The 43,693-nt window shown below is 69.5% G+C and carries 44 protein-coding genes; 11 read left to right on the forward strand and 33 right to left on the reverse strand.

Features of this window, described 5'->3' with window-relative positions; genetic code table 11:
- Positions 1-1,607: DNA topoisomerase IV subunit A (locus VGS97_RS05030; RefSeq protein WP_326852009.1), on the reverse strand; the 1,607-nt coding region annotated here is incomplete at its 3' end.
- Between the two features lie 448 nt (positions 1,608-2,055).
- Between VGS97_RS05030 and VGS97_RS05035 the strand changes: the two genes are divergently transcribed.
- Positions 2,056-2,937: a hypothetical protein gene (locus VGS97_RS05035; RefSeq protein WP_326852010.1), complete on the forward strand. Its 882-nt coding sequence runs from the start codon at positions 2,056-2,058 to the stop codon at positions 2,935-2,937.
- A gap of 133 nt (positions 2,938-3,070) precedes the next feature.
- Positions 3,071-3,769 (forward strand): hypothetical protein, encoded by a 699-nt coding sequence (locus VGS97_RS05040; protein ID WP_326852011.1) that lies wholly within the window; start codon positions 3,071-3,073, stop codon positions 3,767-3,769.
- Positions 3,770-3,874: 105 nt separating this feature from the next.
- Here the strand turns inward: VGS97_RS05040 and VGS97_RS05045 are convergent, their stop codons facing one another.
- The 7 genes from VGS97_RS05045 to VGS97_RS05075 form a co-directional block, all read right to left on the reverse strand.
- Positions 3,875-5,260 carry a tyrosine-type recombinase/integrase gene (locus VGS97_RS05045; RefSeq protein WP_326852012.1) on the reverse strand — a complete coding sequence of 462 codons (1,386 nt, stop codon included), beginning with the start codon at positions 5,258-5,260 and terminating at the stop codon, positions 3,875-3,877.
- A complete protein-coding gene (locus VGS97_RS05050; protein ID WP_326852013.1) occupies positions 5,260-5,460 on the reverse strand; it encodes a transcriptional regulator in 201 nt (66 codons plus the stop codon). The genes VGS97_RS05045 and VGS97_RS05050 overlap by 1 nt, the downstream gene beginning before the upstream one ends.
- 118 nt (positions 5,461-5,578) lie before the next feature.
- Entirely contained in the window at positions 5,579-6,631 is a 1,053-nt protein-coding gene (locus VGS97_RS05055; protein ID WP_326852014.1) for a bifunctional DNA primase/polymerase, read from the reverse strand.
- 476 nt (positions 6,632-7,107) lie between these two features.
- Positions 7,108-8,862, reverse strand: a complete 1,755-nt coding sequence (locus VGS97_RS05060) for a hypothetical protein (protein ID WP_326852016.1) — start codon at positions 8,860-8,862, stop codon at positions 7,108-7,110.
- A 119-nt stretch (positions 8,863-8,981) separates the two neighbouring features.
- The gene (locus tag VGS97_RS05065; protein ID WP_326852017.1) at positions 8,982-9,461 is read right to left on the reverse strand and encodes a single-stranded DNA-binding protein; all 480 of its coding nucleotides are present in this window, start codon (positions 9,459-9,461) and stop codon (positions 8,982-8,984) included.
- Positions 9,462-9,523: 62 nt separating this feature from the next.
- A complete protein-coding gene (locus tag VGS97_RS05070) occupies positions 9,524-10,138 on the reverse strand; it encodes a GGDEF domain-containing protein (protein ID WP_326852018.1) in 615 nt (204 codons plus the stop codon).
- 36 nt (positions 10,139-10,174) lie between these two features.
- On the reverse strand, positions 10,175-10,753 hold the full coding sequence (locus VGS97_RS05075; protein WP_326852019.1) for a DUF7221 family queuine tRNA-ribosyltransferase-like protein: 579 nt from the start codon (positions 10,751-10,753) through the stop codon (positions 10,175-10,177).
- A 36-nt stretch (positions 10,754-10,789) separates the two neighbouring features.
- Between VGS97_RS05075 and VGS97_RS05080 the strand changes: the two genes are divergently transcribed.
- The gene (locus VGS97_RS05080; RefSeq protein WP_326852020.1) at positions 10,790-13,060 is read left to right on the forward strand and encodes an NACHT domain-containing protein; all 2,271 of its coding nucleotides are present in this window, start codon (positions 10,790-10,792) and stop codon (positions 13,058-13,060) included.
- A 1-nt stretch (position 13,061) separates the two neighbouring features.
- Here VGS97_RS05080 and VGS97_RS05085 read toward each other — a convergent pair whose 3' ends face one another.
- Both VGS97_RS05085 and VGS97_RS05090 read right to left on the reverse strand, forming a co-directional pair.
- The gene (locus tag VGS97_RS05085; RefSeq protein WP_326852021.1) at positions 13,062-13,643 is read right to left on the reverse strand and encodes a DUF6262 family protein; all 582 of its coding nucleotides are present in this window, start codon (positions 13,641-13,643) and stop codon (positions 13,062-13,064) included.
- On the reverse strand, positions 13,640-15,013 hold the full coding sequence (locus VGS97_RS05090) for a tyrosine-type recombinase/integrase (RefSeq protein ID WP_326852022.1): 1,374 nt from the start codon (positions 15,011-15,013) through the stop codon (positions 13,640-13,642). The genes VGS97_RS05085 and VGS97_RS05090 overlap by 4 nt, the downstream gene beginning before the upstream one ends.
- A 419-nt stretch (positions 15,014-15,432) precedes the next feature.
- Here VGS97_RS05090 and VGS97_RS05095 point away from each other — a divergent pair, with 419 nt between their 5' ends.
- A complete protein-coding gene (locus VGS97_RS05095) occupies positions 15,433-15,753 on the forward strand; it encodes a trypco2 family protein (RefSeq protein ID WP_326852023.1) in 321 nt (106 codons plus the stop codon).
- Positions 15,743-18,655, forward strand: a complete 2,913-nt coding sequence (locus VGS97_RS05100) for a trypsin-like peptidase domain-containing protein (protein ID WP_326852024.1) — start codon at positions 15,743-15,745, stop codon at positions 18,653-18,655. Before VGS97_RS05095 ends, VGS97_RS05100 begins: the two co-directional genes overlap by 11 nt.
- Before the next feature lie 341 nt (positions 18,656-18,996).
- Here the strand turns inward: VGS97_RS05100 and VGS97_RS05105 are convergent, their stop codons facing one another.
- From VGS97_RS05105 to VGS97_RS05120, 4 genes are all read right to left on the reverse strand, one after another.
- A complete protein-coding gene (locus VGS97_RS05105) occupies positions 18,997-19,818 on the reverse strand; it encodes a hypothetical protein (protein WP_326852025.1) in 822 nt (273 codons plus the stop codon).
- 78 nt (positions 19,819-19,896) lie between these two features.
- Positions 19,897-21,366, reverse strand: coding sequence for a DNA cytosine methyltransferase (locus tag VGS97_RS05110; RefSeq protein ID WP_326852026.1), 1,470 nt, complete (start codon positions 21,364-21,366; stop codon positions 19,897-19,899).
- An 87-nt stretch (positions 21,367-21,453) separates the two neighbouring features.
- Positions 21,454-21,834 carry a hypothetical protein gene (locus tag VGS97_RS05115; RefSeq protein WP_326852027.1) on the reverse strand — a complete coding sequence of 127 codons (381 nt, stop codon included), beginning with the start codon at positions 21,832-21,834 and terminating at the stop codon, positions 21,454-21,456.
- Entirely contained in the window at positions 21,831-22,145 is a 315-nt protein-coding gene (locus tag VGS97_RS05120) for a hypothetical protein (RefSeq protein WP_326852028.1), read from the reverse strand. The genes VGS97_RS05115 and VGS97_RS05120 overlap by 4 nt, the downstream gene beginning before the upstream one ends.
- Positions 22,146-22,427: 282 nt before the next feature.
- Between VGS97_RS05120 and VGS97_RS05125 the strand changes: the two genes are divergently transcribed.
- From VGS97_RS05125 to VGS97_RS05140, 4 genes are all read left to right on the forward strand, one after another.
- On the forward strand, positions 22,428-23,525 hold the full coding sequence (locus VGS97_RS05125) for a tyrosine-type recombinase/integrase (protein WP_349261986.1): 1,098 nt from the start codon (positions 22,428-22,430) through the stop codon (positions 23,523-23,525).
- Complete coding sequence (locus VGS97_RS05130) at positions 23,522-26,011, forward strand: site-specific integrase (RefSeq protein WP_326852030.1); 2,490 nt, start codon at positions 23,522-23,524, stop codon at positions 26,009-26,011. Before VGS97_RS05125 ends, VGS97_RS05130 begins: the two co-directional genes overlap by 4 nt.
- Positions 26,008-26,544, forward strand: coding sequence for a DUF6262 family protein (locus VGS97_RS05135; protein ID WP_326852031.1), 537 nt, complete (start codon positions 26,008-26,010; stop codon positions 26,542-26,544). The genes VGS97_RS05130 and VGS97_RS05135 overlap by 4 nt, the downstream gene beginning before the upstream one ends.
- 240 nt (positions 26,545-26,784) lie before the next feature.
- Positions 26,785-27,738 (forward strand): effector-associated constant component EACC1, encoded by a 954-nt coding sequence (locus VGS97_RS05140; protein WP_326852032.1) that lies wholly within the window; start codon positions 26,785-26,787, stop codon positions 27,736-27,738.
- Between the two features lie 233 nt (positions 27,739-27,971).
- Here VGS97_RS05140 and VGS97_RS05145 read toward each other — a convergent pair whose 3' ends face one another.
- The 19 genes from VGS97_RS05145 to VGS97_RS05235 form a co-directional block, all read right to left on the reverse strand.
- A complete protein-coding gene (locus VGS97_RS05145; RefSeq protein WP_326852033.1) occupies positions 27,972-28,502 on the reverse strand; it encodes a hypothetical protein in 531 nt (176 codons plus the stop codon).
- Between the two features lie 239 nt (positions 28,503-28,741).
- Complete coding sequence (locus VGS97_RS05150; RefSeq protein ID WP_414641646.1) at positions 28,742-30,718, reverse strand: ATP-binding protein; 1,977 nt, start codon at positions 30,716-30,718, stop codon at positions 28,742-28,744.
- A 331-nt stretch (positions 30,719-31,049) separates the two neighbouring features.
- The gene (locus tag VGS97_RS05155) at positions 31,050-32,393 is read right to left on the reverse strand and encodes a DUF2637 domain-containing protein (RefSeq protein ID WP_326852035.1); all 1,344 of its coding nucleotides are present in this window, start codon (positions 32,391-32,393) and stop codon (positions 31,050-31,052) included.
- Positions 32,390-32,944 (reverse strand): DUF1643 domain-containing protein, encoded by a 555-nt coding sequence (locus tag VGS97_RS05160; protein WP_326852036.1) that lies wholly within the window; start codon positions 32,942-32,944, stop codon positions 32,390-32,392. The genes VGS97_RS05155 and VGS97_RS05160 overlap by 4 nt, the downstream gene beginning before the upstream one ends.
- Complete coding sequence (locus VGS97_RS05165; RefSeq protein WP_326852037.1) at positions 32,941-33,822, reverse strand: phage Gp37/Gp68 family protein; 882 nt, start codon at positions 33,820-33,822, stop codon at positions 32,941-32,943. Before VGS97_RS05165 ends, VGS97_RS05160 begins: the two co-directional genes overlap by 4 nt.
- Positions 33,819-34,751: a hypothetical protein gene (locus VGS97_RS05170; RefSeq protein ID WP_326852038.1), complete on the reverse strand. Its 933-nt coding sequence runs from the start codon at positions 34,749-34,751 to the stop codon at positions 33,819-33,821. The genes VGS97_RS05165 and VGS97_RS05170 overlap by 4 nt, the downstream gene beginning before the upstream one ends.
- 31 nt (positions 34,752-34,782) lie before the next feature.
- Positions 34,783-35,112, reverse strand: a complete 330-nt coding sequence (locus tag VGS97_RS05175) for a hypothetical protein (RefSeq protein WP_326852040.1) — start codon at positions 35,110-35,112, stop codon at positions 34,783-34,785.
- Between the two features lie 75 nt (positions 35,113-35,187).
- Positions 35,188-35,529, reverse strand: a complete 342-nt coding sequence (locus tag VGS97_RS05180; RefSeq protein WP_326852041.1) for a hypothetical protein — start codon at positions 35,527-35,529, stop codon at positions 35,188-35,190.
- A 111-nt stretch (positions 35,530-35,640) separates the two neighbouring features.
- The gene (locus tag VGS97_RS05185) at positions 35,641-35,943 is read right to left on the reverse strand and encodes a hypothetical protein (protein WP_326852042.1); all 303 of its coding nucleotides are present in this window, start codon (positions 35,941-35,943) and stop codon (positions 35,641-35,643) included.
- A 4-nt stretch (positions 35,944-35,947) separates the two neighbouring features.
- A complete protein-coding gene (locus VGS97_RS05190) occupies positions 35,948-36,211 on the reverse strand; it encodes a hypothetical protein (RefSeq protein WP_326852043.1) in 264 nt (87 codons plus the stop codon).
- Positions 36,212-36,316: 105 nt separating this feature from the next.
- Complete coding sequence (locus VGS97_RS05195; protein ID WP_326852044.1) at positions 36,317-36,658, reverse strand: hypothetical protein; 342 nt, start codon at positions 36,656-36,658, stop codon at positions 36,317-36,319.
- A 47-nt stretch (positions 36,659-36,705) separates the two neighbouring features.
- Positions 36,706-37,056: a hypothetical protein gene (locus VGS97_RS05200; protein ID WP_326852045.1), complete on the reverse strand. Its 351-nt coding sequence runs from the start codon at positions 37,054-37,056 to the stop codon at positions 36,706-36,708.
- 33 nt (positions 37,057-37,089) lie between these two features.
- Positions 37,090-37,761 carry a hypothetical protein gene (locus tag VGS97_RS05205; RefSeq protein ID WP_326852046.1) on the reverse strand — a complete coding sequence of 224 codons (672 nt, stop codon included), beginning with the start codon at positions 37,759-37,761 and terminating at the stop codon, positions 37,090-37,092.
- Between the two features lie 70 nt (positions 37,762-37,831).
- A complete protein-coding gene (locus tag VGS97_RS05210) occupies positions 37,832-38,608 on the reverse strand; it encodes a DUF4097 family beta strand repeat-containing protein (protein ID WP_326852047.1) in 777 nt (258 codons plus the stop codon).
- A 50-nt stretch (positions 38,609-38,658) separates the two neighbouring features.
- Positions 38,659-39,750: an NUDIX domain-containing protein gene (locus VGS97_RS05215; protein WP_326852048.1), complete on the reverse strand. Its 1,092-nt coding sequence runs from the start codon at positions 39,748-39,750 to the stop codon at positions 38,659-38,661.
- A complete protein-coding gene (locus VGS97_RS05220) occupies positions 39,747-39,977 on the reverse strand; it encodes a hypothetical protein (protein WP_326852049.1) in 231 nt (76 codons plus the stop codon). The genes VGS97_RS05215 and VGS97_RS05220 overlap by 4 nt, the downstream gene beginning before the upstream one ends.
- Before the next feature lie 22 nt (positions 39,978-39,999).
- The gene (locus tag VGS97_RS05225; protein ID WP_326852050.1) at positions 40,000-40,629 is read right to left on the reverse strand and encodes a DUF6919 domain-containing protein; all 630 of its coding nucleotides are present in this window, start codon (positions 40,627-40,629) and stop codon (positions 40,000-40,002) included.
- Positions 40,630-40,722: 93 nt separating this feature from the next.
- Positions 40,723-40,932 carry a hypothetical protein gene (locus VGS97_RS05230; RefSeq protein ID WP_326852051.1) on the reverse strand — a complete coding sequence of 70 codons (210 nt, stop codon included), beginning with the start codon at positions 40,930-40,932 and terminating at the stop codon, positions 40,723-40,725.
- Positions 40,933-40,956: 24 nt separating this feature from the next.
- Entirely contained in the window at positions 40,957-41,562 is a 606-nt protein-coding gene (locus tag VGS97_RS05235; protein ID WP_326852052.1) for a hypothetical protein, read from the reverse strand.
- 592 nt (positions 41,563-42,154) lie between these two features.
- Between VGS97_RS05235 and VGS97_RS05240 the strand changes: the two genes are divergently transcribed.
- Both VGS97_RS05240 and VGS97_RS05245 read left to right on the forward strand, forming a co-directional pair.
- Positions 42,155-42,481 carry a hypothetical protein gene (locus VGS97_RS05240; RefSeq protein ID WP_326852053.1) on the forward strand — a complete coding sequence of 109 codons (327 nt, stop codon included), beginning with the start codon at positions 42,155-42,157 and terminating at the stop codon, positions 42,479-42,481.
- Positions 42,478-43,693 (forward strand): ISAzo13 family transposase (locus tag VGS97_RS05245; protein WP_326852054.1); only part of this gene is annotated, 1,216 nt, incomplete at its 3' end. The genes VGS97_RS05240 and VGS97_RS05245, both read left to right, overlap by 4 nt.

Consider the following 43,693-nt stretch of genomic DNA (forward strand, 5'->3'; position numbering starts at 1 on the left):
GAGCCGCCGGCGACCCGCGCCAGCAGCCCGGTCGAGGAGAGCAGCACCCGGCACGGCGCGTCCTCGACCTCCAGCGGCACCGCGGCGGTGAGCGGCGCGTCGGCGGCCTCCAGCAGCGTGGTGCGCCGCGGCGTGGCGAAATCCTTTGCCACCTTCGCCAACTCGTCCGAGACGGTCCTGCGCAGCAGCGCGTCCGACTCCAGGATCTCGGTCAGCTCGGCGATCTCCCGGGCCAGCTTCTCCTTCTCGGTCTCCAGCTCCAGCCGGTCGAAGCGGGTGAGCCGGCGCAGCGGGGTGTCCAGAATGTAGTTCGCCTGAACCTCCGTCAGCTCGAACTGCGCCATCAGCCGCTCGCGCGCGTTCGCGGCGTTCTCCGAGGTGCGGATCGTCTGGATCACCGCGTCGATGTTGAGCAGCGCGATCAGCAGGCCGTCCACCAGGTGCATCCGGTCGGCCCGCTTCGTGCGCCGGAACTCGCTGCGCCGCCGCACCACCTCGAAGCGGTGGTCGAGGTAGACCTCAAGCATCTCCTTCAGGCCCAGCGTCAGCGGCTGCCCGTCCACCAGCGCCACGTTGTTGATGCCGAAGGACTCTTCCAGCGGAGTCAGCTTGTAGAGCTGTTCGAGGATCGCCTCCGGGTTGAAGCCGTTCTTCACCTCGATGACCAGCCGCAGCCCGTTGGCGCGGTCGGTCAGGTCCTTCAGGTCGGAGATGCCGAGCAGCTTCTTGCTCTGCACCAGCTCCTTGACCTTCGCGATCACCCGCTCCGGGCCGACGTTGAACGGCAGCTCGGTCACCACCAGGCTCTTGCGCCGGTTCGGCAGCGTCTCGACGTGCGCGGTGGCCCTTATCCGGAACACCCCGCGCCCGTTCTCGTAGGCGTCGCGCACGCCGTCGAGCCCGACGATCCGGCCGCCGGTCGGCAGGTCCGGACCCGGCACGATCCGGATCAGTTCCTCAAGCGTGGCGTCAGGCTTCCTGATCAGGTGCCGCGCGGCGGCCACCACCTCGCCGAGGTTGTGCGGCGGCATGTTCGTGGCCATGCCGACCGCGATTCCCGCCGCCCCGTTGACCAACAGGTTCGGGAACGCGGCGGGAAGGACGTCCGGCTCGGTCTCCTGCCCGTCGTAGTTCGGGCCGAAGTCGACGGTGTCCTCGTCGATGTCCTGGGTCATCAGCATCGACGCGGCCGTGAGCCGGGCTTCGGTGTAACGCATCGCGGCCGGCGGATCGTCGTTGCCCAGCGAACCGAAGTTGCCGTGCCCGTCCACCAGCGGCAGCCGCATCGAGAACGGCTGCGCCATCCGCACGAGCGTGTCGTAGATCGGCCCGTCGCCGTGCGGGTGCAGACGCCCCATCACCTCGCCGACCACGCGCGCCGACTTCACGAAGCCGCGCTCGGGCCGCAGCCCCATCTCGCCCATCTGGTAGAGCACCCGCCGGTGCACCGGCTTGAGCCCGTCGCGGGCGTCGGGCAGCGCGCGCGAGTAGATGACCGAGTAGGAGTACTCCAGATAGGAGTTGGACATCTCCTCGGTCACGTCGATCTCGACGATCCGCTCCTCGAACGGCTCGTCAGTCTCTTGGGGTGCGCTGCGGCGGGCCATGCTGCGCTGCTCCTGTGCTGGTAGGGATGCTGCTAGCGACCTATTGTGCCCCGTCGTGCCGACAGCCTCGAACAGCGGCCAAGCGGGGCGCGTATCCGGCCGTGTCCGGGTTTCTCCGGGTGGCTCCGGTGAATACGCGGAGAAGTTCTGCGAGCCGTCTGGACGGGAGCTGGCGGGGCGGCGGGTAGCGGGGGCGCCTTCACTTCGGGGCATGGCCAAGATACGTGCAAGAGGTGTCACTCGACGGCCTGACCCGGTGACACGCAGACGCTGTCAGCAGACCACGCTGGGTCCCGAACAGCCGACCCAACAGCGGGGCCTAGGGCCGGCGGGCGCCGGCTTCTGTCCCCAGCCAGGTGGTCTTCCGGTATTCGATCGCATGGTGTCGGCGGGCACACGTACCGTGGCTGCATCCGGCTACCCCTCTGACCCCTTTAGGAGAGATCTGATGTTCCGGCTGCCCGGCGATGCCTACGTCTACGCGATGGAGGACAAACTCACCGTCGCGCTAACCCCTGATTTCGACGGCGCGAGAATCACCGTCAACGTGTCCGTGTGGACCACCTACACCAGTGGCGACACGGAACAGCGGATGATCGATTTCACCGCAAGGCTCACCGCGACCAAGGACCGGAACGCCCAACTTTGGGACCTGCCGACGCTCACGACGCTCCAGTCGGCCGGGCTTTACGCCACCAACACATCCCCAACCACAGTGAAGCTCGTTGGGCACATCAGCTCGGCTGCGCTGCGCGAACTCGAGGAGCTTCGCGATGGCGGTGATTTCCACCTCGGGCTGACTCATCTCAAGGGCATGCTGCTCGACAAGCAGCCGGCGCTTCGCCTGCACCAGGCAGAGGCCAGCGCGATGACAATCCGGGTGCGCGGCGGCGGCGAGTGGGCCGAGCAGGTGCAGGAGGTCACCAACGCGTCGTACATCGACCTCATGATCCCGATCATCGACGACCCGGAACTGGCGACGGCTGCCGCGCGGCTGAACCAGGCTCGGGACCTGATCCGGGCTGGACACTTCAACGTCGCCGTCCAACTGCGGCAGGTCCTCGACCCGGTGCGCGAGTACTACGACACGCTGAACGCGTACAAGGAGGCGACGGCGGCCGGGGTGAAGCCGAAGGACCGGACCGAGGTGCAGCGGTTCGCGATGGTCGTGCAGTCCACATACGCGTGGCTTTCGTCATACATCCACGACGACGAGGAGGTCATCAAGGGCCTTGACATGGACCGCGCGGAGGCCGTCCAGGCGCTCGGGAACGTCGCCGGACTCCTGTACCGGATGGGCCGCGACAAGCGGACCGCCGGAACTGTGTAGCGGCTAACGCGTAGCTGGCTGTCCCGGGTCGATCCAAAGCTCGGCGGGCATCTCTATGCGTCTACGCAAAGGTGGATGCTATTCTCTCCTATGCGTCTACACATAGGCGTATCTTGGTCGAGAGGAGGCGGTCGTGGACGACGTCGACGACAGCTCGGAGGCTCGCTACGGCGAGCAGATGATGCACAACCTCGCCGAAGAGGTGAAACGTGCCTTGGCGGTGCCGGACCCGCTCACCAAGGCGCAGATTCTGGCCGAACTGGTCCAGCCGTACGCGGCGTGGGCCACGCGATGGGCGGTGCGTGACGCGCGGGCCGGGGGCCTGTCCTGGCCCTCGATCGCGCTGGCACTCGGCATGGACCAGTCTGTCCTCTACCGGCAGTACGAGGCTGGCGGCCCGATCGTGACCGCGCGCGCCCACCACGCCAAGCAGGGCAGCCGCAACATCGGACGGATCGACGGGCAGATCCGCCTGCGCCAGGCCGCGGCGAAGCTCCCCCCGCAGTTCGTATTCGCCGGGCCGAGCCCCTCCAACACTGACGAGCTTGGGGCTCTGCCCACCTTCGCTCTCGCCGAGCCGGTACGCGCGATGGCCCACGCGATGGCAGCCCACCAGTTAGGCACCGGCGAGGCCGAGCCGCTGCTGAGCTCCGTTGAAGCGGTGCTCGCCGAAGCCGACCGCCTGGCTGCGGCGCACGGATACCCGGATGCGGCGGCGTCCTCTCCATGGGAGAAGGCGATCTGGGAGTTCCTCGGCGAACTGCGTGAGGCTTACGACCGGGACAACGCCCTGATCCGGCTGGTCGCCGCCGCACAACAGGACGCCGCATAAAGAAAGCCTCCCGCCCGCCGCCGCTGTGATGGTCGGCCTTCTGTGCCGCGGGTGGTTGGCCGCCGCGGCACAGCAGGAGTGGCCTAGTCGGGTTGCACTTGGGCGCTACTCGTTTGGTAGCGCGTCCTCGATGCGTCGTTTCATGTCGTCTTCATCGCCGGTGATGCAGTTGACATAGATGGCCAGGAGAATCGGCACGCTGTTTCCAGCCCAGGCCGCGACTCGCGCGGGGGCTACGCCGCTGTTGAGCCAGGTCGTCAGGCAGGTATGACGCAGGTCATAGACGCGCTTGCCGAGGGGCGATGCGTACTCGGCGGGCGTCAGGACCTTCTGGCGTGCTTTGGCCCACGCGCGGCGGTAGACCTCGCCGGACATCTCGCCTCCGTGAGCCCCGGGGAACAGCCGTTCGTCCGGTTTGAGCGCGGGCCGGGGGGCCGTGTTCGAACCGGGGTTTTTGATGTAGTCCCGAAGGATCGCGACCAGAATTGGGTGCGCAGGAACCGGGCGGATGTCGCCCTCGTCGCGGGCTTTGAGATGGCGTGATTCGTACGGGGTGCCGTTTCCGGTCCATTGGGAGCCGACCTCGGGGCGCGCCGTGTGGAGCAGGATCTCGCCCCAGCCTTCCTCCGGGAGGGCCAGGTCCCGCACTCTCAGCGCGGTGGCTTCTTCGGGCCGAAGGCCGGCGTAGTAGAGCGTGGCGAGCAGCGCGTGAAGGCGTCTGCCGCCCCACCGGTTGGCTTTGACGTGCGCTAGCAGCGCTTTGGCCTGAGCAGGATTGATCAGGCATCGCTTGTCGATCGCGCGTGCGGACTTGCCAGTTGCTGATTGCAGGCCCTCGAACGGGTTGGCTTCGAACGCTCCGCTTTCCACGCCGTACAGTCCGACGTTGTAGAGGATTGATCGTCTGCGGCGCACGGTGGACGGCGCGGCTGGCTTGCCGTCGAGTCTGGATGTGATCGCGTCTAACACGAGTCGGGTGACCTGAGGATCTGTCAGGGCATCGACGGTGCGGCAGTTCAGCTTGACCCAACGGGGTATCGCGTTCACCTCGCGTGGCGCGGTCGGTCTCCGATCGGAGTTGAAAGCCCACGCTCGCAGGGCCGTGCGTACGTCCACGGGGTTGAATCCGGACGGTCCTTTGCGCAGCAAGGCGATGGTGGCGGTCATGAGCGCTTCGGCCCGGTTCTTGCGGCTGTGCGCGGAGCTGCGTTTCCACTTCACATCGGCATAGGCGGCGGCCAGGTCGTACCAGAGCATTGTGGAAGTCTTCTTCAGCATGGACACCGGAAGGCCGGTGTCGGTGTCGAACGGCTCACCCTTGCCCATCGCCGTCTTGAGTTGTGAGCGGAAGGCGTCCGCTAGTGCGAACGTCGCGAACGGCGGATGGTTCTTTTCCTGGCCATCTACGGTCCAGCGCACCGTGTAGGTCGTGCCGCGTTTTCCCTTGTATGGCTTGATCTTCCAAACGCGGACGTCGTAACTGGTTTTCACTAGGCGGCTTCCTCGTGGGTGTCGAGCCAGCGGGTGAATTCGCTGCGGCGGATGCGCAGAGTGCCGTTGGGCAGTTTGATGCAGCGGGGGGCGCGCCCTTTGGCGCGCCAGTCGTGGAAGGTGGAGCGGGGCAGGGGCTTGCCGTTTTCGCCGAGTTCGGCTAGGACCGTGTCGAGGGTGAGGAGTTCATCGCGGGGCATCAGCGGTCTCCCTCTGCATGCGAAGCCCGCCAATGCGGGCACTGGCGGGCGGTATTCGTTGCGCTGTTGAGTTGTCTTCGTGCCGGGGGCGGTCTTTTCCTTTACCCGGGCTGGCGGGTTATCGGTGTTGTTGGGTTGGTGTGAGGGGTCTGGTTTTGCCGTTGTCGAGGGCTCGGCGGGCGGTGCGTTCTGCTTCGCGGTGGGTTAGGCCGCTGTTGGTTCCGGCGGTGATGAGTTGGTCGATGACTTCGGTTTCGGATAGACCGGAGTGTGCGAGGTAGCCGCCTGCTTTGTAGGCGAGGGCGGAGAGCACGGTTTTGCGTCCATCTTCGAGGCGGGCGAGGTGTTCGGCGCCGTTGTCGAGCACGGTGCGCAAATAGTTCGCCGGGCCGCCGCCCGAGGCGATGACCGGGCGGTAGTGCGGTGCGCGTTGCGGGGGTGGGGTGGGTTGGCAGGCGCGGATGATCTCGCGGGCGAGCCAGTCGGGTAGGCGGCCAGGCTTGGCGAGGTCGCCGCTGCGGTGGGTGTAGTGGCCGGCGGCGGTGCGGGTTCCGGGGGCGAGGCCGTAGGACCATCCGGCTTTGACGTCGACCTGCCAGGCCAGGGGTTTCGGGGGGACGGCTTGGTGCAGGTCGGGGGCGGGGGCTTGGTACCACAGGTGGCGTCCGCCGCTGGGGGTGTCGGCGGTGACGGGCCGATGCGCGGGGTCGGTGGGCCAGGGGTGCGGGCCGCCGCGCAGGCGGGCAAGCAGTGTGAGGGTGTCGCGTCCGTCGCGGTAGTCCTGCTCTCGCCATCCTGCGGCGGCGGGTTCGGTGCGCAGGTCGATGCCGGGCAGCAGCGCGGTTCCGGGGTGCTGGGGTGGGGTGTCGGTGTGGGTGTCGATGTCGATGAGGATCAGGCCGGAGGGTCCGGCGGCCAGCGCCACGGCGGCGCGGGGCGCGGCGGTCCACCACCGCGTGATGCGTTGCGGGTCGGTCGTGGCGGCGCGCACGCCGTGACACCACGCCCCGGCGGCCAGGCACGGGCAGGTGTCGATGCGGTGGCCGGGCCTGCCGGAGGCAGGTCGGCAGTGCGGGCAGTTGCTGAGCGGTCTTTTGCTGTGCGGGGAGAGCGGGAAGACGTGGCGGCCCAGGGCCGCCAGGTGCAGCGCGAGGTCGAGCGGTTCGGACACGGGTGATCTCCGGCGAGGGGTCCGCGCGAAGCGCGGGGGATGCCTCACTCCCGCACAGGGTGGACGTGAGGTTGAGGCATCCCCCCGCGCTTCGCGCGGGACGGTCGGGGGTTTGGGGGCCTGCGCGGCGACGCTCACGTTGCGTGACGGTGGCGTGGTTCTCGCGCGTATAGGGCCGGGGGTCAGAAAAAACCCGTAGAAACCGAAAACCCGACAACTGGCCTTTGACCTGGGGCGTTGCCGTCGGGTTTCTCGGCGGGGGCTTGGGGAGAAACCCGACCGACGGGAGAAACCCGACTGTGGTCATCGGGTTTTCGGGTTTTTCTTGATCGCGTCGGAGAGAAACCCGACGGCGCTGACGGGTTATCGTCGCAGGTGGAGGTCGTGTCGTCGGGTTTTCGGGTTTCTCGGGTTTTTCTGGGGGCCGGTTCTGCTGCGGCGCAGCGGCGGTCGCGTGCGGTGACGGTGTGTGGCGGTCACGGGTGCGTGCTCCAGCGGGCTTCCCGTGCGGCTGCCTGGGCTTCCAGGGCGCCGATGGAGCCGGGGGGCCATCCGTTGGTGGGCAGTTCCTCCTGCTCGCCCCACCGGGCGGTGTCGGCTTCGTCCTGCTCGCCGCCGCGCTGGTTCGCCGAAGCCGTGTGGCTGGTGGCGTGTTCCACGTGCCAGGTGCGCCGGTCGCCGGCGCGTCCGCCGCGGTCGGTGCGCAGCACGAAGTCGCCGTGCCAGCGGCCGGTTTGTCCGCGCAGCATCCAGCCGAGGGATTTGGCGTTGGGCACGCGTCCGTTGCGGCCAGTGATGAACGCCCCCTGCCAGATGTCCTCATCTGTCATCACGATCTGGGCGCTGGCGAGCAGTTCGTTGGCCAGGATCGGGGTGTCCTTGCGCAGCTGCCACCAGCGGGCCAGGAACGCGGTCCATTCCTCGTCGCTCTCGTCCACCGCGCGCACCTGGTCGATGTTGGTCAGGAACCCTTCGATGCCGTGGTGGGCCAGGAACCCGCCCACGGCGCGCGCCCAGGGGGTGAACTGGCGCATGGTGACCGAGTCGGCCGCCGGTGCCCCATTGGCGCACCAGTCGACCACGAGAGTGAGCACGTGGCGCAGCAGGGTGCGCCGGTTGGCCTGAGCCATGATCCACGCGGGCAGGTCGGGGATGGTGAAGCCGCTGCGCTCCTCCGGGTGCGGCATGTCCGGGTCCAATCGGACCAGCATGGTGCGCGAGGCCATGTCCCCGCCCACCGCGAGATTGTTGCCGGTGGCCAGCCACAGCCGGTCATTGGGGTAGGCGACGTTCGCCGAGGAACCCAGGCGCCGATCCGACCAGGTGTGCTCGGTGATCAGCCGGGCGAGGATCGGGGAGTCGATGACGGCGCCCTCGGCGAGGTTGTCGAAGACCACCGCGCCGACCGGCTCGGCCATCACCGCGGTGATGGACTTGCGCAGTTCCTCGTCCGCGTCCGGCCAGGACAGCACCCGCTGACCGTACAACAAGCCGATCGCGGCGGTGAGGATGGTTTTGCCGGAGCCAGGCATGGTCGCGGTGATGATTCCGAACGGGGTCAGGCAGCGCAGGAACGGGCGCAACGCGGGGGAGACCATGAGCGCGAGGTAGTTGGCGCGGTCGGCTTTGGAGGTCCAGGGGAAGTCGACCAGGAACCGCTCGACCAGGAACGCGCGGGCCTCCTCCACCTGCTCGGCGGTGGGTTTGGCGGGGATGGGGTCCAGTTGCACGGTCGGGGCCAGGTACAGCCCGGTGGCCGGGTCGTAGCCGGGTTCTTGCAGCAGGGTGCCGTCGCGGCGCAGCACCGGGGCGCCGATGATCCCGTGCAACGGGCGCACCCCCGGCCACTCCCGGGGGGCCAGCGCGGCGGAGAGCACCTCGCGCGGCGGGGTGAACTCCTCGATCGCGCCCTTGGGGGCGTGGCGGTAGGTGTAGGTGTGCTGCGCCAGCAGGTGCGCCAGGGTCGGCGCGGTCATGGTGGTGGCGGCCACCGGCAACGGCGCGTCCTCGTCCCCGGCGTCCGCGCCGGCGGTGCCCGAGACCCGCTCCACCGCCGTGATCTGCCCGCTGGTGACGTACACCTGCGGCAGCACGTTGCCGAGTAGCAGTTCGCGCAGGGTGCGGATCGCCTTAGGGCCGATGGTGGCGTCGATCCGCGGCAGGTCCGCGTGCTGCTTCTCTTGCTGGTCCTTGAGGCCCTGCGCGCTCGGGCCGCCTGGTCCGTCGGTCATCTGCCACCTGCCTTTCGTGATCGAAGCGGTCGGCCGCTCACGGGGCCGCTCGGCGGTTGTCGCTGACGGCCGCCCGGTGCGCGGCGGCCGTCAGCGAAGTGCGAGGGAAAGCAGAGGGTTTAGAAGGGCGGTTCGTCGCCGCTGTAGCTGCCGCCCCAGCCGTTGTTGGCGGGTGCGCCGACGGTGGCCCAGGCGTCGTTCCCGCCCTGGCCGTTGGAGGCGCTATTGCTGCGGGTGGTCTTGGTGACCTTGGCGGTGGCGTAGCGCAGGGCGGGGCCGATCTCTTCGATGTCGAGTTCGACCACGGTGCGCTTGACGCCTTCGCGGTCGTCGTAGGAGCGCTGCTTCAGGCGCCCGGTGGCGATCACGCGGGTGCCCTTGGTCAGGGTCTCGGCGACGTTCTCGGCGTACTGGCGCCAGATCGAGGCGCGCAGGAACAGCGCGTCGCCGTCCTTCCACTCGTTGGTGTTCTTGTCGAAGGTGCGCGGGGTGGAGGCGATGGTGAAGTTGGCGACTGCGGCGCCGGAGGGGGTGAAGCGCAGTTCGGGGTCGTCGGTCAGGTTGCCGACGATGGTGATGACGGTCTCGCCGTAGGACACGACGGGTCACCGGTCCTTTCCGGGTTCGGGTACCGAGGGGAGGTAGCGCCGGGGTGGCGCGTTTAGCGGGTGGGTGCGGGGCGGGTGCGCTTCCAGCGGTGTGGGGCGTTGTGCGGCGCGCTGGGGCTGGTGGTGTTCTGGTGCCAGCCGCCGCCGTGGCGCTTGGCGTGGTACATCGCGGCGTCGGCGGCGCCCAGGGCGTGGGGCAGGGGCGTGCCGGGCGGGGCGGGGTGTGCCCCGATCGAGGCGCCCACGTCGAGGTGCTGGCCGCGGTGCGTGACCGGTGCGGTCAGCGCCGCGTGCAGTGCGGCCAGTTCCGCGTCGGGGTCGGCGGGGTGGGGCAGGATGGCGGCGAACTCGTCCCCGCCGAGGCGGGCGGCGATCCCGTCGCGCCGGCTCCATGCGGCCAGCCGCTCGGCGACGGTGCGCAGCGCGGTGTCTCCTGCGGCGTGTCCGTGGGTGTCGTTGAGCGGCTTGAACCGGTCCAGGTCGATCAGCACGACCAGCGCGGGCCGGTGGCGCAGCAACCGGGTCGCTTGGTCGGTGAACTGGTCGCGGGTGGGCAGTCCGGTGAGCGGGTCGCGCCGCGCCTGCTTGAGCCGGTGGCGCAGTGCGGCGGCGTGCACGCTCCAGCCGAGAGCGGGCAGGGCGGCCATCGCGGTGAGGGCAGGGGTCATGGGGGCACCTCCAGCGGCGCGGCGGTCGAGTAGGGGTCAGAGTCCTGGGATGGCCAGTTGGCGGGCGGCGGGTTCGGTCTTGGCGAGCACGCGCGAGCGCCAGGCCAGGGCGTGCTGCGGGCAGTTGGCCTCGTTTTTCGCGCCGGTGCCGTGGGCGCAGCCGCGCAGGAACCGTCCGCCTTTGCTCCAGGCCATGGAGTCTGCGGAGACCAGGTCGGCGGCGAAGTTGCCCAGGCCGCGGGTGGACACGCCGAACCCGTGCAGGCGGATGCTGAGGTTGGCGAAGTGCGCGGCGAGCAGCGCAATGGCGGCGGTGGTCTGGCGGCGGCAGACCGAGCCGAGCCCGACTACCGGTTGACGCGCCAGGTCGATGCCCTCGCGTTGGTAGCGCTCGTGGCAGGCGTCGTAATCGGCCAGCGACCAGCCCTGAAGCACCGGGATGAACGGCAGGTCCGGGGCCAGTTCCTTGAGATGGAGGAACGAGCCGACTTTACCGACTGCGCACGCGTCCGGATCGGGTGCGAGCTGGCTTGATGTGTGGCGCAGCGTGTTCGGTTTGGCGCTCCCCGCCTCGTTTCGGTCGCGGCGAGCGTCGACCAGTTCACGGCGTCTCACTGCGGCAGCACGCTGTTACACGCCATGATGTTTGGTATGAGGATGGGGGGCCGTGGTACGCGTGCCCATGTCGGTCTGATCTACTTAACGTTGTCGATCTGTGGCATTGGCGGCGCGCTGTTCTTGTCGCGCTACTTCAACTTGGGTGCGGCAGCGACCGCGATCACGTTGTTGCCGTCAGTACCTGGTCTGTATCTCGCGTGGGCCACGTTTCGCGCGGCCCAGGTCGAAGCGGATGGCGCGCAGGATTTGATCACCTTCGCGGACGCTCTAGCACGTGCCGTCGGCGCTCAGTGGCGGGATGAAGCCCGCTTACGTCGCCTGAATGATCCTTATGCACTCGCCGTTTCATGGAATCCTGCCCCGGACGACTTGGTAGAGGCATGGCCGCTGCTGGTATCCGTCGCTCAAGAGTGGCCGGAAGGGTCGCAGACTGATCCAGCCGAGTGGGCTCAGGAGTCAGCTAACCTGGCTGGCAGTTGGTCGCAGATCCTTGATGTCTTGACCAAGAGCGTGCCGACTCGGCGTCTCGTAGTGCTCGGCAAGCCGGGCGCAGGCAAGACTATGTTGGTCGTCCAGTTGGCCCAGGGACTCATTGCTCGACGCGCGAAGAGCGTCGAGCTTCCGGTGCCGGTCATCTTCTCCCTGGCCTCGTGGAATCCATTCGATCAAGGTCTGTTCGACTGGATGACAGCTTGCCTGGTTCGCGACTACCAGGGTCTTGATCAAATGGTGTCCGTGTCAGGGCGCCGTGGGTTCGTCGGCCGCGCTCTACTTGATCAGGGCATGATCCTGCCGATCCTTGATGGGCTCGACGAGTTGCCCACAGACTCACGGCCTGTCGCGCTCGACGCCATCAACGGAGCCTTAGTGCCTGGACAAGGCATTGTCATTTCGAGTCGCACTGCCGAGTATCGTAAGGCCACAACAACCAGTGGGGGCGTTACTGTGAAGCTCGCCGGGGCTGCTGGCATCGAGCTGCAGCCTCTTGGCGCCCAGGCCGTCGCCACATACCTGCATCGAGATGGAGGCGATGGTGCAGCCGCGGCCAAGCGCTGGGAGTTGGTAGCTCGTCAGTTAGGTACTGCCACGCCCGTTGGTCGGGCGCTGCGCACGCCGCTCATGCTTTTCTTGGCCCGTACCATCTACAATCCGCGCCCGGGCACGTACATCGGTGGCGCACTCCCCGATCCAGCCGATCTCTGCGACCCCGAACGATTTCCAGATCAAGCCGCAGTCGAGCGGCATCTTCTCAGCCAGTTCATACCAGCCGCATATCGGCCCACCGCTCCAGGGGCCGCATTGCCGTTTGCGGCAGACCAGGCGTTGCAGACTCTGGCCCTGCTCGCCCGCCATCTAGAGCATGATTTGCAAGGGACACCTGACCTCGCCTGGTGGCGACTATCTCTATTCCTTCCTCGGAATCCGACAGCTTTGCTGGCATGGGTAGTCGTGGCAACAGCAATCGGCACTTCCATTGGTGCGGTCGGCGCCTTGCCTGCCGGTATCGCATACGCTCTGGCAAGTCGAATATCTCAGGGTTCGTGGATGTACCTGCCCGCAGGTGCGGTTGCGGGGATAATTGGTCTCACAGCCGCGGGCCTTGTTTTCGGTATGAGCTCAGGCCTCTCGCTGTACTTGCAAAGCTTTTTCTCGCGTAGGTCCCGATTCGTGCCTTGGGAAACTAGGCCTTCGAGTAAGATTCGCTGGTCTCCAGCGGCTACGCGGTTTCCAGCGGGAGTCGCGCTCGGAATTCTTAGCGGTGTAGTGAGTTTCGCCGCGTTCGGTGATGGGATCGGGCTTGTCATTGGCGCTCCGATCGGCATCTCGATCGTCATCCTCTCGGGTTTGCGACCCGCCCTCGCCGACGTGACCAGGGCTGCGGACCCGGCAAGCCTTCTAGTCCGTGACAGGCGATCCTTTCTGCAAATTATCCTCGCAGGCGTTGCTGCGGGCGCGGTATCAACCGCCGTATTGTTTGCAGTCTGGGCCAGGATGTCGAGGCTTACAGATGGCGCCCTCGACGGGGCGATCGGTGGAAGCCTAGTAGGGCTATCGCTCAGTATCACCTACATTCAGTTGGACGCCATCTACTATTCCTCATGGCTACCTTTCACGGCAACGAGGTGGTATTTAGCGATTCAATGTGAGTTTCCTCGAAATTTGATGGGATTTCTTTTGGATGCCCACGAACGTCGAGGCGTGCTGCGGCAGGTGGGGGGCGTTTACCAGTTCCGGCATTTGGATCTCCAGCGATACCTGGCCGAAGCGCCGACTGCGTCAGATCCGTCTCCGAGCATCCGATGATTCAGCCGTGCTGTAGCCGAGAGTCGAGGAGCTGGGCTTGCAGGTCGGCAATCTGGCGGTCGGCGAAGCGATTGGTGGCGCGGGAGGCTTCTAGACGTTCTTGGAGCGTGCGGTATTCTCGAGTGAGCTGGTGGACACGTTGCTTGAGCGTGGTGTTCTCGGTTAAGAGCCGCTGGACGGATTCCCCTGGGACCATCTGGTCGAGGTCTCTGAGCTGGCCCATCAACTCGCCAATGTGGTGGCGTTGCGCGAGCACCTCTCGCTGGGCGTGGGTGAGGGCTTCCTCGGCGTTGAGGGCTCGCTCTCGCCAACTGGCTTCGATCTTGTCGTGTTCGCTGTCCGCTGCGAGGGCGCGGCGGTCGGAGGCGGCGACGGCCGCGGCTTGGACAAGCGCGCGGGCCGCAGGGTTCTCGTAGAGGAACGTGGGAGATACGCCGGCCCGGCGGGCGATGGCGCGCACGGTGGTGCGCGATCCCTCCCGGCGAAGCTGGCCGATGGCTTTTTCGACCAGGTCGAGTTTCGCCTTGCTCTGGCCGCGCCTCGCGGCGATGGCTGCTGCGGTCGATCCGGTGTCGGCGCTCATGCGTCGCCATCCGGCGTGCCCAGCTCGTTGTGGCGGGCGAGGTCCTGAGCTCGGAAGGCCGTGCTCCACACCCGGCCGAAGTAGTCCTGCGGGCGGCGCAGGTCCAGGCTGAGCGCCTGCTCCAGGAGCCCGACGGCAGCCAGCGCCTTTTCGAGGCCGTCGATGGCACGCGCGGTCGGCTCGAAGGCATCGTGCAGGAAGTCGGCGGTGGCGGTGTCGGGGGCGCGTTCCGCAAGGGTGTGCCATTGCTCGCGTTTACGGTGCCAGTAGACCAGGTCTGCACCGGACATCACGAACTTGTCGCAGTTGTGGTAGTCCAGGTTCCACGGGCAGGCCGCGCCGTTGACCACGGGCTGGTAGGTGCAAAAGCCGCCGTCGGCGGGAGTGCTACGGCGCGCCAGGTCCAGGGCGATGGCCTCGGCCTGCTGCCGGGTCATCGGTTCTCCGTCGGACAGGCTCTTGCCGGGCTGGGGTGAGCCGGGGCCAGTGACCCACACCGCGGTCAGCGCGTCTTCGATAAGCGGGTCGATGTTGGCCAGGTGGATGTAGTGCTCGGACATGCGCTCGGAGACGTGTCCGAGGTAGCGCTTGATATGCGCGAGCCCGGCGCCGTGGCGAAGGAGATTGGTGGCCAGGGTGTGGCGGGCCTGGTGGGGGACGCAGTGCTCGTCGATGTCCAGCTGGTCGACCCAGTCCTGGAACTGCGCCTGGAACCAGCTGTAGCTGACGCCCTTGAGTCCTCGGCGATTGCCGATACGTCGGGGAAACAGGGCCAGGGCTTGGCGTTCGTCCGGGTTGGGCAGTCGGCCGTGCTGGTAGGCGAAACGGTCGCAGGTGGTGTTCTGGCGTGCTCGCAGGCGCTGGTAGAGCCAGTCGGGGATCCGGATCGCGTCGTCGTAGTTGCCGACCTTGGTCTGGTCGTGCCAGAACATCGGCAGTCCGTTGTAGGTGCCCAGGCATTCGAGGCGAAGCTCCAGGACCTCGCTTGTGCGTCGGCCGGTGAGGACCAGCGCCTCCCAGATGTCGCGCAGCCCGCGGTTGTCGGTATCAAGCTGTTCGAGCGTGGCCAGGTTGGACTGATCGGCCAGGGCGCGGGCTACCTGGTCGGGGAACGGCCGTCGCCGCCCGCCGCGTACACCGCCCGGGGGCAGCGCCACGATGAACGCCCGGCCCAGCCCGATCCGCTCTGAATGGCCGTTTTCCATGCCGAAGCGCAGGACTCGGCGGGCCCCGTCGAAGACGGTGCCGACCTTAAATGCGGTGGTCTTCGTCGGCAGGCTGCCGGGTCGGTTGAATCCGCGGCTGTAGATCCCCAGCGACGGCAACCCGTGTTTAGCGCGATGACGCTGGTCGGCGACGAAGGCCGTCATATGCGCCGCGGGCCGACTCTGAGCGAGCCACCAGGTCTAGGTCATCGGTTCGATTCCGATAGGGGGCTCGCTTCTGACCAGGGCGGGAACCTCGCGCGAGGTTCCCGCCCTTGGTTTTTGCCGATTACTTTGAACGCGCAGTTGACCATGGTTTGGTGAGGAAGAACTACAGCCGGTGCACCGTCGGCAGTTGCGCCCGACTACCGGCTTCGCCCTGGCCAGAGCCGTCAGCGTCTACCGGGCCGCATGCTGCTCCAGCGGCCGCGGCGCGGCAGGAACCGGCAACCGTCGCGTCATGGCACACCCCGCTGAAGTTGCGATCTACGAGGGCATACAACGGACCCTGCCTCCATTCGGCAAACTGGCGCTAATGTAACTGGCGCACGGTTTATCGGAGTTCGATGTTGTAGGGGACTGGCGTGGCTGAGGGGTGGGCGGAGCTGGGCGAGGCGATCGCGGCGATCAGAGCCGGGATCGAGCAGGCGCAGGTTGAGGGTGCTTCGAGCGGAGTGAAGTTCGAGGTGGGGCCCGTGGAGTTGGAGCTGAGTGCGGCGGTGCACAAGGATGCCGAGGGCTCGGTGAAGGTGATGCTGCTGCCGTGGTCGGCTTCGGCCAAGGGCGGGGTGTCGGCGGAATACACCCAGCGGATCAAGTTGACGTTGCAGCCGTTCGATGCCGATCGGGCCGGTGGGGGTGGGAAGCCGCGCAGGATGAGGATCTCCGACGTCGATGACGAGTAGCGGACCGCTGGTGCGACCTGCCGAGGTAAACCCAGTTCTGGGGCGGTTGGTGCAGGTGCGGTGTCCGGGCCGCTCGCGTGGGACCGGGTTCCTGATCGCCGACGATCTGGTGCTGACCGCGGCACACGTGGTGGCCGACGCCGCCGAGCCGGGGGTGGGTGTGGAGGTCCGGCTGTTCGATCCGGCCAAGCCATTAGAGATGCCGTGGGTGTCGGCTCAGGTGGTGCCAGCCGGAACGAACGCCGAAGAGCTGGACGTGGCACTGTTGCGAGTCGCCCCCGGAGGGCTGTCGGCCCCGGGGGTCCCGATCCCGGCCTGGGGCCGGATCGAGGGAACCGGGCCGGTGCCGGTGTTCGCGGTTTGCTTCCCGAAGGCGATGAAGGACGACGCCGGCCTGGACAGCCATGTGGTCCGCGGAGTCGTGGAGCCGTTGCAGGGCGCGACGAGGTTTGTCATCGGTGAGGCGACGCTGATGATCGCGGGATCGATCGTGCCGGACCGCGGGTCGTTCGATGATTCGCCATGGAGCGGAGGTTCGGGAGCCGCAGTGTTCGCGGCGAACACTGGGCAACTGGTCGGGGTTCTCACCGAGGACTTCAAGATCGCCACGGACGCCAGCGTACTGAGATTCACGCTGGTGGCGAAGGTGGACGGGCTGGCAGAGCGGGCCGGAGTCCCGCAGGTCGCACCGGTCGGCCCCCGCAGGAGAATCCAGTGGCCGGTCCTCGTCGGCGACCCGCCGCCGGAAGCCGACTCCTTCCAACGGCGGCCGGAGCTGACCGAGCTGTACCAGGCGTTCTTCGACGCTAAGGGCGTCGTCGTGACAGAACCGGCCCAGGCGCCCGTCCCTGCCCGGATACTCAGCGGTCTCGGTGGCGTGGGTAAGACTCAGCTGGCTGCCAAGTACGCGTGGTCCGAGTGGGACGCGAAACATCTCCACCTCCTGGTGTGGGTGAACGCGAGCAGCCGCGCAAACATCGTTTCCGCGTACGCGGCCGCCGCCGAGGTCCTCGGGCTGGTCAGCGAAAAGACACGGGATATCGAGGGTGCCGCCCAGCGCTTTCGGTCGTGGCTCGCCACTGATGCGGACCGGGAATGGCTGATCGTCCTCGACGATGTCAAGCATCCAGGCGACCTCGCGCATCTGAAGCCCCGGCTGACCCTGCGGGGTCAAGGTCGCTGCATCATCACGACGCGCGAACGGGATCCGTCGTACGTCGCAAAAGGTTGGGAACAGTTGGAGATCAACATCTACACTGCTAGGCAGGCTGCCAGCTACATTCACGCCCGGCTGAAGGATTATCCAGCCGCCCTCGACGACGTCGACGGCCTCGCGGAGGATCTCGGTTTCCTTCCGCTGGCCCTAGCGCAGGCGACTGGCCTCATCGCCCACATCGCCGCCGCCGGCGGCCGAATTGAAGGCCCCGGTACCTGCAAGGCATATCGCGACCTGCTGCGCGACCGGAAGCAGACACTCAAGAAGATCATGCCATACGAGCACATCGATGAGTATGGAGTGACCCTCGCGGCCACCTGGTCCATTTCCATCGAGCACGCGAACGAGCAACCCCCGCCCGGGGTGGCTGCGCGAGTCATGAAACTGCTCAGTTTGCTGGACCCCAACGGCATTCCCGTCACTATCCTTGATACCGAAGCAATCCGCGCGTACCTGGAAGTCGGTTCACGTCAGGAGATCGAGGCCGGCGTGCGCGCACTACGCAGCCTCAGCCTGATTGATTGCGGCGAGGGCAGCGACACGATCCGTGTCCACGTACTTGTCCAACGCGCCGTGCGCGAGACCGCCCAGACCGAGCCGGATCAAGCAGCACGCCTGCTCGCCGACAGCCTCGACTCGCTCCTACAGAAGCAGCAGGACGACAGAGACCTGATGCAAGTACTGCGGAGCAACGCCCAAAAGCTGTCAGAGCAGAGCATGGAGGCGCTGCTGTCACCGCAACGTCTCCACCACGTACTGATCCAGCTGGGCGACAGCTACGGCCAAGCTGGCCTAGTCCACGAGGCCGAACGCTACTTCGCCGCGCTGCGCGAACAGGCCAGCCAGACACTGGGCCCTGATGCCCGTGAGACGCTCAAAATCCGCGAGCGCGGCGCCTACTGGTTGGGGTTCATCGGAAACGTCGAGGCCGCGCACCAGGAGTTCGAGGTCCTGGCCGCCGACTGGGCCAGGATCTTCAGGCCTGAGGACCCGGACACCTTCCTCGCCCGGCACAACGTCGCCCGCTTCCGAGGCCGAAATGGCGATCCCTCGGGCGCCGTCGCCGAACTCGAACTCCTCGTCGCCGACCAAACCCGGGCCCTGGACCCGCTCGACCCGCAGGCGCTGGAGAGCCGCGGCATCCTCGGCTACTGGCGCACCATGGCCGGCGACCACGACAGAGCAGTGGCCGAAATCGAGGAACTGCGCGCGAACGTCGTCGACGGGCTCGGCCCCGACCACCCGTTGACCCTCACGATTCGCAACGACCTGGCGATCGCGCGCTTCGAATCGGGAGACCGCGCCGGGGCCATCGCCGATCTCGAGTCCGTGGTTGAGGATCGCGCACGAATGCTCGGCCCTGAGAACGTCGCCGTTCTCTCGTCGAAGGCGAGGCTTGCCTACTGGAAGGCGCTGTCCAGCGATCACGACGGCAGTGCGGCCGAGGTTGCCGCCACGGTCGACGAGCACCTGCGCCTGCTCGGAGACGAGCATCCAAACACCCTGCGAGCTCAGTCGTTCCTCATCGAGGCGCGCGCTGAGGAAGGTGACACCGAAACGGCGGTCCGCGACATGTCCGAGCTAGTGACGCGCCTCGAAGACATCCTCGGGCCGACGCACATCCTCACCACGCACTGCCGGGAGTGGTGGGACACTAGGACGACGGGGGTCGCGAACGATACGTGACGACACCGGCTCGCGAGACCAACTCCCTATCGTGTGGTGGTCACAGATTCGGTCGGGGGTGGCGGAGCGCAGGATGGTTCGTCGCCATGCAAATGGGACAGGTGCGGGCACGGCGGCCGACGCGTTCATGACGCCTGATTTCGAAGTACCACGGTCGGCCGGCACATAGTCATCATGGCTCTGAGACGTGGTTAGACGAGTAGCAAATCGACCACACACCACGACTCGGCATGTACGAAGAAACGACGAATCGAGCCGGCGGTCACTGTCCAACCGTGCACAACCGAGGTAGAACTGGAAGGAAGATGTCACAGGAGGGCGCCTTCCTTCCGGTGTGGGGGTTAGGTGAAGCAGCGTCCGGAGTCGCACAGGGCGTCTTCGCCGTGCGGGTCGAGGGCGTCGAAGACGGTGAGCTGTCCGGCGGGGATGGCGCGGGCTAGGGGCCTGCCGAAGCGGGTTAGGAACACCGGGTCCTTGCCGAGCGCGGCGCGCCGCTCGTTGAGCAGCGTTTCGAGCTGGCAGGAGCGCTCGAAGAGTTCGGGTTCGCTGCGGCGCATCTCCGCCCAGGTGGTGGGGCGGTGGTAGGGGCAGAACCAGCACGCTGACTTGGGGGGGACAGGCAGGCCGGCCGCAGTGATGACGCGGTGGCAGTCGGCGCGGCGCAGTCCGAGGTCGAGCAGCGGGTAGTGGATGCGTTCGTACGGCTCTTGGCGGCGGGTGTTGGCTCGCTCGATCTCGTCCAGGCTGATGCCGACCCCGACGGTGGCGGGGTTCTCGGCGCTGGCGCCGTGCTGTTTGAGCCATTTGCCGACCACGCGGATTTTGAAGTCGGCGGTACAACTGCGGGTGCCGGGCGCGCCGTTGCTCATCCGCACCGGGATCGGCAGTGAGCGCGAACCCTCCTTGGTCAACCTGCCGTAGAGCGTTTCAGGGCTGCCGTCGCGGCGGGTGCGGTGCAGCTCGATCAGTTCCAGGCCGTGCGCGGTCGCGTAGGGCTTGGCGTGCTGTTCCAGGTAGGTCAGGGTGCCGGGGTGTTCGCTGTCGTCGCCGACGTTGGCGAACAGGAACGTGCGGTACGGCAGGCGTCCGGTGGTGGCCAGCACCATGGCGGCTACCGATTGCACGCCCCCGCCGAAACTGAAGGTGAGTAGGGATTCGGGCATGACCGGGTGTCCTTCCGGTGCGGGAATGCGGCGGCCCGCCCACGCGGGGTGCGCGGGCGGGCCGGGTCGGAGCGGGATTCAGGCGAGGGCGGTGGCGATGCGTTGGCCGATCCAGTGGGCGGCGTTGACGGGGTTGGCGTTGCCGGCCTGCATGGTTTGTTCGGCGAGGTTGCCGACCACGCGGTAATTGGTGGGGAAGCGCTGGCCGGAGAGCTGTTCGCGGGGTTTGAGCATGCGCAGGCGGCAGTCTTCGAGCTCGATCTCGGGGTGGACGAGGGCGCCGCTGTCGCGGGTGGCCAGGGTGTGTAGGGGCTGGTTTGTGGTGGTGGGGTGGTTGCCGCGGTGGTAGGGGATGATCAGGGCGTGGTGGTTGCCGCCGCCGGTGATGGTGCCCACCGGGTGGGCCACCGGTTGTGCGCCGCCGTGGCGGCGCAGGGTGGCGATGAACGCGGGCGGGGTGACGATCGCCTCGGATTCGCGCGTCAGGCGCGGGCGCATCGGGCCAGTAGTCGAGTACGCGGTGTCGTAGCGGGAGCCGCCGCAGGGCACCAGCAGCGGGTGGGTGGCGATGCCCTCGCCGATTTTCACGGTGCGGGTCGGCAGCGGCGCGGACGCCAGCGGCAGCGGACGTCTGTCGGCGTCTTGGTGGTTGACGGTGATCAGCGCGGGTTCGCGCAGCAAACGCAGCCCGTCCAGGATCTTCGCTTGGGTGGCCTTGGCGAGGGGGCGGCGCCGGTCGCCGATGCGCGCGCCCAGGTCCGACCAGTCGATGATGCTGGCGGCGGGCAGCACGTACGGTTCGACGGTGGCGTGTCCGCGCGGGCAGGTGTACGTGTACTGCTGGCGGTACTTGCCGACCGGCTGTCCCAGCACGCGCGGCGCGCTGGGCTTCCAGGTCTGCACGGCGTGCACGTCGGTCTCGCACAGTGGGCACCAGGCGGGTGGGGTCAGCTCCAGGTCGGGCATGGGGATGTCGTTGCGGATGAAGTTGATCCAGATCCGTTTGCGCCACTGCGCGGCGGGGTCGTTGCCGACTCCGGCGAGGTGGGCGGCGTCGGCGGACAGGATGCGCATGCGGTAGCCGAGGCGGATCATGCCCTGGCACCACCAGTCGAACAGCTCCCAGCGCCAGACCACGTCGGGCACGTTCTCCACGATGACCGCCTTATAGCGGTGGACCTCGGTGGCGCGGATGACGTCGTGGAAGGTGGCGCGGGTGCGCTCGAAACCGGCCTGGGGGACGTGTCCGAGTTCTTCGATGGGCAGCTGCCCGTCGGCGCGCTTGGAGCGGCGGCCGGAACCGGCGCCGGCGGGGCTGTTCTCGGTGCAGATCGGGGAGGCGCACAGCACGTCGGTGCCCGGCAGGCGGCGCATGTCGTAGTTGTTGACGTCGGCGCACATGTGCTCGGCGCGGGGGTGGTTCAGGGCGTGGGTCTCGATGGCGCGCTGCCAGTGGTTGGCGGCCAGGACGAGTTCGAAACCGGCTTCGACCATGCCGGTCGAGGTGCCGCCCGCGCCGCAGAAAATGTCGGTGAAGGTCAGGGACAAGCGGGTGTCCTTCCCGTATTGGTGGAACAGGATGGCGCGCCCCGGTGCGTGTTGACGGGGCCGGGTCGCGGGTCGCGGGCGGCCCGGTCAGTGCGGGATGGCGTGGCTGAGGGTGGTGACGAAGTCGCGGATGGCGGGGGCGGCGCCGGTGCTGGCGGTGAAGAAACCCGCGAGGAACGCAACCAGCGCCCAGCCGAGGGACTGGCCCGCGAAGCGGATCGCGATCAGGGTGAGGATGATGAACAGGGCGGCGGCGGAGAGGCTGAAGACCACGGGCGGATCACTTTCGGGGTGCTGGAGCGGTGGGGTCGCGCGGCGGGCCGGGGTCGGGGATGCGGACCGCAGCCGCAGCCGGCTGGCGCCGCGTGGGTGGCGGTCGCCGGAGTCGTCGAGGATGTCGAAGACGTCGGCGAGCCGGGCGACGGCGGCGGTGTCCTCGGGCAGGGCGTGCAGCCGCAGGCGGATCACGTGGCCACCTCGATCTCGGCGTGCAGGGCTATGAGCGTTGCGGGTTCGGGGGTCCACAATCGTTGACGGCCGGTGCACGGGATGGGGTGCGGCAGGGCGCGGATGTCGGCCAGGACCCAGTGCCACACGTCGGGCTCCGCCTCGCCCCAGGGAGCGCAGCATCCGTTGGCGGGGTGGCAGTTGGTCAGTTCGGCGAGCGCGACGATGGCGCCGCGCGCACGGGCGCCGGGCGCTGCGTTCGCGTAGGCGGTGCGGATCAGCGGGTGCTGGACGTTGAGCGGGGCGGTGGTGTCGAGGGCGGTTTCGTCCAAAGTGCGCCCAGCGTGGATGGCCAGGGGTCCGCGATAGCGGGTGGGCCATAACCGGTTCTCGACGTTCTTGCGTCCGGTGGCGATGGCGGCGTTCTCTCGGGGTCTGGGCCCTGTTGTGTGCTGTTGCACGAGGGGTTGGGATGACCGCTGGCGTGTCAGTTCTCTTGGGGTGTAGCTGTGTGGCTCTTCGTTGGATCGAGCGAGGAGCAGAGATTGAAGAGCGCATTCCCGGTAGTGACACCGTCTGGTGAGCGGTACTGGACGGTGCTTGACGACGAGACGATGGAGGTGGTGCCGGCGGCCGACCGGTTCCTGCGCAACGCACGCTTCGGCCGCGATCGGGCCGAGTCGACGACAGAGGCTTACGCTCGCAGCGTCGCGTTGTACCTGCGCTGGTGTGAGCGCACCGGCCGCGACTGGACCGTCGCTGCGACGGACTTCGGCATGTTTATGGTCTGGCTGAAGTTCACTCCGGCCGGAGCGGGCAGCGGTCCGGTGGTGCGCGGCCCGGGCAGCCGACCTGTACGTGCGGAACGCCGGATCAACGCGGTCTTGGCCGCCGTGCGCGGCTTCCTGCGCTTCGCCATCACCGCGAAGGAGGTCCCCGGCTGGGTGCTCGCCGTGCTCTACGAACTGGCCGATAGCCGCGACCTGCCCGCCGAAGCCCGCGGCGAGGACACCGGCCTTGAGTACCGGATGCGCGCGCAGCACCGGCTGAGCGAACCGGACAGGCCCGTCGACCGGGCCACCGACACCGAGACCGTCGCGCTGATCCGCGCCTGCCGCTCCGCTCGCGACCGGTTGCTCGTCCTGCTGATGGCCCGGGCGGGACTTCGCCGCAGCGAGGCGGTCGGGCTGCGCCGCAGCGATATGCACCTGCTGGTCGACAACAGCAGCCTCGGGTGCCGAGTCGAAGGCGCGCACGTGCACGTCCACCGGCGCGAGAACCCCAACGGCGCCTGGGCCAAGTCGCGGCGTACCCGCGCGGTCCCGCTGGACTTCCTGGTGGTGCAGGCGCTCGACCAGTACGCCGCCGAGCGGGCTGACTGCCCGCCCGCGACCCTGTGCGATTTCCTGCTGGTGAACCTGTTTCGCGACCCGGTCGGCGCTCCGATGCGGCCCGACGCCGTCAACGAGCTCATCGACGCGCTGTGCGAGCGGGCCAGGCTGGAGCGCCATCTGACGCCGCACATGTGCCGACACGCCTTCGCCAGCAACATCGCCGACCACGGCGGTGAGCTCGACGAGGTCCAGACACTGCTTGGCCATGCTTCTCCGTCCTCCTCTGCGCCCTACCTGCATCCGAGTACCGATCGATTGCGTGCGGCCGTCGAACGCGTCCCGAGCCCGCGCGAACTGCTCGCGGAGGTGTCCCGGTGACCGCCTTGGCCCTCGCGCCCGCGCCGTCGGCCGTCGAACGCGACGAGGTGACCGCCGCGCTGCTGGCCGCGATCACGCCGCAGTTCACCGCGACGCTCGGCTTTGACCCGGCCGTCGGAATCGCCGTGTTCCCGCAGGACCACCCGTTGCTGGGCTGGAAGATCTGCCATGTGCCAGACTGCGGCAAGCAGCGCACCCTGGTCAGCGGCATGTGCGTGACCTGTCACTATCGCTGGAAGCGCGCGGGCCGCCCGGATCCGGCCGCGTTCATTACGCAGCCCAAGCAGTTCGAGCGCATCGTCGGAGTGCGCCGTTGCCGGGTGCTGACCTGCGAACGCCCGTGGAAGAGCAAGCGCAGCCAGCTGTGCTTGGCCCACGATGTACAGCGGCGGGACATGGGCATCGCGCTGGAAGAGTTCTGCTCCCACCCGGCCGTCAAGCCGCATCCCTCGCTGGGCCCGTGCCGGGTCGCCAACTGCACCCGGGAACGCGCCGGCCGCGGCTCCTACTGCCTGGCCCACTACGGCCACTGGCGCGATGCCCGCGCAGCCGATCCGGCGATCGACGAGGAGCGCTGGCAGGCCACCGGGGCGCCGTCGCTGGCCGAGGACAACCGGGTCAATCTGCGCGCCCTGCCGCCGCGTGTCGTCGCAGAGTTCCTTTACGGCCTGCAACAACGATGCGCGGACAACGTCAAGACCAAGCACAACACCCTGCGCCCGATGCTGGATCTGGCCCGGCGCACCGAGGTCGGCTCGCTCGGCGACCTGGACACCAGCCCGCTGAACCACACGAACCAGAAGCTGGTCAGCGAGCTGATGCGCCACGTGGGCCGGCTGTTCCTCACCCCGGAGTCGCAACGCGACCTGGATGTGTGGGACCTGGCCGCCTTCGGGTTCTCCGGGACCCTGCGGTTCATCGAGATCAGTCAGCCCTGGCTGCGGGAGGCGACCAAAGCCTGGGCGTTCGACAGCCTGCCGACCCGTCGGGGCACCTTCGTCGCCGGCGTACTCCAAGGGCGTCTGGTCGCCATCACCCGACTGTCCGAGAGCCTGCGCCTCCAGCGCCCCGACCACGGCACCGACCTGCGGGCACTGGGCCGCGACGACATCACAGCCTTCTGCAACCGGCTGGCCTACCTCGAAGGACAAGGCGAGATCAGTGCACACACCCGCTCGCGGGACTGCTACGCCGCCCGCCTGCTGCTGGGCAAGTTCCGCGCGCTCGGTCTGACCCGGCCGGGAGCACCGCTGCACGGGCTGCCCGACGACTTCACACTGACCCGCGAGGACATGCCCGACGATCCGGACGACCGCCAGGCCGGCCGCGACCTTCCCAAGGAAGTGATCCGCCAGGTCTGCGCGCACCTGGACCAGCTGTCCGGCGGCCCGATCGACATGGCGGTGCGCGCCGGGATCGAGCTGCTGATCGACACCGGCCGTCGCCCCATCGAGATCGCCTCGCTGCCCTGGGACTGTCTGAGCACCGACACCGACGGCAAGCCGGTGCTGATCTACGACAACCACAAGGCCAACCGGCTGGGCCGGCGGCTGCCGATCGCCGCAGCCACCGCCACGGTGATCACCGACCAGCAGCGGCGGGTGCGCGAACACTTCCCCGACACCCTGCTGGCGCGGCTGAAACTGCTGCCCTCCCCGGTGCGCAACCCTGATGGCGACCGTTCGATCAGCGCGGACACGATCAGCAGACGGCACCGTGCCTACGTCGACTCGCTGCCCGAACTGCTCGTGCCCACGGTCATCGAGGTCGAGGGCAAGCCCGTCACCCGGATGCTGCCTTTCGACAAGTCGCGGGCGTTCCTCTACGCCTACCGGCACACCTATGCGCAGCGCCATGCCGACGCGGGTGTACGCGTTGACGTCCTGTGCCAGCTCATGGACCACGTCGAGATGAGCACCACTCAGCAGTACTACCGCGTCGGCGAGGAACGCCGGCGCGAAGCCGTCGACCGCGTCGCCGCGATGCAGTTCGATCGGCACGGCAACCGGATCTGGCGCGACGCGAAGGCTCTGCTCGACTCGGAGCACGTACGCCGCGCCATCGGCGAAGTCGCGGTCCCCTACGGGGTGTGCACCGAGCCGAGCAACGTCGCCGCCGACGGGCAGGACTGCCCGATCCGGTTCCGCTGTGTGGGCTGCGGCCACTTCCGCACGGACATCTCCCACCTGCCCGACCTGGAGACCTACCTCGCCGACCTGCTGCGCAACCGCGAGCGGCTGGCCGCGGCCATCGATGCCGACGACTGGGCCAAACGCGAGACGATGCCGTCGGACGAAGAGATCACCCGAGTACGACGGCTGATCAGCCGCGTGAAGGCCGGCCTGGACGACCTGAGCACCGAAGAACGCGCTCAGGTCCAGGACGCGGTCGCCACCGTGCGCAGGGCGCGCAGCAGCGTCGTCGCCCTCGGCCTGCCCCGGGTCCGCCAGTCCCTGATCGACATGCGGGAGGACCGGCGGGCATGACCGAGAGCGCGATGATCCAGGGACGGCGCGACGATTCAGCACGGCGCCGCCAACGGGTGATCAAGGCGATCAACGACGCCGCACGCACTGGCGGCGAGCTCAGCGTGTCCGCCATCGCCCGCGCCGCGGGCGTCGACCGCACCTTCCTCTACCGACACCGCGACCTGCTCACCCAACTGCACACCGCCGCGGCCGAGCCCGCGGCCAACCCGGACGGGACCCATACGGTCAGCCGGGCCTCCCTTCAAGCCGACCTGGCCGCTGCGCACGAGCGGGCCAGACGGCAAGCCGACCGCATCCGACAGCTGGAGAAGAAGCTGTCCGAACTGCTCGGCGAGCAGGTCTGGCGCGAGTCCGGGCTCGGCGCGCCCGACGACGTCGACCAGCTCAAGCGGCGCATCACCGAGCTCGAACAGGCCGTTGTCGACCTGACCGGCCGCTGCGAGGAGACCGAGCAGGAACTCGACGCTGCCCGCGCCACCAACAGGGAACTGATGACGCAACTCAACGCCCCGGCCAGGAACCGCCGATGAGCCACAGCCGGACGTATCCCGCAGTGTGGACACGCCGCCTGGATTCCGCTCCATCGGGTTGATCGCGAAGTCGATCTCCTTTGCCGCGGTGTCCGGCGCCCGGCGGGTCGGTGATCCGAGAACCCGCCGGGCAGGATCCGGCAAACACGAACGGGTGCTGCAGACAACTGCGACACTGTCGGTTGCGAGCAGCGACACGAGGAAGTGGAGGGCAGAGCGATGATGCTGGATCTGATAGTCATGAGCGTCACGACCGCGGCCCGGGCGGCCGTGTCGGCTTGGACGCTTTCCTTGCACGAGGCACTGCGCTCCCGCTCGCAGCTGTCGGTGACCATCCATACAGCCGCGCCCCAGCCTCATGAGGATCTCGACCAGTCCGGCTCGCTCACGGTCGAGGTGGACGACGGTGCGGACCTCGCAAGTTTGGCCCGGGTTCTGGAGACATGGCTGGAGACGAACCCCGAACCGCTCGCGGTACAGGTCGCGGCACCCGACGGGACCGCTGCGGTGGTCAGCGGCGGCCAGGCCGGGACGATCAGCGAACTGATCAAACCGCTCACCCAACCCCAGACACGCCCACCCGCACGCCCTGCGGCCGCGCCCAACCCGGTGGAGCCCTCGAGTTTTTGGGCCTCGGCAGGTTCCCTCGCCCACTTCAGCGACGACGGTGGCGATATACCTAACATCGTCGAGGCCGATGAAATCCCGGTCACGATCTACCTTTCCGACGGGCGCATCCACAAGGAAGTCGAAACCGCCGTCGGCGACCTGCTGGCTGAGGTCGGGCTTGAGATCACCCACCGCGACAATGCCCGACGCGGATCCTGGTTTCGGCAGATGCGCGCCGGAGTACGCAAAGCGGCCGGCTCTCGCGTCGCGCAGGACACCGCAGCCATGGCGGCGCACGCAGTCGAGACACGCACAGTGCTGGCCCAGGACGCCGCCTACACCGCGATGCTGCTGCAGAACCTCGGACCGGTGCTCACCTCGCTGCAGCCCACCAAGGACGCGGTGCTGCGAGTCGGAGCAGTACTGATCGTGAAAGTCGACTGGGCGGTCACGGTGTACCAGCTCACCCCGGCCCAGCAGCTCAAGCTCGACCACGAGGTACAACTCGCGCGTTCTCCGCACGAGGTCGTCGCCGCGCTGGGCATCCAGGCGGTCCAGCAGGCCCAGCCGCCCGCGATTACCTGACCTGTGGGCGGCGGCCGGATCCAAGCCGCCGCAAAGTGGACGGCTGTCGTCTTGCACCACACCTGTTGCGGTAGCTACCATCGTGACTCGAGCCACTGACCTGCAGAAACTCCGCTGAGAACCTGTGACGACACCAGGAACCCCAAGAGAAGCGGCAGCCCAGGGCTGTTTGATGGTCAGGGCGTGCAGCGGTCGGTGGGTGTCGGTCACGGTGCGGTCCTTGCGGGTCGGTGTCACGGGTTGGGGTGGCCGAAGGCGCGGTCGAGCCGTTTGTCTGCGGCGTCGGTGCGCTTGTCGATGCGGGCGACGCGGTTGTTTCCGGCCGTGAGGGTGCGCTGGAACTGCGCGGCCTTCTTCTGCGCGGCCGTTTGTTGTGCGGCGGTGCTCTTGTTGGTTGCGGTCTTCCTCGCGGTGGTTTTCTTGGCGCCGGAGGTGGAGCCGTTGAACTTGCCGCCCTTGTTGCGCTTGACCCGCTGCTTCATCGGCGCGGCTTTGCGCGCCGCGACGGGAGCCGCGGCGCGGGGCGCGGCGGCGACTGGGGTTCGGGCGGGTCTGGGGGTGCCGGTGATCGAGCGTGGGGCGAGCGGCCCGGCGGCGGCGCGCGCTCGGCGGGCCTTGGCGCGGTGCCGGGCGCGGCGGGTGCGCCAGGCGTGGATGCGGGTGGACAGTCGGCGGGTGGCGCGGCGGGCGCGTCGGCGTACCGCGCGGCGGATGCGGCGTTGTAGGGCGCGGCGCCGTCGGCGCAGCGCTCGGGCGAGGGGCACCGGGGGCCTCCCGTGAGGGTCGTGGGACGGGGGTTGAGGCAGGGTGTTGACGCCGTTTTCGGTGTCAAGAGGGCGAGTTAGGTCGCGGGAGGCGAGTTAGGTTTGTAACTCGGCGGTTAACTCGCCCCGTATAGGGCCTGATCAGCGGAAAGTTAGGCAGTTAGGTCGCGTGGTCGGGTTAACCCGGCGCCTCGCGCACCGGTGGAAACGGCCGGTGCGCGAGGGGCTCGGGGCTCACTTCACTGCGGGGCGGCGGTGATGCGCAGCATGGCCGCGCGGCGCACGACCGCGGGGTCCAGGGGCCAGCGGTTGCCGGTCGCGGGGACCTTGATGCCGTAGCGGGTGACCAGGGCCTCGCGCAGCTCGACGCCGGTGAGCGCCGTGTATGGCTCCCAGTCGGGGGCCAGGTCGCGCAGCAGCGCAGGGATGTCGTTGCTGCGCACCGGCTCCTGCGCGGTGCCGATGACCTCGATCAGGTCGTCGAGCAGGTCCCGGGGCGGGGCGTCCTGGCCGGTGGTGGTGCGGGTGGTGGTGCGCCGCTGGCGCAGCGTCTTGGCACGCTGCGCGATGCTGGTTGCGGTGTCGGTGTCGATGTAGTGGGTGCGGATGGTGATGGAGGACTGGCCGGGGGCGAGCGCGACGCCGTCGCCAGCGACCACGACGGTGCCCTTGTCCAGGCCGGTGCGCAGCTTGTGCGGGGCAGCCCCGGCGTTCACAGCCTTGTCCCCGAGCGCCATGCGGGACTGCTCCTCGGTGCCCACCGCGAGGCAGGCACGGATGTGCGCGCCCTCGCGCACCAGCTTGGGCAGGTTCTGGTCGGTGGGGTCCTGGGTGCCCTGCCACAGCAGCACGTCCACCGCACGGCCCTGGTTGTGGATTTTGCGGGCGGCCATGAAGTAGCGGGAGGTGTTCTTGCTGCCGCCGTACGGGCGCTTGTCCGGGCCGATGGCGGGGTTCATGAACGCGTTCTGCGCCTCGTCCACGATCAGGATCAGCGGGGTGAACACGGTGCCCTGCGGGGCCATCAACCGCCGCTCCATCTCCTCCACGCCGTCTTCGAGCATCTCGGTGGCCTGGATGGCGTGCTCGTCAGTCGGTCCCTCGATCAGCACCGTGGCGAGGCCGTCGAACATGCGCCAGTCGCCCACGCCCTTGAGGTCCGCGATGCGGAACTCGACGATGACGTGCAGCGCGAGCCACAGCGCGAGGGCGCGTAGCGCTGCGGTCTTGCCCTGGTTGGATAGGCCGGTGATCAGCAGGTGCCGCTGGAACAGGCTGATCAGCGCGGCGTCCCCGCGCAGGTCCTGGCCCCAGGGCGCGCGCCCGCTCTTGTAGTTCGCGGTCATCGAGGGGTCGGTGACCAGCGGGGACGGACCGATCGGCTCGTCCAGCGCGCCGGAGTCGGCGATCCACAACCGCACGGTGCGCGGAGCGGGCGGGATGGTGATGAACAGTTCGTGCTCGTGGCGGCGCAGGTTCTCCGCCAGGGTGCGCCGCTTGCGCTGCACCTCGGCGGTGTTCACCCCGGACGGGAGGGTGACGTCCACCTCGACCCCGCAGCCGGCGATGCGGATCGGTCCGAGCATCCCGGCGCCCGCGTCGCCCATGCTCTCGATCGCGGTGCGCAGCTTGCCGATACCCAGATCACGCAGCGCGATCACCACAGCGGACGGGGTGATCGGCTCGTCGTCGAACTCGGCGGCGTGCTCGGGTGTCAGCCAGGCGGGCAGTTCGGCGCGGGTGCGCCCGGCGTGCCAAAGTGCTGCGATCCCGGCGGCCAGCAGCGCGAGCAACCCGGGCAGGGCGAGGATCGCGAACAGGTGCACCGCGAAGCGGATGACGTGGAACGCGGTCATCAGCGGCATGATGGTCTCGCCGACGCGCTTGTCGGAGACGGCCAGGATGATGCCGAGCAGCAGCAGGGCGCCGCCAGCGGTGGCGGTGCCGATCACGGCGGCGCGCGCGGCATGCACCGGCGCGAGCAGCATGGCCATGCGTCGGTCGTGGCGGTCCTTGCGGAACGCAACGGCGCGTGCCTCCCACTCCAGCACGCTGTCGTGGTCGCCTAGGGCCTCGGCGGCGCGCATCATCCGCTCGTGCCGGGCGGTGGTACGCGCCTCCCAGGTGCGCCGCGCCACCGCGCCGGTCCCGGCGACCACGTAGGCGGGGTGCCGCGCTGCAGCCCGCGCCAGGGCGGCGAACGGGATCAGCGGCACGTCGAGGTCGTCCTCCTCCTCGTCTTCGAACGGGTCGAGGTCGTGTCCGTGGTGGGCGACGATGCGGCCCTCGACCGGCTCGCGACCGGGGACGTCGTCCTCGGGGCCGGTCGTGTCCTGCCACGCGTCGGGGTCTTGGTGTCCGCGCCACAGTCCGGGGGTGTCCTGCGGGGTGCGTTGCGTCGGGATCAACGGGGCGTGCCCGCCGTCCGGCGCGTGTCCGTTCGTCTCGTTGATCTCGGTCACGGCGGGGGTTCTCCATCTCGGGAAACGACTCCGGCCGCCGTTGCCCGGGTGGGGTTGGCGGCCGGAGTCGGCGGCGGTGTGGGGGTCAGCGTCCGCCGAGGTGGCGGCGCACGGTGCGCGCGGTGACGTTCAGGCGCTTGGCGATGTCCTCGGCGCTGAGGTCCGGGTGGCGGGCCTTGAGCTTGACGACCTTCGCCTTGGTGTCTTGTCCGGCGCGTGTCCGCTTCGGTGTCCGGGTCTTGTCCGTGCCTGTGTCCGGCGCGTGTCCATCGCCGTGTCCGGGCGCTGTCCCGGTCGGGTCCGCGTCGGTGTCCGGGTTCTGTCCCTGGTCGTGTCCGTTCGGCGGGCGCTGCGCGGCGAGGGCCAGGGCGGCGGCGACCGCGGCGGCGTCCAGTTCGGCCAGGTCGATCTGGAGGCGGATCAGTGGGCCGACGTGCTTGCGCCAACGCCAGCCGTGCATTTGCCGGGCGACCGCGATCGCGCCCAGGCGGGTGCGCTCCATGGCCAGCGCGGTGCGGTAGGAGTGCTGGCGCCACAGCACCATGCGACGCCACAGCTTCAGCGTCGGCCAGGGCGACACCAGCCAGCGCGCGGACGGGATCGGCTCGCGTATGGTGCCGCCGGCCAGGTGCGCTTGATAGCGCACTACGTGCCGCATCAGCTCGACGAACATCACCCAGATGCTCGGCATGAGCACGTGTGCGACCCGTCCGGCGGTGCCGCCGCCGGCGGAGTAGTTCAGCCACACGGTTCCTGCGGTGGCGCCGTACACGGTCCAGCGGGCCAGCGGGTGTGACATCTTCAGGCGGGTGAGCACCAGGTCCACGCCGGAGAACACGAACACGGTCAGGTCCGTGACCAGCGGCACCAGCGCGGCCCATCGCGCGCCGAACGCGGGCACCATCTCATCGCGCACCGAGCGGAACGAGAGCGTCATGCCGCCCAGCGCGATCAGCGCGGCCATCACGCCGATGACGACCGTGACGGTCAGCCAGCCGCCGCCGAGCGGTTCGGCCGTGTCCGTGTCCGGGTCCTGGCGGGGTGGTTCGGGCACGGCAGAATCCAGGACCGGATGGCCGTTGGCGGCAAGGATCGAGGGGGCGCCCGCCGGGGGCGCGAGCACGGGCATGGCGCACTCACCTTCGGTTGAGGGAAACGACGACGACGGCCCCGGCGCCATGGTGGCGGGGACCGCGTGCGTGGCGGGATGGACTGGGTCGTGTCGGTGCTCAGGGATGCGGCGCAAACCCCGGAAGGGCCGGACGCTCAGCGTGCCGTCCGGGTCGCGGATCAGGACGTTGCGCGGCGCGGTGTGCGGCAGGCGCACCAGCGGCAGCGCCGCAGCGCCGGGGCCGGTGCGCGGGGTGGCCCACTGGGCCAGGACCGTGACGACCTGCCCGCGCAGCAGGTACCGGCGGCCGGTGATCACGGCTCGCCGTCCGGGCGGTAGTCGGTCAGTGGGGCGTTCGCGGGCAGGTAGAGCGGGTGGCGCGGCTGCCCGTGCGCGGTGCGCCCCAGACAGGACAGCCGGGCCGGGTAAAGGAGCCGCAGGACGGCCTGGTCGCGAGCGTGCAGGGCGCCGTGGGCGCCCCAGGCGGCGACGACCGGGGTGCCGCGACCGACGGCGGCGCACAGAATCTGGTCGTTATCGGGGCCGACCGGGTCCGGGTGCGTGGCGAGGATGCTCGGGTCGGTGGTGCGTGGCGCGAACAGGTTGACCACGATCAACCCGCCGCAGCCCTCGCGGCGCGCGAACCGCAGGCAGCGGCGCATCGTCGGGTCCTCGCGCGTCGCGTCCGCGGTCGAGGGGTTGAGCATCACGAACACCATCGGCGCCGCCGCACCCCAGCGGTGTTCCAGCAGGTACCGGTGGGTGCGTGCCGGGTCGAACACGGCGAGGCGGGCCTCGACCAGGTTCTCGCGCCGCTCGCTGATCAGATGCGAAGCGCCCCACACGGCTTCAGGGCGGGGCGCGCTCACGCCGTCACCGCAGCGGGGAACTGCGTCCAGCGTTGCCCGTCCAGCTCCGGGGTGGGGATCTTGCGTCCGCGCCGGTCGGCGTTCTGCTTGTAGAAGAACGCTGTTCCCGCGTTCACGCACTGGTCGCGCATCGCGCGGACCCAGTCGAGATCCAATGCTCGTGCGCCGGGTCCGGATTCGGCTCCGGCGATCACCCAGTCAAGGCCGTGCAGCCGCGTGCAGCAGCCGCCGGCGTGGGCGAAGGACATGGTCAGCCCGTGCCCGCGCTCGCTGCCCAGCGTCCACATCGCCGCGCGCAGGTCGATCGGAGCGAGCAGCGGCTCGCAGGACAGGAACCGTACTGCGGCCGGGGTACGCATCAGGACCGGGATACGAATGTCGGCCCAGTGCTGGTTCTCCACCGACACTCCGAGCCACACGTTGGGCAGCGGCCAGGGCGCTTCGTACAGCGCCCACGCGCTGGCCTCGTCCTCGCTCGCCGCAAGCAGCGGTTGCCCGTCGTTCCTGAGCAGGGAGCGCATGCGGGCGGGGCGCTTGGTCAGGATCTGGTACGTGTGCTGCGGGGTGGCGGCCATCGCCGCGAACACCTTCGTGATGAACGCGTCCGGCACCTCGGCGTGGAACAGGTCTGACATGCTGTTGACGAATACGCGGGCCGGGGCGTGCCACCGGGCGGGCTGGTCGAGGCGGTCGGGGTGCAGGGTCACCTTGAAGCCGCGCGGGAAGGCGGGGGTGCCGGCGAAGCGGCGGGCGATGCTCTCCGCGTAGCAGTGATCGCAACCGTCGGAGACCTTGGTGCAGCCGGTCACCGGGTTCCAGGTGCGTCCCGCCGTGCCGTCGTCGGCGCGGGTCCATTCGATCGAGGTGCGGGTGCTCACGTGGGGTCTTCCTTCGTCTGGTCGGCGATGCGGCGCAGCAGTAGGGCCATGCGGTCGGCGCGGCCGGGGTGCAGCGGCGTGCGCGTGCTGCGGGTGCCCGGGTCGATCTCGCCGCGCCACGCGGCCACGCGCGGGGCGAGCGCATCGGCGTGGGCGAACAGTTCCAGTCCGCCGTGCTCGTCCGGCTCGGCGGCGGTGCGCGCGACGTGCTCGCGCAACGGGTTCAGGTCGCTCGTGTGCCAGGTCACGCGGTGGCGCTCGCCGAGGCGGTGGTGCAGCATCGGGCGCGCGTCCAGCAGCGGAACCGCGTCGGCGGGCAGGCCGCGGGTGCGCGGACCGGCCAGCGCGACCGTGACGTCCACGATCCGCGCTCCGGCGCTGTCGCAGGCTTCGATGCGCGCGGCGATCGGTTTGCGCACGCGGCCGGACGGCGGCGGGGGCGGGATGGTCGCGGTGACGGCGACCAGCGTGGTGTCGGGGTCGGCGAGGCGCGCCGCGGCCCATTGCGCGGCCAGCCGACGCGCATCGGCGCACCGGGCTTGCGCGTCGCGCAGCCGGGCGATGGTCAGGCAGCACCGGCACAACGGTCGGCCGGGCTGCTGCGGATCGGTGGGCTGTGTCTGCGGGCGGAAGCGCACCAGCGGCGATTCGGTGTGCGCGCCGCAGTGCGCGCAGTCGTATTCGGGCCTGGTGCGCCGCGCCGCCGCGGCGGCCAGTTGGTTCGCGCTGGCCGGGCTGGGGGCCGACTCGCGCAGGTCGAACAGGTCGAAGGTCTCGCGGCGGCGCACCGCTCCGGGCGCGGTCACGCACGCGCGCACTGGCCCGCCGGGCACGCGGGGAAGGTCGAGGTCGGAGAGTTGGGTGCGGGTGCGCAGGTGCTCGGGCACCTGGCCCCACCCGTCGTAGGAACGCAGGGCGTTGCTGGTCACGCGGTGTCTTCCGATCTGCCGGGGCGGGTGGTTAACGGGTGTGGGTGTGGCCGTACAGCCACGCGGCGGCCAGCAGGAGGCCAAGGAGCGCGGCGAGGCGGAAGCGCAGCGTGGCGCGGCGGGCGCGTCCCGCGCGGGCGAGCACCTTGCGCTTGCGCAGGGACTTGAGCTGCCTGCGGGAGGTGCCGTACGAGAGGGAGCGGGTGAACGCGCGGCGCAGTCGGCGGCGCAGGTAGCGGGCGCGCAGCCACAGCCAGAACACGACGGCGGCCCCGGCGGCGCCGACGAACAGCGCGGTGTCGGGTGACAGGGCCATGCTCGGGGCGTGCGTGGCGGGCGGCCCGACGGCGAACAGGGACATGCGGGCCACCTCCATGCGGCCAGGCGGAAACGGACCGGCGCCGACAAGTCGGCGAGTCGAGGTGAGCGAAGAAGCTCAGGCGATTTTGCGGGCGGTGATCGGGGCGCCGTGGGCGCGCTTGCGCGGCGCGTCCGCGCTCACGTTCAGCGCGGCGGCGACCGGGCGGGCGGCGGTCAGCGTCGGGGGCAGGACCGTGAGCAGGTACGCGAACTCCGCCTCGGTCATCACCACCGCGTGTCCGTCGTCGCGCAGGGCGCGCTCGATCACCACGCGGTCCACCGGGCCGAACGCGGTGTCGATGGTCAGCCCGTCCGACGCGATCGCCGGGTCGTACAGCCCGCTGTCGGTGGACGCATCGAAGTCGTCCGGGTCGTCGGCGCCGGTCACGGTGTCAGCGGCGTGGGCGAGCGCAAGCATGGGGGAACCACCAATCAGGGTGTCAGGGAACGGGGATACGGCGCGGGGCGGGCGGGGGTTGGTGCGGCGCGCGGCGCGGAGTCGGTGTCTCGGGCCGCGCGCCGGGTCTGGTTACGCGCCGGTGAGCAGCGCGAGCAGGTCGCCCTGCCCGATGGCCGGGGCTGCACGCGCCGGGGTCGTGCTGTGGTGGGGCAGGCAGGGGCCGCAGTAGGCGTTGCCGTCGGTGGCCAGGTGCAGGCGGGTGCCGTTGCGTCCCTGGTGGTTGCCGCAGCGTCCGCCGGTGGCGCGGTGGGTTTTGCCGCAGCCGGTGCACTGGCACTGGCCCGCGGCGGCGGCCACCGCGGCCTTCCACGAGTTGGTGGCGGACAGCGGGACGGTGGGCAGGGTGACGGTGTCGATGGGTGTGTCGGTCACCGGGTCACCAGCGGCCGAAGACGGCGTCGCCGTCGTCGCAGGGCACGTACTCGTGCGGGTGGGCGCCGGGGCGCGGGGCGACGGGGAGGGCGTCGCGCAGGTAGCCGAGCGGGTTGGGCAGGCCGCGCGCGTCGGCCGCCAGGGTGGCCAGGGCGGCGCGCACGAGCGCGTCAAAGGTCTCGTAGGGCACGGTCATGCCCGAACCGCCGGTGCCGGGGCGGTCGGCGGGGTCCGGGGCGGCGGCGGGGGCGAGCGTGGTCATGGTCATCGCGGGTGCTCCTCACGGGCTTCGGGCTGTCCGGTCGCTCTCGCCGAACCGCCCGCCGACCGGCAGCCGGTGGCCGGTGGCGGGCGGTTCAGCGGGCACGGCTGGTCAGGCTGCGGTCAGTGCGGGGTCGTCGGCGCGGGTGACCACGCCGAACGCCGTGTTCTGCTTGTCTGCGAAGGCGAGCACGGTCAGGTCGATGGGGCCGAAGCGCTTGGTGGTCTTGCGGTGGCCCCTGGGGTTCTCGGTGACCGGGGCGCCGTGCTGCTCGGCGAAGTCGAACACCGCGGCGAACCGCTGTGCCTGCGTGCCCCGGGTGGAGTGCAGGTGCACACGGATGTCGACGTCGGTCGGCGTCGGGATCGTCGGGTCGATCTCGACTCGGTCGGCGAAGTCGCGCAGCGCCGCGATGGTCTGGGCGCGCCGCTCGGCGTCGTTCGGTTTGCTCATCTGCGGTTTTCCTCCCACACGAGTTGAGGTGCCGGGGCCGGGTCGCCTTATGCGGTGATCAGCGCGGCATCGTCCGCGCGGGTGACGACGCGCGGCTGCGGTGCGGGCTGCTCGTCGCCGAAGGCGTGCACGGTCAGTTCGATGGGGCCGAAGTGTGCGGCGGCCTGCCGGTCGTCCTTGTCCGTGATGCGCACGGTGGCGCCGTGGGCCTCGGCGAAGGTGTGCACTGCGGCGAACCGCTCGCTCTGTGTTCCTTCGCTGCGCATCAGGAACGACCAGACGTGGATCGAGCCGGGGTCCGGGGTCGGGATCGTCGGGTCCGACTCGATCTGGTCGGCGAAGTCGCGCAGCGCCGCGATGATCTCGGCGCGGTGCTCGGTGTCGTTCGGCTTCGACATAAGCAGGTTTCCTCTCGCGGGTTGGTTGAGGGTTCAGGCGGTGTCGTGTGCTGCGTGATCGGGGATCGGGTCGGCGGCAGGGCGCGGCGGCTCCAGGGCGAGGCGGGCGGTGGGCGAGGCGAGGGCGGCGCGGGCCTCGGCTGAGAGGGCCAGCAGTCCGGGGTCGATGGGCTCGATCTGGTAGCGGGGGGTGGTGGCGGCGGTGATGGCGGCGGCGCGGGCCTGCCAGGCGCCGGTGATCTGCGCGGCCTCGATGCGGGACTGGGCGCGGATCGCCTCGCGCTGGATCTCGGTGTCGGCGTGGATGCGGTCGCGCTCGACTTGGTGGGCGTGCTCGCGCTCGGCGCGGGTGTCGGCGCGCCGAGCGCGGATGCCGACCACGGCGGTGACCGCGGTGGACACGGCCCACACGATCAGCGGCAGGGCGAGGCCGGTGGCGTATCCGGCGATCGCGGCGGCGGCCAGTCCGCCGGCGGCGCCGAGGCAGTAGGCGGGCAGTTCGCCGCCGCCCTTGACCGTGAGCGCGCCGCACAGCGCGGTGGCGCTGGCGAGCGTGGTCATCAGGGCGGCGTCGCCGAGGGAGTGGGCGGCGCCCTGCGTGTGCCACCAGCGGCCCAGGGCGAGCAGCGTGGTGGGGGCGGCGGCAGGCAGCGCCGCGCGCAGGAACGCGGCCCCGCCGCCCGCCGCGGTCGGTTCGAAGGTCATGTCGAAGCTCCAGGAGTGCGCGGCCGGGGCCGCGTCAGCGGTCGGCGGGTGTCGCGGGGGTTGCGTGCGGTCAGCGGGTGTTGGCGGTGGTGCGCACGCGGCCGGTGACGGTGCGGGTGATTGGGACGGGGCCGGTGTGGTGCACGGTGATGTCGCCGGAGGCGGTGGCGGCGCTGACCAGGTCGGCGGCTTCGCGGACGTGGATGTCGCCGGACACGGAGTTGGCGGTGAGCGTGTCGGTGCGGTCGATGTCGGTGTCGCCGGAGACGGTGTTGGTCACCGCATGGCCCGCGGTGGTGATGCGTATGTCGCCGGAGGTGGTCTGCACGCTGGCGTGGTCGGCGCGTTCGGCGGTGATGTCGCCGGACACCGACTGCGCGCGCACCTCGGGGTAGGCCCCGTGCAGGGTGATGTCGCCGGACTGCGTGGTCAGGTGCACGAGCGAGCCGGGCGGCAGCACGGCGTCGATGGTGACCGGAGAGGTGCCGACGACTGTCGCCGTACCGGGGGTGATCTCGACGCCGTCGATGATGACCCGTCCGCCGACGATGCAGAGGTCGCGGTCGGCGGTCAGCGTGGTCATGCTCACGCGGTTGCCGGAGCGCACGATGGTGACTCTGCTGATCGCCGCGCCCTGGTCGTCGAGGCGCACGGTCAGCCGGCCCGCAGTGTGCTCCAGGCGGGCAGTGGTGACCGCGTCGTGCGACGCGCCCGCGGTGTCGGGGGTGGAGATGGTGACGTGGGCGTGGTCGGTGTCGGCGACCGAGACGCGGATACAAGCGGCCAGCGAGCGTGCGTCCAGCACGATCGGGCCGGTCTCGGGGCAGGTCAACTCGCGTCGGGTCAAGGCGGATCAGCTCCCTGAAGATCGGAGGGAATGGCGGTGGGTGCGGCCGGTCAGGCGGCGTGACCGGCAAGGTGGTCCAGGGCGGCGGCGAGCAGGGGCCGGTGCGCCGGGTACAGCCCGCCGAGCGGGGCGAGCGCGGCGCTTAGGGTGTCGAGGTCGGGCAGGGGCCACCAGGCCGCGTCGTCGGCGTCGTCGCCGGCCCGTGCCGCGGGGGCGTCGGGTAGCTGGTAGAGGGCTACGGTGGAGCACACCCAGGCGTGGTCGGTGGCGCGCCAGTCCTTGACGTAGGTGCGCGTCAGGATCACCGGCTCAAGGTCGGCGAGGTCGATGCCGGTTTCCTCGCGCAGTTCGCGTGCCAGGGTCGCGGGTGCGCTCTCGCCGGGGTCCACCATCCCGCCGGGGATCGCCCACGCGCCGATGTCGCTGCGGCGGATCAGCAGCACGCGCCGGTCGGCGCCGTGACTGGCGATGACGATAGGGTCGGCGGCCTGGTTCTCGCCCCACGCGCCGAGGTTGCGCCCGCTACGTCCGCTGCGCCCGGTCGGGTTCAGCGGCCATCCCCACTCGTCCACCTCGAAGGGGATCAGGGCGGCGGCCCAGCGCGCGGGCCAGTCCGGCACGTCGAGCGGGCTCGGGTAGGGCTGCGCCCATCCCTCGGCCACGCTCGCGGGCAGTCCCTCGGGGCGCAGCTCGGGCGGGGTGATATCCACCGGGTGGTAATCGAGCCATGCGGTCGCCCACGGCCGCAGCGCGGCGGGCACGTCCACGCCGGGATGATCCACGGGCACGTACCGGTCGATCGTCCGCAGCTGCTCGGACCCGTGGTAGTGGCCGGTGTCAGCTCGGGCGCGGTCGAGGTGGTCCCAGGCGCCAGCGGAGAGGTGGCTGCTCATCCGAGCGAGGTGTTCAGCGACCTGTCCGGCGTGTTCGCCGTCGAACTGGCCGTGCGCGACGGCGCGCGTGGCGTGATCGGCGAGGTGGTCCAGCACGTCCGAGAGAGCGTCGATCACGTTCGGGGCGGCGTAGGCGTGCAGGGACCGCAGCACGTCCGCGAGGTCGGCGGCGTCAGTGGGCTGGTAGGCGGCGAGCTGAGCGAGCGCCGCGAGGGTGGGCGCGACGGCGGGGTGCGGCGCCTGCGTCACCGGTACGCGCCTCTCGTCGTGCCGCGCGCGGCGAGGGCGAGCAGGAAGCCGCCGACGGTGACGGCGAGGGTGTCGGGGGCGATGAACAGCCACGCCCACACCGGCAGGGTCGTGATGTTCAGCAGGGCGGCGAGACCGAGCAGCGCGAGCGCCGCTGCGGCGGCGAACATCAGGTGTGCCAGGGTCGCGCTGAACCGGTCGGCGCGGGCGCCGGTGTGCGGGTACATCAGGGGTTTTCCTCTCCGGCGCTCAGCCGAGGCGGGACGGGTAGGGGTGGCGGGCACCGGTCAGGTCGGCGGCGGCCAGGGTGCGCCACAGCAGGTCGCTCTCGCTCCAGGCCGGGTCCGTGATCGTGACCTGCCACGCGGCGCGAAGCGCGGCGCGCAGGGCGGGTTGCTGGCAGTTGAAGAACAGGTCGAGCACGCCGGACCAGGTGGCGGGGCCGAACACGGCGTGGGGCTCGCCGGCCCGAGTGGTGACCGTGAACGCCTTGCCCACGACCTGCTCGAAGCTGGCGGCGGCCGGAGCGCTGACCACGTGCAGCCCGGTGTTGACGGCGGCGGCGCACAGGCGGCTCGCGGTGGCGGTGTCCGTGATGCCCTCGACCGCGGGGCGCTGCGCCCACAGCGCGCCGTCGAACCCGGCGCGCTCGTCGTGTCCGGGCTGGGAGCTGATGGTGATGAATCCGGACCGGTTCAGCTGCGCGAGCACCGGGACCAGCGGCAGCGTCTCCGGGTGCGGGGCGCCGTAGGAGGGGTGATAGCCGATGCGGCCCTCAAGCCAGCGGGCGGTCAGTTCGCCCAGGTCGGCCAGGCTCACCGCGTGCTGCCACAGGCGGCGCTCGAACGGGGCACGGATCAGGGAGCGTGGACGACGCATGGCCCGGGTTGCTCGCTCTCTCTCGGTACGGGGTATAAGACGGCCCGGCTGCGTGGTGCAGCCGGGCCATGGTCGGGGGGAGCGGGCGGGGGCTTACCAGTCGAAGGCGGTGCACACCGGGCCGCAGCGGTTCTCGGTGCAGTCGTGGGCGCGGATCTCGGCCGCGCGCCGAGCGTCGTCGAATCGGCGGCGAGTGTCCCAGCGCACCGGCTCGGCGCCAGCGAGCAGTTCGTCACAGCGAGGGCATCCCGGGGTCTTGCGGCCGAAGACCGGTCCGCCGCAGGTGTGCTTGGTCGTGGCCATCGCGGTTGTCTCCAGGTCGCCGGATCAGGCGGCGGCCGGCAGGCGCTTGGCGGCCATCGCCGCGTTGGCGAAGGTCATCTCGGTCGCGGTGAACCGGCGCGCGGCCCAGCCGGAGGTCTGCGCGGGGTGCGGGGTGCGGCCCGGCGTGAGCTGCGCGGCCGGGGCGACCGGGATGCGGGCGACCTTCTCCCAGGCGTCTTCGAACGCTTCGGCCATGGTGGTTCGCACGCGGCGTTCGGCGGTGTGCTGGCCGGCGCGGGCGTTGGTGCGGCGGGTCGCCGGGCGGCGCCCGTCGCCGAGGACCGTGGCCAGCCGGGGGCGCTGGGGCGCCGCGGTGGTGGTGTGCGACAGGTAGCGCTGGTTCTCGGGGCGCATCACCTCGCGGGCGGCGATGCGGCGGGCGGCGTGCTGCGCCGGGGTCAGGTCGAACTCCAGCTTCCAGTGCGACGCTTCGCAGCGGCGGCCGTTGGGCTTGTGGGTCTGGACCAGGCCGCGGATCACCTCGACCGTGTTCTTGCAGTCCGGGCAGGTCAGCCAGGCGGAGCCGGTGGCGGGAAGGTCGAGGTCGAGCGGGGGCAGGGTGCTGATCGGCAGAGCGGGCCGGCTGTTGACGCGGGACGTGGAGGACATGGCGGGGCCATCCTTCGGCGAGAGGAGAAAGAAGAGGGGGTCTGCGCGCGGCAGGGCTCTGGTTCTCCGACCGTCAACGGACCCGACGGTGCCGGGGCCGCGGACGGCGGACAGCGAGAGCGCCGCTGCTGCGGGTGCTTGGTGAAGCCGGAGGCCTGGGCGAACCCATTAACCCGGGACCTTGTGCTTGCGGCCCCTCACGAGACCGCCGTCATCCGGAAACCCCCGACCAAGCCGGGTGGAGCAGTGAGCTGCATCTTGCACAAGTGCGAGTTGTTCAACACGAACACTACACGGGTTCGTGGTTGGGTCAAGTCTGGAATTGGAAGATCTTCGAACTCTGTCGCCGCCCGAAGCTCCGAGCGGCTTGACTCCAGGAAAGCGCAGGTACCGGCGCTGCCGTGACGTGATCCGGGGGGTGATTATGTGAGCGCCGAGTGATCCTGGGAGTGATTCTGACTCGGTGAACAAGTCGACGACTGGCCCTGAGCTGGCGTAACGTGGTGGCCTGGTTACGACCTGAAGTCGTCTCAGGGTTCGGGGCGGGGTATCAATGCGAGAAGAGGCCAGGCCGAACGGTCAGCTCATTGCAATGCTTGAGCGCTTGAACTGCACACGAGGCGGACTTGCGCGCCGAGTCGTCGCCCTCGGCAAGCAGCAAGGCCTGAAGCTGAGCACAGATCACGTAACGGTCGGAAACTGGTGCGACAAGGGCGTCATCCCGCGGCCAGCAACTGTCAATCTCGTAGTCGCGGTGCTCTCAGATCTCTCAAGCGGACGGGTCACCGCTTCGATGATCGGCATGGATCCCGGAGGTTCGACCGGCCTTGGCGAAGCGCTCGACTACCCAGCCGAGGTAAGGGTTCATCGTGAAACAACTACTCGTTTGGCTGTGGAGCAAGTACGTTTTCTGCTATGACTCCCGCCATGGAGGCCCTGGCCCGGCGCTATGAGGCGATCCATCCGCATCTGAACGAGCGCCAGCGCCGGCTATGGCTGGGTAACGAGGCACGCGAGCTGGGCGCCAGCGGTGCCCGGCTGGTGGCCGAGGCGGTCGGGGTCGCCGCCGACATGGTGCGTCGCGGTCGGGACGAGCTCGATGACCCGCACGCACTGCCGGTGGGGCGCTCGCGCTCTGCCGGCGGCGGGCGCAGACGGGCCGAGGAACTGGACCCCGGGCTGATCACAACGTTGGACGAGCTGGTCGAGCCCGAGACCCGAGGAGACCCGCAAAACCCGCTGCGCTGGACCACCAAGTCACTGGCACACCTGGTGCGCGAGCTCGCCGCGCGCGGGCACCGCTGCACCGAGAACGTGGTCTCCCGGCTGCTGCACGAGGCCGGGTACTCGCTGCAGGGCAACGCCAAGACGATCGAGGGCCAACAGCACCCGGACCGCGACGCCCAGTTCCGCTACCTGGGCGAGCAAGTCGCCGCGGCGCTCACGGCCGGACAGCCGGTGGTCAGCGTGGACACCAAGAAGAAGGAACTGGTCGGAGCGTTCAAGAAGGCCGGGCGCGAGTGGCGCCCGGCCGGGGACCCGGTGCAGGTCAACATGCACGACTTCATGGACAAACAGCTGGGCAAGGCCATCCCGTACGGCGTCTACGACCTGGCAGCGAACACCGGCTGGGTGAGCGTGGGCTGCGACCACGACACTCCCGCGTTCGCTGTGAACACGCTGCGCTCCTGGTGGCAGACCCAGGGCCGGGCCGCGTACCCGCACGCGACCACACTCACCGTCACCGCCGACTGCGGCGGCTCCAACGGCAACCGCGTGCGGGCCTGGAAGAGCGAGCTCGCGACGCTAGCCACCGAGACCGGGCTGGCCATCACCGTGCTGCACCTGCCGCCGGGGACATCGAAGTGGAACAAGATAGAACACCGTCTGTTCGCCGCGATCAGCATGAACTGGCGAGCCACGCCGTTGACCTGCCTGGAAACCGTCGTATCGCTGATCGGCGCGACCTCGACCGAAACCGGACTGACCGTCACCGCCGTCCTCGACGAACGCTCCTACCCCACCGGCATCAAGATCCCTGACAAGGTCATCAAGGCCCTACCGATCACCCGCCACGACTGGCACGGCGACTGGAACTACACCCTCAACCCAACCGACACACCCGAACCAG

This window comes from Actinocrinis sp. (assembly GCF_035946395.1).
Taxonomy (GTDB): domain Bacteria; phylum Actinomycetota; class Actinomycetes; order Streptomycetales; family Catenulisporaceae; genus Actinocrinis.

Excerpts from the sequence above, each read along its gene's own strand:
- VGS97_RS05230 (WP_326852051.1), bottom strand. The coding sequence starts at position 40,932 with ATGGCCACGACCAAGCACACCTGCGGCGGACCGGTCTTCGGCCGCAAG.
- VGS97_RS05195 (WP_326852044.1), bottom strand. The coding sequence starts at position 36,658 with ATGAGCAAACCGAACGACGCCGAGCGGCGCGCCCAGACCATCGCGGCG.
- VGS97_RS05100 (WP_326852024.1), top strand. The coding sequence starts at position 15,743 with ATGACGAGTAGCGGACCGCTGGTGCGACCTGCCGAGGTAAACCCAGTT.
- VGS97_RS05140 (WP_326852032.1), top strand. The coding sequence starts at position 26,785 with ATGAGCGTCACGACCGCGGCCCGGGCGGCCGTGTCGGCTTGGACGCTT.
- VGS97_RS05135 (WP_326852031.1), top strand. The coding sequence starts at position 26,008 with ATGACCGAGAGCGCGATGATCCAGGGACGGCGCGACGATTCAGCACGG.
- VGS97_RS05180 (WP_326852041.1), bottom strand. The coding sequence starts at position 35,529 with ATGCTTGCGCTCGCCCACGCCGCTGACACCGTGACCGGCGCCGACGAC.
- VGS97_RS05085 (WP_326852021.1), bottom strand. The coding sequence starts at position 13,643 with ATGAGCGCCGACACCGGATCGACCGCAGCAGCCATCGCCGCGAGGCGC.
- VGS97_RS05090 (WP_326852022.1), bottom strand. The coding sequence starts at position 15,013 with ATGACGGCCTTCGTCGCCGACCAGCGTCATCGCGCTAAACACGGGTTG.
- VGS97_RS05070 (WP_326852018.1), bottom strand. The coding sequence starts at position 10,138 with ATGACCCCTGCCCTCACCGCGATGGCCGCCCTGCCCGCTCTCGGCTGG.
- VGS97_RS05200 (WP_326852045.1), bottom strand. The coding sequence starts at position 37,056 with ATGTCGAAGCCGAACGACACCGAGCACCGCGCCGAGATCATCGCGGCG.
- VGS97_RS05225 (WP_326852050.1), bottom strand. The coding sequence starts at position 40,629 with ATGCGTCGTCCACGCTCCCTGATCCGTGCCCCGTTCGAGCGCCGCCTG.
- VGS97_RS05220 (WP_326852049.1), bottom strand. The coding sequence starts at position 39,977 with ATGTACCCGCACACCGGCGCCCGCGCCGACCGGTTCAGCGCGACCCTG.
- VGS97_RS05190 (WP_326852043.1), bottom strand. The coding sequence starts at position 36,211 with ATGACCATGACCACGCTCGCCCCCGCCGCCGCCCCGGACCCCGCCGAC.
- VGS97_RS05050 (WP_326852013.1), bottom strand. The coding sequence starts at position 5,460 with ATGCCCCGCGATGAACTCCTCACCCTCGACACGGTCCTAGCCGAACTC.
- VGS97_RS05080 (WP_326852020.1), top strand. The coding sequence starts at position 10,790 with ATGAGGATGGGGGGCCGTGGTACGCGTGCCCATGTCGGTCTGATCTAC.
- VGS97_RS05060 (WP_326852016.1), bottom strand. The coding sequence starts at position 8,862 with ATGACCGACGGACCAGGCGGCCCGAGCGCGCAGGGCCTCAAGGACCAG.
- VGS97_RS05235 (WP_326852052.1), bottom strand. The coding sequence starts at position 41,562 with ATGTCCTCCACGTCCCGCGTCAACAGCCGGCCCGCTCTGCCGATCAGC.
- VGS97_RS05035 (WP_326852010.1), top strand. The coding sequence starts at position 2,056 with ATGTTCCGGCTGCCCGGCGATGCCTACGTCTACGCGATGGAGGACAAA.
- VGS97_RS05105 (WP_326852025.1), bottom strand. The coding sequence starts at position 19,818 with ATGCCCGAATCCCTACTCACCTTCAGTTTCGGCGGGGGCGTGCAATCG.
- VGS97_RS05240 (WP_326852053.1), top strand. The coding sequence starts at position 42,155 with ATGCTTGAGCGCTTGAACTGCACACGAGGCGGACTTGCGCGCCGAGTC.
- VGS97_RS05175 (WP_326852040.1), bottom strand. The coding sequence starts at position 35,112 with ATGTCCCTGTTCGCCGTCGGGCCGCCCGCCACGCACGCCCCGAGCATG.
- VGS97_RS05205 (WP_326852046.1), bottom strand. The coding sequence starts at position 37,761 with ATGACCTTCGAACCGACCGCGGCGGGCGGCGGGGCCGCGTTCCTGCGC.
- VGS97_RS05125 (WP_349261986.1), top strand. The coding sequence starts at position 22,428 with ATGGAGGTGGTGCCGGCGGCCGACCGGTTCCTGCGCAACGCACGCTTC.